Origin of the sequence: Pseudoalteromonas sp. FUC4 (genome assembly GCF_008370255.1) — a bacterium.
Taxonomy (GTDB): domain Bacteria; phylum Pseudomonadota; class Gammaproteobacteria; order Enterobacterales; family Alteromonadaceae; genus Pseudoalteromonas.
Map to the genome: position 1 here is coordinate 461,373 of NZ_SEUI01000002.1, position 57,671 is coordinate 519,043.

A 57,671-nucleotide genomic window follows, 5' to 3' on the forward strand; every position below is an offset into this window, starting at 1 on the left:
TTTTAAAATATTGTCTTTTTGCATTAGCCGCGCGTGTATCCCATACCGTTACACTCCAACCAAGTTGTTTGGCAAATGTATAAACCGGAACTGCATCTGCTCCACCACCTACTATTAATAGATGGGGCGGTGGATAAATAGAGGTTTGCAAGCACGTAGCGCCTTGTAATTCTACCAACTGCGCTTTGCGGTTCATTGATAAGCCATGCAACTCATCATTTTGCGAAAATACACCACTACCGGCTGGCAAAATGGGGCTTACTTGTTGAAGATATCGCCCCGGTTTATTCTCATTAAGTGCTTTAGATACAAGCTCTAACTGTAAATAGTCATTAGCTTTATGAATGGGCTGCAGTAAAATATGTACTATGCCCCCACAACCAATGCCAAGTTGAAAGGTTAAATCGTCTTCATCGGTGGCATCATAACTAATGGTTTTGCTGCTTAAACTACTCATTACTTGTTTAGCATGGCGTTGTATGTCAGCTTCTAAACAGCCACCCGAAAGCATCCCCAAGCGCTCGCCTAGGCTCGAAATAAGCATCATAGCCCCTAGCTTTCTGTAACTAGAGCCTTCAATTTTGTACAAAGTAGCTAAAACCCATTCTTGGTTATCCCTATCGGGATACCAAGTGTTTAAGATACTTTTCAAATCTGTAACCATATATTGCCCTTTAAAAAGCATTTTTGCGTTTAAAAACAAATCAGCCTAAACAGCTAATTTAAAACTTAATAATTCACGCACAATTTAGTTTTCTATTATATCGTTTAAGGTCTCAATTAACTCATCAAATTGATCATTAACGCTTTGGCGTTGTTTATCATTTAGAGTTGAGTTTAATTCGTAGAGTAAATTTATATATAAATCTAAATTTGCTTCATTGGCTTTCAATAGTGCGTCGCTCATATATAGTTCGCGCTCTTTAATAACTGTACTCAACTGATTTATAAATTCTTTTTTTGTTATTTCAACATTTTCAAATACCTGTTTGGCTGCATTCAAACGGGTTTGTTTGTATTCCAACCACAACATTCCAGAGTCTTGATGTTGCTCATTAGTTGATTTAATCAGCGCTTTTTGTTGTTTATTAAGCTTGCCGATCCATTGCTCGTAGTATTCAAATTGCTCTTCCAAACGCTCACTTTTTCGCTCAAGCAGGGTTTGTTCGTCAAACTCTTCACGTTCGTCGTTAATTTTTATTTGAATATTGTTTAAAAGTTCTTCTCTTTGCTCACTTGATAAGGTTGCTCCAAGCTCTGCTAAAGGCATGTGCGCGTATTCGAGTAAGTTTTGCCAATGCTTTTTAGCAAAAACCACCTGCTCTTTTAACTGATCGTTGCTTAGTGTGTTGTTAAAAAGTGCCTTAATATTTTGAATGTCTTGTTTGTAAGCTGGTAGCTGCGTACTTCTATGCCATGCTTGAGTCGTGTTAATGATCTGTTTGAGCTGCTTATTTTGTGTTTTATTTAAATCAATATAATCATCTACCCAAAATGACGAAAGCCAGCTCAAGTTGTTATAAGTAAATGAGGCTGAACAACTACACAAAAATACCATGCTGATAGCAAAGCACGCATTTATCACTTTTTTAGTTTTTAGGTTATTAAGCATCACTTTCCTTATTTAAAATTTTATACTCATGAAAATCTTATTTGATAATAATTATCATTAAGTATTGACTTGCACGGTAATCTAACTAATAATCATTATCATAAACAAAGTGTACCGACCTCAGTGCCTATGAAAGAATATTCAGCAAGGATGCTGACACATTAAAAGAAGAACGTGCCGCTTCGTGTTATTGCTTACTCGACCCAAGTAATAGCACCAAAGATCACATTTACTTGCTACATTGCTCATATTAGTGACGGTTAATATGACTCAAAAAAGCCCTAACGGGCTTTTTTTATATCTTTAAATTTTCTATAAAATCTGTATCTTACACTTCTTAAACTCATTAGCTTGCCTTGAAAGTCCACCGTGCTGTTATTTACATTTTATACGCACGATCTTATAAGGTGCCGGCTTGCGTTTACACTAAAGCTGGCGTAAAACATAACAGTAGACCCCTTTTTTGCATCTATTTATAGTAGCCGATCTAGTCTTTACATAAATGTATTGGGTATTAAACGTTTATAATGTGCAAATAGTGCAAAAATTTAATAAATTAGCATTTAACTATGGCCTGTTGAACTTTTAGGATTAAAATTTGTTCTATCTAGGCGCTATTTAATCGCCGCGCAAAGTTTGTAACTTAGTAAGCTCATTAAAAAACCGAGCAGCAAAGAGCAAACCGTCTCAAGGGCGAGCCTAAATAGCAGTGGGTGTTTAACCTAAAAAATGTACTGGCTCTAAAATCTATCGAAACTATTACTAATTGGAGACATTAATATGTCACAGTTTAATTTAAAAGCACTCGTTCTTGCTGGCGTTTTACTTGCCAGCCCTTTTGCTCATGCAACATTAGAAGATGGCATAAGAGCAGCTAACGAAGGTGAATTTGCAGTCGCCCTAAAAGAATTCCAATACCTAGCAGATAAAGGCTTTGCGCCAGGAATTTACGAGCTAGCTAAATTATACGAAGGTGGGTACGGTGTAACACGCGATTACCGCAAAGCTGCTGCACTTTATCAGCAAGGCGTTAAAAAGAACCATGCTGATTCGATGTTTGCGTTAGCTGTTTTATACGACGAAGGTAAAGGCGTAAAGCTTGATCACCAAATGGCTGTTACTTTATTTGAAAAAGCAGCCAAGAAGAATCTACCTGCAGCTCAATTTAATTTGGGCGTAATGTACGCCAATGGCGTGGGTGTTACACGAGACTATGAAGCGGCACGTAACTGGTACGAAAAAGCAGCTGCAAACAATTACTCTTTAGCGCAATTTAATTTAGCCCTCATGTATTTTGAAGGGCTAGGTATGCCAAAAGATCTAGAAAAGTCATATATTTGGAATACTATCGCTGAGTACAACGGCAATATGCAAGCGAGTCATAGCCGTAAACTTGATGAGCGTAAAATGCTGCCTAAAGAAATTGAAGAAGCTAAAGAAAAAGCCGATGCCATTTATGCAAAAATACAAGTGGGTACCTATGCTGGCGAAGGTCGCTTATTTTAAAGGTTAGGAGTTTAATACCTTAGTTTAAAACTAATCTAAAAAAGGCTGAATTACATAACGTAATTCAGCCTTTTTAATATATCTTGATTTAGCAAGTTAAAAGTCTATTTTACTTTACCAAATCAACAACTTATCATTTTATGTAAAGCCACTTTAGTAGCTTAATAAGAAGTTTGCTTTGTTTTAGCAGCATAACAATACGAGGATTAAACGAGCCCGATACTAACGTATTTTTAGCATGGCTAAACGTTAAAAAACCTTCTATACCATGATAATGCCCCATTCCTGAATGCCCTACACCACCAAAAGGAGCATCGTCAGCAGTCACTTGCACTAAGGTATCGTTTATTGCCACAGTGCCACTGATTGTTTGCTTCATAATGTATTCTTGAGCGTGCTTATCTTGGCCTAAAATATAAAGCGCTAATGGGTGGTGATGAGCTTTAATATAGTCAATTGCGCTGTCGAGCTTTTCATAACTCATTATTGGTAGTATTGGACCAAATAACTCCTCTTGCATAAGCTGCATTTCGTCAGTTACTTGTGTCACTAAATGCAGACCCATACGATGCTTTTCTGCATCTTGTTGGTTTTGTTCAAGTGGCTTGATGATGTTTGCGCCAAGCTCTTGGGCTTGCTCTAAGTAGGTTGCCAAACGTTTATAGTGTGCATCGCTAATAATAGAGGTTAAGTTTTTACCTTCAACACCGTCTTTAAAGTGCTTTTTATACAGCTCGCATAATTGCTGAATAAGCTGATGCTCAAGCGCCTTGGGTACAAATACGTAGTCGGGTGCAACGCATATTTGCCCTGCATTGGCCATCTTGCCAAACAGTAAAGCTTGTGCCGCTTTTTTAATATCGGCATTTTGCGTAATTACAACTGGCGATTTACCACCGAGCTCAAGCGTTACCGGCGTTAAATTACGACTTGCTGACGCCATTACTAATTTACCTACGTTCGTTGAACCCGTAAATAATAAATGAGCGAATGGCAATGATGAAAACTCTGCTGCAACATCACTCCCCCCTTGTATTATTTTACAATGCGCTTGCATGTCGTCATTAAATATTTTTTCGATAACGGCGTTTGTATACGGTGTAAACTCGCTTAATTTGAGCATAACTCTATTACCGGCAGCTATGGCGGTAAGCACAGGTACTAACGCTAACTGAATCGGGTAATTCCACGGTGCAATAATACCAACCACACCTTTGGGCTGATAATTAACACTTACTTTTGAAGGCCATAAGCTTAAACCTACAGAACGATTACTTGGCTTTGTCCATTTTGGTAATTTTTTAATAATGTGCGCGAGTGTTTGCACTGTAGGTAATATATCGCCAAGTAAGGTATCGAAAGCGGTTCTGTAACCAAAGTCTTTTGAAGCAGCATCCACTAGCTCTTGCTCAAGCTCAACAATACGTACACGGAGTTTTTTCAATAAAACGAGACGTTTATCAAGCGGCGAGTAAGGCATTTCGAGAAAGCTTTTTTGCAATTCATCAAATTGGGGAATTAAAGGCATTGCCTGTGATGTCTTAGTGCTCAAAATAGGTTACTCAATTTTTAAAGTTATTAACGACTATAACCTTGTTCTGTTTTTCGAGCAATAACACTAATTATCTAAAAAAGAGCTTCTTAAGCAATATAAATAAACATAAAGAGTAGCTTTGTTTAAATTGTAAATATAAACAAAACTACTCTGGTAATAGGTTGGTTGGAACTAATTTAATGGATAGTTAAAAATTAAACACTTGGGCTGCAATCGTCATTGTAACCAGTGTTATTAACGCAATTGCTACAATATTTAATACAAAACCCGCTCTTATCATATCGCGCATTTGTAGTTGACCTGAACCAAAAACAATAGCGTTAGGCGGTGTCGCTACAGGCATCATAAATGCACAGCTACATGCAATAGCGGCAGGAATAACCCATACCAACGGTGAACCTGTTATAGACTCAGCAACAGGACCTAATAAAGGTAAGAACCCTGCGGCTGTTGCGGTATTACTTGTGATCTCAGTTAAAAACGTAATTAATGCAACAACAACAAGTACGCTCATAACCAGTGGAATTGCGCTTGCGCCTTCAATCATGTGAGCAATAAATTCAGCAAGGCCTGACGATTTAATTTGAGATGCAAGCGTAAGTCCGCCCCCAAACAATAGCAATACGCCCCAAGGCACTTGTGAGGCATTTTGCCAATCAAGAATTCGCTCATCACTGCCTTTATTCGCTGGCATTATAAACAACAGCAATGCCGCTGCGATTGCAATAGTAGTATCTGAAATATTAAGGCCTGTTATGTCACCTAATAAAGGTCTAAATATCCAACAAAGTGCAGCAAGTACAAATACAAATAACACGCCTTTTTCGGCGCGCTGCATTATACCTAGGCTTTTTAACTGCGTTGAAAACACCGCTTTTGTATCAATTTTTTGATCGTTTTTAACATTAGCATCTACTTTATAAGCAAATTTAGTAAGCCAAACCCAGCTAATAATAAGCATACTTAAAGACAGAGGTACGCCTACAATCATCCACTGTGCAAAGCCAATTTCTATTTGATAACTATCAGACAAGTACGCAGCCATTAAAGCATTAGGCGGTGTACCAATTAAGGTTGCAATACCGCCTATGCTTGCACCGTATGCTATCGATAATAATAATGCTTTACCAAAACCTTCATTACTCGGGTCTGATTGCTTAACTAAACTGGTGATCGAAAGCGCAATAGGCAGCATCATTACGGCTGTTGCGGTATTAGACATCCACATTGACAAAAATGCGGTTACCAGCATCATTGCTAAAATTTGCAAGCTTGGCTTTTTACCCGCATACAACATCGTACTTAACGCAATACGTTTATGTAATCCCCAACGCTCCATAGCTATAGAAATTAAAAAGCCCCCTAAAAACAAGAAGATCAAAGGATGTGCGTACGGCGCAGCCACACTTTTTATTGCTGCTATGTCAGCTAAGGGGGATATAACTAAAGGAAGCAATGCAGTTGCCGGAATTGGCACTACTTCGCTCACCCACCACGATGCCATCCAAAATGCTAAACCTGCGGTTTTAAATGCCGCTACAGACATACCCGTTGGTGGATCGAGTAAACATGTTAATAGCATTACTAATGGCCCAAGTATTAGAAAAAGCCATTGAAAATGTCTTTTCTTATCTGGTTTTTGCGTGAGTATATTATCTGTCATGGCAGGCCTCTAAAATTTGTATTTAAGACCAAGCGCAACACTGCTGTCGTCTTGTTCTTCTAAATTAAGGTCGGTGTATAAGAGGTAAGCAGTTGTTTGCTTATCAAATACATAGTCAAGGCCCGTAGTCCATTGCGTTGCCTCAGAAGTTTGACGAAGCAAAGAGTCATCTTTAGCAAACTGTAATTTAGGTACCCATTTATCAAGCGTATAGCTTGCACTTAACACATAACCGTTACCTGATTTTATACCATCTGTTGATTCAGAGTGCTGATACAGTGCACCAAGCTGTAATTGTTCAAATTTATAGGCTGCTGCTATTCGACTTGCATTAATATTATTAAGAGAATCAACATGGCTTAATGATAAGTAATATGAGGTGTTTTTTAAGCTACGGTCACCATAAATAAAGGTTGCTGCAAATCCAGCTTCATTATCTTTATTATCGTCTTTTGGAGCGTAAGTAAACGAAAACTGGGTATTATGCCAATACTTAGACGTGTATGTTAGCGTATCACCAAGTCTGTCTTGTCCTGCAATAACTTGGGCCATATCGCCTTGGGTTTCATTAAAATTATCAACTTTACCCTCAGAGTATTTAAAGCGAGTATCGTTTCTCCCCACTACAAGCTCGCCAAATTCACCTTTTAAACCAAGATAAGTGTTCCTTGCACTAAATGGCTCTTCGGTATCATCTTGCTCAAAGCCTTTTACTTGTACTTCGTATTTAAAAACAACGTTTAAATATTCATTTAATTTGTGTTGCCCTTGAATACCTATACGCGAAAATGGCGCTTCAATCTGCGTGCCTTCATCTGCGTAACGCATGATACCCGTATCTGTATTAGCAATTTGTACTTCGGCTTTACCATAAACGTCATATTCAGTAGCGCAAGCCGTGTACGAGTAAAAAGCCAAGCTACTTATTGAGGTGAGTAAAATAGTAGAGTGTGTAAATTTTATCATTATGTGTCCTAATTATTAGAATCTACTTGTTGTCAGACCTAATAAGGCAACTTTACTGCCAATGGTAAAATACTATTACATTTCAGATAGTTAATTGAGCTTTAATATAAAAAAGAGAACAAATGTGCGGTTTCCCACACATAACAAAAACGAAGTTGTCACATAAACCACACAATTTAGTCAATAAACATATCGCGGTTTAAATTATATTTACTCATTTTATCGTAAAGGGTTTTACGAGCGATTTGCAATGTATCCATCGTATTTTTAATACTGCCATGGTTACGCTCTAGGGCTTCTTCTATTAATGACTGCTCATAAAAAGCAACTTTTTCAGATAAGCTTAAATCGGGAGAAAGCTCACCTTTAGCCTGCGTTTTGCTAACACTAAAAGCAAGTTCTACTCCTAATAAAACCGCGCGCTCAGCTTGGTTTCTGAGCTCCCTTACATTACCAGGCCAGTCGTACGCTAAGAGTCGCTGTTGTATTTCGCTATTAAGAGGTGCTGGCGGCTTGTGATAGCGTGTTGCTGCAATAGAGCTAAAATGCTTAAACAGTAATACTATATCTGCTTTTCGAGCTCTAAGTGGCGGTATATCTACTTTTACCAAACTTAGCCGATAATATAAATCTGCTCTAAATTCACCTTTTTCAACTAACAAAAGCAAATCTACTTTAGTGGCTGCAACAATTCTTATATCTAATTCAATTGCTTTATTATCACCTACTGGAGTTACTTTTCGCTCCTCTAATACGCGTAATAATTTAACCTGCAACGACATTGGGGTACTTTCTATTTCATCTAAAAAAACGGTACCGCCTTGTGCAAATTCAAACTTTCCCTTACGCGTGTGAGTTGCTCCTGTATAGGCACCACTTGCAGCACCAAATAACTCACTTTCTATCAACTGCTCAGGTACCGCGCCGCAATTTATAGCCACAAAGTTACTTGCTGAACGAATACTTTGATCGTGTAAATAACGCGCTACTAGCTCTTTACCGGTGCCAGTTTCACCTTCAATCATTACATCAGCTGGAGTATCTATAACCGTATTGAGTAAATGCATCATATCTTGCATTTTAGGAGTATCACCTAGTATTCGTACACCCGGCGCTGAGGTTTTTTGTACAGCAAGTTTTAGTGCACGATTTTGAATCACTAAGCTACGCTTGTCGCATGCTCTTGCTATGCAATCAAGTAATGTTTCGTTGACTGGTTTTTCAAATAAGTCATACGCCCCTAATTGCATAGCTTTAACAGCAATAGTTACATCGGCGTACCCAGTTAAAAATATAACCGGCAGTTCGCTATCAAACGCCGTAACTTGCTCAAGCAAAGTAAGCCCATCCATTGCAGGCATATTTATATCACTCAGTACAACGCCCATAAAACGTCGATTAAGCTTTGTTAGTGCGGTACTTGCGTCATTAAAACACTCAACTGTATAGCCTTCGAGAGTAAGTAATTGCTTTAATGAATCTCTGATCATCGCTTCATCATCAACTACAATGATGTGCTTACACGGTGAGTTTTCAATCATCTGTTTTATCCTGCGTGCTTGATAGACTGATTATAAACTCAGCCCCACCTTGCAGTCGATTGTGCGCACTTAAAGATCCATTAAACGAGTCGATAATTTGTTTTGAAATAGATAGTCCAAGGCCTAAACCGTTACTCTCTTTAGTACTATAAAAAGGTTCGAAAATATTACCAAAAGCATGTTGCTCTATCCCAGGCCCAGTATCTAAAATTGAGAGTTTAACTCGGTTATCAAAACACTCAACATTAAAACTTAATTTACGTATTATTGCGCCACTCATAGCTTGGCTCGCGTTGGTTATTAAGTTAACCAACACTTGCTCAAATTTAAGTGAGTCAACCCACACTATTAACCCACTATCTAAATTAGGCTGCTCTACGTGTACGTTATCTTGTTTTAGTTGTGAGCTGGCAATCATCAAGGCGTTATTTAATAAACCAGCTAACGGATAAGGCCTTAATTGAGTTTGTGATGGTTTACTAAAATGTTTCAGCTGCCCCACTATTTTGTGTACGCGACCTACAAGCCCCTCAATCACCGTGATGCTTTCGCCAAGTGCGGTGTAATTTTGTTTAGCGAGTAAACGTTTGGCACTTGCTAGGTAAGTATTAATAGCACTAAGAGGCTGATTTATTTCGTGATTAATACCTGCGCTTAACTGCCCAATTGTTGCAAGTTTTGCTGATTGAACTAATGCAACTTGCGTTTTTTCAAGCTCTTGTGTGCGCTCAATCACTTTTTGCTCAAGACTATGCCTTGAGTAAACTAGCTTTTTATAACCCGCAAAACGAGCAAGTAAACTATAACCAATAATCATAACTAAAGCATAAATACTAAATGCCCAAAACAAGCGTATTAATTGAGCTGAATTTACTTTTGTAATATCAACAAGTACGTTCATATGTGCACTAAAATAACGCAGTGGTTTTGTTGCACTCACATAAAGGTTTTTATTAATTTTAAAATGCGAAATACCCTGGCTCTTATATTGAAATTGCTTAATATATACAGGTTGATGATCTAAATAAGCACGGCGTAATTTTATATTACGTCGCTTTGTTATATCAAACTCGCTGAAGCTATTTAAACGCCATGTTTGCATATCAGACATTGCAATTACATTATCACTAAGCTCTAAATAAAAATGGCTACCTTTAGATGTATTTAAAAGCTCTCTGTCGTTTTCAAATTTGCTTACATTCGCTTTTAATACAACAACACCAACCGCTTTGTTGTCGTGATAGACAGCCTGCGAAAAATAAATGCCACGCTCTTTTGAACGCATACCTAGTGCAAAATAGGCCACTTCTTCACCTGCAAATGCACGTTTAAAGTAAGGTCTAAAGGCAAAGTTACTGCCTAAAAATGTGTAATCGGCTTGCCAGTTACTACTTGCTGTTACTGCGCCCTGGGCATTAAGTACAAATATATCTGATGCACCACTTGCCTGTTGTATATCAGCTAAGTAGTTATTTATGGCGTTGTAGTGGGCTTGGTCGCCGTTTGTAAATTCAATCATTAACTGATTATAAGTAAGTAGCTGGGGAATAGCCGAAAAACGAGCAAGTTCAGTATCAATGTAATTATTTAATTGAGTAACCTGACGCTGCGCTTGAGCAGTTGCTTTTTCAATATCGTGAGCGCGGCCTACCCAAAATGTAACAACCAAAATTAATACTAATAATATACATATTGTAATTATTTTTTTAGAAAACGTAAACATGGCCTACCCGAGAAATAGCCTGAAAATTTAAGGTCGCTAGTGTAACGACTTATATGAGACAGGGATATAAACTTTTTGTTAACAAATGAATTTAATTGTACTTGTTAATTAAATTTAATCCTAAAAACGAAAAACACCGCAAACAGTTATGCTTGCAGTGTTTAAGGTTTAGATCAAAATTAATACGTTATTAATTTGTAGCTAAAGCAGATCTGTTTTTTAGGTATTTGTATAAACCAATTAATGAAGCAGCTATCCAAAATATTTCTATCACAAAGCTCGCTAAATTAAAGTTATAGCAAAGGCTAATTAACAACAAAATCGCCCCTGTTAAATTCATCATATTATACGTTAGGCTAGATGGAGACGTTTTTCCTAGCTGCAGTAAGAAAAATGAACCAACTACTAAAAAAGTACCTGTCATACCTATGATGTCAAATAAGAGTGCTATCACGAAACTATCCTTTATCCATTTTTAAATAACCCAATAAACTGGCCCGATCCATGGGGAGGGTATTTTTTCATTCATTGAAACAGCAAACCGAGCGATTCTATCAATATGGTAAATTCTAACAAGGCCATATGTCCGTATGAAAAAATTTTACTGTGTCTGAATTATTTAAACGTTACTTTACCACCAATTATTTTATAGGCAGGTGCACCACGAATAATCGCTTCTCGGGCAAAAGGCCGACTGCAATTAGGGCAAATACAGGGTTCTTGTGTAAAGTCTTGACTAATACGCTCTTTAAAACACTTAACTAATGCTCCTTTGCCTCCTTTTCGGTATTTAAATAAGGAGGCTTTACAGGCTGAGCAAAAAATATCGACCGTTTTAGTAGGGCCTTTTTTATTGGGTTTTGCCATTACGTCCTACTGGATTATAAAAAGTAATTAACTATGATATCAGTTTAGATAGGTAAAGGTTATAACAGGAACTTAGAATTTTTATGCGGTATGTTTATTGAGAATAAGCTTATAATAGTTTTGCGGTTATAAATACAGCCTAATCTTTAAAAAAGAAGCGGTTTAATTGAGATGATAATACATTCATATTAAAAGGTTTAATTATAAACCCCGACACTTTAGCTGCAATAACTTGCTTAACTTTATCTGTACCATCTTCACAGGTGACCATCAATACAGGAATATCAGCAAGAGCTTTATCTTTTCTAATATTTGCGAGTAAATCAACACCATTCATTTTTGGCATATGGAGGTCTGTAATAACCAAATCAAAATGCTGATTGCGCAAAAAAGCCAAAGCTTGCAATCCATTAGTTGCTTCCACGATATTGCTATACTCTAGTTTTCTTAACATATTAATTAATACATGACGCATAAGCGGCATATCATCAACAACTAATATTTTCATTAATACCTTTACCAAATCATGTAAATGGAGATTATATAAAACTACTCTAGTCGTAGATAAGAATCAAATTAGGCGTTAATGGTTATTCAAATTTTACGGCCATAGCCCTAAAATAAGCCCCATTAACGAAAACTGTAAAATGTGATACCCCCCGTTAATTAAAAAAAGCTTTAAAGGGCGTTGCTCAAATATATAACTTAATCCTAATGAACTGCCAATCCAAAAAAAGCCGATAATAAAGCCAGTCCCTATACTTTCACCTAAGCTTGCGTCTTTACCTAAAAAAAGAGACAGCATTAAAGCTGCTATAAACACTAAAAAAAAGCTGCCGCCAAATATCAACTTAGGATTAGCCGATTGTAAATCAAGGTCGGTTAAGCCAATACTTTCTAACCATGCATTTTTAAATAAAGCTTTTGAGTACCATACACCGCCAAGCATAAAAGATGAAAGTGCAGCTACAAGTATTGCAAAATAATCAACATCTAAAAGGTTCATACAAACAGCCGTATACAAGAGTGTAATACCGTTTGGTATTAAATATTAACGGTATAAAGATACTCTAAATGTAGCTATAAGTAGGAGATTGAGCAAATGGCTTAACTTTAATTAATTACCTGTATAGAAGGCAATTATACAAAATAAAGTCTATAAATCGCCAAATTTAGCATTAGTCAATACAGCCAAATCAGTTGGTGAGAGTTCGATTTCTAAACCTCGCTTTCCGGCGCTCACATAAATAGTATCAAAAAGTGAAGCACTCCTATGAATAAACGTAGCTAAGCGTTTTTTTTGCCCAAGTGGACTGACTCCACCTAAAATATAACCTGTGCTAGCTTGAACTTTTTGCGGGGCAGCCATTGCTACTTTTTTGGTACCACATAATTTTGCTAGCTGTTTTAAATTAACTTGTTGAGAAACGGGAGTTACAGCAACAATTAGTTGGCCTTCATGTGTTTCAAGAACGAGAGTTTTATATACATGAGCACTATCTAAATTTAACTTTTCTACAGCTTCAAGCCCATATTGACTATTACCTGCATCGTGTTCGTAACTGAGTACTTCAAAGGGGATTTTTTGTTTTTTAAGTAATTCGATTGCTGGGGTCATACTATTTAATCGTGTTTTTTTTAACAGTAACAAAAATAAAATTTAAAGCAAAAAAAACGACGCTAAAAAGCGCCGTTTCATTATTAATAATAATTTAAATTTACTTGGTTAAATCATCAAAAAACTTTTTAACACCGTCAAAAAAGCCTTGCTCTTTAGGACGATTTTTCGAGCTATCTGTACCCATACTTTCATCTAACTCTTGCAGTAGTTCACGTTGACGCTCGTTAAGATTAACTGGCGTTTCGATTACTACCTTACAAATTAGATCGCCTTGAGCACCACTTCGAACAGACTTAACGCCTTTGCCACGCATACGGAACATTTTGCCCGTTTGCGTTTCAGAAGGTATTTTAAGCTTTGCACGACCATCAAGTGTTGGCACCTGAATTTCGCCACCAAGGCCTGCTGTTGTAAAGCTAATTGGTACTTCACAGTATAAATTATTTGCTTCACGTACAAATATTTCATGTTCGCGAACAGATACTTGTACGTACAAGTCGCCAGATGGCGCGCCGTGCATTCCGGCTTCACCTTCACCAGTTAAGCGAATACGGTCTCCAGTATCAACGCCAGCTGGAATTTTAACTGAAAGCGTTTTAGTTTTTTCTACGCGGCCCTGACCATGACATTTGTTACAAGGGTCTGAAATAATCTGACCTTGTCCCTGACACGTTGGACACGTTTGCTGAACAGCAAAGAAACCTTGGCGCATTTGTACTTGGCCAGCACCATGACACGTAGTACATGTTTTAGGCTTAGAACCTGCTTTAGCACCACTGCCATCACATGGCTCACAACCCACCCATGTTGGTACTTTAATTTCAACTTCTTTACCACGAACCGCTTCTTCTAAGCTCAAGTCCATGTTGTAACGTAAGTCAGAACCACGTTGTTGACGAGATTGGCGTCGACCACCGCCGCCACCAAAAATATCGCCAAATACGTCACCAAATACATCACCAAAATCGCCATGACCGCCACCAAAGCCGCCATGACCACCGCCACCGCCTTGCTCAAATGCCGCGTGACCATGTTGGTCATACATTTGGCGTTTTTGAGGATCGGTTAAAATCTCGTAAGCTTCTTTAACTTCTTTAAATTTAGTTTCAAGCTCTTTATCGCCTGCGGTACGATCTGGATGATATTTCATCGCTAAGCGTTTATACGCTTTTTTTATGTCTCGCTCACTCGCATCTTTGCTTACGCCGAGGGCTTCGTAATAATCGCGTTTTGACATATCTATCACACTACTCTTTTCTGTTTGCAGCGTGAGCTGCTGGATAAACCGATAAATCGCATCGATTTATCATTGAATTTTTAAACCTTAAATACATGCAAAAGGCGCGACAAGCTATTGCTCGCGCGCCTCAATTGTTCATCCTAACCTAAACACTCAATTGAGTTAAGTGTTTTTGGCTAGCGAGAAGCGTTAGCAACAATTACTTGTCGTCTTTCACTTCTTCGAACTCTGCATCAACAACGTCGTCGTCTTGCTTAGCTGATTGCTGTTGCTCGCCTGCATCTGCTGAACCTTGCTGTGCTTTCGCTTGTGCAATTTCCATTAGTTTTTGAGACTTTTCAGCAAGAGCTTGAGTTTTAGCTTCAATCTCTTCTTTGTTGTCGCTCTTAATAGCCGCTTCTAAATCTACAACAGCCGCTTCAATCGCTTCTTTGTCTTCGCTTGGTAATGCATCGCCAGCTTCTTCAATTTGCTTGCGAGTACCGTGTACTAGAGCATCAGCTTGATTACGAGCAGCTACAAGTTCTTCGAACTTTTTATCGTCTTCAGCATGTGCTTCTGCATCACGAACCATTTTTTCAACTTCTTCATCGCTTAAGCCTGAAGATGCTTGAATTGTGATTTTTTGCTCTTTACCTGTATCTTTATCTTTTGCAGATACATGTAAGATACCATCGGCATCAACATCAAATGTTACTTCGATTTGCGGTGTACCACGTTGAGCTGGACGAATACCTTCTAGGTTAAATTGACCTAGAGATTTATTGTCGCTTGAACGTTTACGCTCACCTTGTAACACGTGAATTGTTACAGCAGATTGGTTGTCTTCAGCTGTTGAGAATGTTTGCGATTTCTTAGTAGGAATCGTCGTGTTTTTCTCAATTAATGCAGTCATTACTGAGCCCATTGTCTCAATACCTAGAGATAATGGAGAAACGTCTAGTAATAGTACATCTTTAACGTCACCAGCAAGTACACCACCTTGAATCGCTGCGCCTACTGCAACTGCTTCATCAGGGTTTACGTCTTTACGTGGTTCTTTACCGAAGAAATCAGCAACTGTTTTTTGTACTAGAGGCATACGTGTTTGACCACCAACAAGAATAATATCGTTGATGTCGCTTACTGATAAATCAGCATCAGCAAGTGCACGTTTAAGTGGCTCTAGAGATTTAGTTACTAAATCTTCAACTAGTGATTCAAGCTTAGCACGTGTTAGTTTCACGTTCATGTGCTTAGGACCAGATGCATCAGCAGTTACATACGGAAGATTTACTTCAGTTGATTGTGCAGATGACAGTTCAATTTTTGCTTTTTCAGCAGCTTCTTTAACACGTTGCATTGCAAGAGGATCAGTTTTTAAGTCTAAACCTTGATCTTTCTTGAATTCAGCTACTAGGTAGTTGATTACACGGTTATCGAAATCTTCACCACCTAAGTGAGTATCACCGTTTGTAGCAAGTACTTCAAAAGTGTGCTCGCCTTCAACTTCATCAATTTCAATGATTGATAAATCGAAAGTACCGCCACCTAAGTCATATACTGCAACGATGTTTTCGCCACGGTTTTTATCCATACCGTAAGCAAGTGCCGCAGCAGTTGGCTCATTGATAATACGTTTAACTTCAAGACCTGCGATACGACCAGCATCTTTCGTTGCTTGACGTTGTGAATCGTTAAAGTATGCAGGTACTGTGATTACAGCCTCAGTTACTTCTTCACCTAAGAAGTCCTCTGCCGTTTTCTTCATTTTTTTCAGTACTTCAGCAGAAATTTGTGGTGCAGCGCGTTTTTCGCCGCCCGCTTCTACCCATGCATCGCCGTTATCAGCTTTGATGATTTTAAACGGCATAATGCCGATATCGCGTTGTACTTCTTCGTCTTCAAAACGACGACCAATTAAACGCTTGATTGCAAATAATGTGTTTGTCGGGTTAGTAACCGCTTGACGCTTAGCAGATTGACCTACTAATGTTTCGCCGTCTTGCGTGTAAGCAATAATAGACGGGGTTGTGCGATCGCCTTCCGCGTTTTCAATAACACGTGCTTTGCCACCATCAAGTACTGCAACACAAGAGTTTGTAGTACCTAAATCGATTCCAATAATTTTACCCATGAAACTTCTCCAACTTCAATATTCGTTAATACGTTCGATGACATAGTAAATAGGGATGCGCCAAACTTATTTCAACTGTAAAAATGAAAAAAAATTCATTTTTTGTGATTTATTTACAAAATAACCCTAATAATTGTAAGGAATGGTGATTTTTACACCGCCAGAGACGTTTTTAATTACTGGTCTGACTAGTTTGGTTGTGTTATAAATTTATTAAATCGCACTATAAAAGGATATCTTCATGCATTTTGACCAATTACTTCTCCAAGCTGCAAAAATTGGCAATTTAGACAATACCGAACAATTAGCTAGCACAATGCAATTTCCAGAAAACTGGTGCCAAGGCAGAACTGCTTTTGGTGGGCTCTCAGCCGCACTGTTGTACCAAGCAATCAGAGGAAAAGTATCCAATGATCGTCGCATACTCTCACTCAGTACAAATTTTGTAGGGCCATTACTAGCTGATACTCCTTTTTCGTTATCGGTAGAAATATTACGACAAGGTAAAAGCAGTACACAAGTACTCGCCAAAGCCATTCAAAATGAACAAGTGTGCGTTATCGTACAAGCATGTTTTGCCAAAAGTAGAGAGTCGGGTGTAAATGTGCCTGTTTCAAAATCTTTAGGGTTAAAACCGGTAGACGAGCGCCATACCCTACCTTTTATTAAAGGTCAGATGCCTGAATTTTTTCAACATGTTGATTTATGCCCTCAACAAGGTGCCATGCCATTTAGCAGCGCAGAAACTTCTCACTTAGGTGGCTGGATGCGCTTTAAGCACACCCCAGAGCAAATAACAGAAGCGCACATAATTGCATTAACAGATGCATGGCCACCTACGTTATTACAAATGTTTAAACAACCCGCTCCAGCTAGTAGCATGTCGTGGTATTTAGAGTTTGTACAAGAGCCAAACTTATCACCTGGCGAATGGCTTGGCTTTGAAGCAATCACTCATCATTCAAAAGATGGCTATGGTTTAGAAGATGGCTGTATATGGTCACAATCGGGTGAGTTAATAGCGCTTACACGCCAAACAGTGGCGTTATTTGATTGATGAATTAGTTTGGCCTTCATCAACAATTCTTTTATATGTACCGTTTTGCTTGATGAGCGCCAAACCAATATCAAACTCAGTAGCTAAAGAGTGGTTATTAAAATAAGCAGGTCGCTTTGCTTTAGGAAATAAAGTGTAAATTTGCACAGCTTCGGGGGATTTATATTGATTGTAGTAATAGTAAAAAATACGCTTGTCTAACACGATTACATCCACCCAACCTTTTAATAGCTTATCTATTTGCGCTTTTTGATTAATAACCTCTTGATATGAGCTAAAGTTTTTAACATTACTTTTAAATATAGAAGGCAGATATGCAGTTGCATTTTGAAAAGCAAGAACGTTTTTATTAAACATGCCTTCTATTTCATCAATATTATATTTATTTCGCTTGAGTGTTATGGCTACATTTTCATAATTAAGTACCGGTTTACTTGGGTAAATACCAGGACTACTTCCTCCAGCATAATTTAAAAGTATATCCACTCCTTTATTATGCAATTGATGCTCAGCGCGTTTATTCGACATATATTGCACATTAATATGCAGTAAAAATAATATTTCACACGCTTCCTTTATATAACGAGCAGCTTGATGGCAGAACGCGTTGTATTAATGTATTAAATATAGCAAAATTGGAGAAATATTCTTCTTGCTTGGTATTAAATTGCAAACTGTCTGCCCCTGTTGTGATCTGATCATAGATATACCTCGCATAATCGCAAAACAAATGGCGATATGCCCACATTGTCACCATAAACTTTGCGAAGCCGATGTTAATCACGACAGCCGCATAGTTGCACTAAGCTTTAGCGCACTGTTAATGCTGCTCAGCAGTATGTTTTACCCTTTTATTTCATTTAGTAGTAGCGGTATAACTCAAACTATTACACTGCCCGACGCGGCTCGAATTTTGTTTAATTATGATAGTGAGCTACTTGGGTTATTTATTGATTTGAGCATTATTGCCCTGCCCATGGGTCTGCTTCTTATTTTAATTCCTTTACATCTTGGCCTTTTAAAAACATTACCAGAGGGGATTGCAAGGCGCCTACTAAAGTTCACCCTTGCGTTAGAGCCTTGGATTATGTCGGAAATATTTTTAATTGGCGTACTTGTTAGTATGGTTAAAATCATGTCGCTGGCTGATATTAGCTTCGGTACGAGTTTTTGGGCTTATGTGGGGTTTGTTATTTTATATATAGCTGCGCTTGTTCACTTAAATCGCCCGCGCTTATGGGCTCAAATAAAGCCTGTAAAAGTACTTGAAGGCGCAGAGCATGCTAAACGAGCAATAGATGAAAATATTAAAGCCTGCCATGTGTGCCATCAACTATGTACCGGTAATATTTGTCAGCGTTGCCATACAAAAACACACGTCAGAAATCCTTACAGCGTACAAAAAGCGGCAGCTTGGCTAATTACTTCTGTTGTTTGTTATATTCCAGCTAATGTTTTACCTATTATGCACACCACTAGTCTTGGGGATGAATCACCTTCGACTTTAATTGGTGGCGTAATTACACTTTGGAAAAGTGGCTCCTACCCTATTGCTGCTATTATATTTTTAGCAAGCGTAGTAGTGCCACTTGCTAAAGCTTTTGTACTCAGCTTTTTATGCATAATGGTTACAAGGCCTGCAAATAGGCACACTAAAAGCTATACGCGAATTTATCAACTGACTGAGTTTATTGGAAAATGGTCAATGATAGATGTATTTGTGGTGGCTATTTTAGTTGCCTTAGTTCAATTGGGTAATTTAATGTCAGTAACGCCAGGATTAGGCATTGTATTTTTTACAATTATGGTAATATGCCAGATGATGGCTGCCCATGCCTTTGACCCACGTTTGTTGTGGGATTCACCAAAAAATAAAAAATCAGAGAATAAAGCATGACCGAAACTGCCGAAATAACAAAAGAACCGAAGATTTCCGCTATCTGGATCATTCCGGCAATTGCGCTGTTAGTGGGTATGTGGATGTTATACCAATACCAAGCTAATAAAGGCCCTACGATTTTTATCGAAATGCCACAAGCAGAGGGCATTATTGCAGGTAAAACTGAAATAAAAGTGCGCAGTGTAAAAATAGGCCAAATTGATCATGTTCGATTATCAGATACTCAAGACAGCGTTATTGCACGAGCGCAAATAGACAAAAACTATGATTCGCTTCTAACCGAAGATGCCAAAATTTGGGTCGTTAAACCACGCATTGATGAAACAGGTATTAGCGGAATGAGCACGCTATTGTCTGGTGTATATTTAGAGTTTTCGCCAGGTGAAAGTAAAGAATTAAAAGAGCGTTTTAAGTTACAAGATGAACCTGCCCTCATTGGTAAAGATGTTAAAGGTGGCCGTTTTAAATTAATGAGCTACAACGCTGAAGTGCTTGATGTGAGCACCGGTATATTTTTCAAAAATTATAAAATAGGTCAAATAGAAACCGCCACTTTTGATTGGGAAAATCAGGCAATGAAGTATGGTGTATTTATTAAAGAACCATACCAAAACCTAATAACCATGAACTCGATTTTTTGGGTGAACGCAGGGATTGAAATTGACCTATCTGCCGATGGCATCAATATTAATACGGGCTCTTTAAGCAAACTTTTAAAAGGCGGTATTTCGGTTGGCTTACCTGAGCAACAGGCCCCGGGTGAAATAGCACAGGATGGGCATAGCTTTTCATTAAGCCAAAGCTATAAAGAAGCGCTAGAAGAGCGTTTTTACGATTTTGATTACTACCTAATTGAATTTGAACAATCAGTTCGAGGACTACGCACAGGTGCTCCTGTAGAATATAGAGGTATGCGTGTAGGTACTGTTGTTGAAACCCCTGCCAATGTAATTGTTAACGGTAAGCCCGCTCACTTTAGAAACCACAATACGGCCGTTCCGGTACTTATAAAAGTAGAATACGGACGCTTGTATCATGACAGTGCTTCAGCAAAAGAGTATTGGCAAGGTAGTTTAAAAGGCTGGATTGAAAGTGGTATGCGCGCGTCGTTAAAGCCTGGTAATTTATTAACAGGTGCTGTGTATGTAGATTTTGATATATACCCAGATGCACCGCAAGCACACCTAGGTAAACTTGTTCAGTATGATGTTTTTCCAAGTATTTCTAGTGGGATAACTGTATTAGCAGATCAAGTTTCTGACGTACTTAATAAGGTAAACAACTTAAAAGTTGAAGACAGCTTGGCACAAATGCAAGCTACATTTACCGATTACCGAGCGCTTGCTAATGAAATGCGAGAGCTGCTAAGCCAAAAAGATACACAAAACTTACCGGGTGACTTTAACCGTAACTTTGAAAAGATGACAAAAAGCATGGAGCAATTTGAAGTCACTATGCGCCAATTTGATAAAACCATGGCCAGTTACCAAGCCGGTTCTGAACTTCATCATCAAATACAGCAAACATTAAAAGAGTTTAAACGTTTAAGTGAAGGTCTACAGCCTCTAACTCGCGGATTAAACGAGCAACCTAATATGCTAATTTTTGATAAATCATTACCAGCAGATCCAAAACCAAGGAAGCAATAATGAAATCGTTATTTTTAACTGCAAGTTTATTATTACTATTGGCAGGTTGTAGTTCATCAATACAAACTGCCACACAGTATTACCAGTTTGAGCAGCCTATAGGTGCATCATCTCGAAACGTTGCAAATACAGATGCACAATTAAGAATACAAACAGTTGTACTCAGAGGCGCTTTAAATAATTTAGGTATTGCTATGAAAGTAGATAGCAACCAAATTCATGCTGCAAATTACAACCTGTGGGGCGAATCGCCGGATGTAATGCTTACCGCAACAGCACAGCAAACACTTTTTAATGCTATGCCCAACTGGATGGTAATAAAGGGCTTACCGGTCATTACTGAACTCGATCAACAAACATTTTACGAACTAGAGTACGAAATTCATCACTTTAATGGTGACTTAAAGGGTAATGCAGATATATCAGGTCTTTGGCGATTATATTACACGCACCCAGAGACTGGCAGGCGTTTGGTCAGCATCCATAACTTTTCAAACTTAGTTGCTATTGATGATGATGGTTATGACGGTTTAGTTTCGGCACTTGAAAAAATATGGCTAAACATCAACCTAAATGTCGCTAAAGAAATAGAACAAGCAAGGCTGTAATTTTGATCTTATTGATTGCTTTGCACTAAAGAAGCACTTGTTCGTTAGCTAAAAAAGAAAAACTAAAGACAAACGTACAAGAACAAAGTGATTAAATAAACGCACTAACTACAGTTATAGTTTTACTCGCTGTCACTGTAGTTATAAATGTGAGGGCATAATGTCTCATAAAAAGGTCTTTTGTACTAAGTGAAAAACGAGCGCGAAAGATGTAAGAGACCTTTGGCAATTTGCTGTATATTCCAAATATATTACATCGATAAAATTTCATAATATTCGCCAATATTTGCCAACCTGGGCTACCGTTATATAGATTCAAATACCATTTCCGACATACCTTAAGACCTCACTAAAACCCCATTCGTAATTGTGCAATCAACTTTAAACTTAATATTATTTTTTACTTCAAATATCAAAGTATTTTTAATTAACAACACACCTCCTCTAGATTTAAACACAAACCTAATCCAGGCACATCCACCACACTATTTACCGATACCTTTTAAACCCTATTTTAGGTACAATGTATTTTGCATTCATTGTTTTAGGTTGTGTATTTATATACACGAATGTAATTAATGTATGCTCGTTTAATACCAATTCACTTAATTTAGAGTGCTATTTTAAGGTATTAAAACGGTGTCGATAACAAGGCATAAATTATCGAAAAGCAAGGAAATTAATAGTAAGAAGTAAAGATATTGTGCAGTGGGTAAATGATTTTTTAATTCTTACTTTGTTTTTAGCGAGTAAAAAATCAACGTTATAAAACTCTAAAGCCTACACAACTCTACTTACCATTTAATAGCTTTAAACCATTTATATATCACGTTTAATTATCTGTTTATAAAAGATAAAAGCGGTAGATGTAGTAACAATTAAGGTTAGTCCCTTAGTAATTGGATATTTTTTAAGGAAAATAATATGAAAAAAAGCATACTGCTTGGCTGTGCTATTAGTATTACTTTGTGTTCAATCACACAAGTAAATGCAACGGTTAATAATCAATTAAATAAAGGTATTTTTAATACCTCAAGTGCAAACTCTAATGCTGTTGCTAATGAACAGTTTGGTATTGAAATAAGCTCACAAACGAGTATTACATTTTTTGTAAATACATCTGACTGGGCTGATGTACATTATATTTTAAACAGCGATAATCAACATAATGCTCGCATGATTACAAATGGCTCACGTAATACCAGAACATTAACTGGCTTAAGCAATGGCGACATTATTAAGTACTCATATACTTATTTAGATAAAAGTGGAGCAGCTAAAGACTCACCTTGGAGTACCTATATTTTTAATGCTGTTGTTGATAGTACTGATTCAGATAATGATGGTGTTAATGACACCGAAGACCTATGCCCCAACACAGCAACTAATGTAGTTGTTGATGAAGTCGGTTGTATAATTGAACCTAATGATAATGAAGAAGAAGCTGACTTAGGCAGTATTGTTCCGTTATATAACAATTCAACAGTACTTGAGCATGCTATTTCTTTTGATCGTGGTGATGCACTCGTTACTCGCTTTGCAGACAGGGGGCGGGATCGCCATGCAAAAGAGGACCAATTTCAAGCTTACGATCACTATTTATCGCACTATTGGACACACCGTACCGCACAATTCGAATTTGTTGATTATGTTGCTAAAGGCGGCGATTCACTTGAAATCACTTTTATCACAGAGTGGAAATTAGACGCCAAAGAATTTAGAGCTTGGTATCGAGGTTTAAATACCGTTGCTGAATACCACGGTAACCTTGGCGGTGGAGTGATTGAATTAGATAATGGTAGTTATGACCATGATTTTAATAAAATAAGCGATACAGGTAATCAATATCGATATAAATTAGTTATTAATGATTATCGCCCATTAAATTGGGCTCCATCTAATGTTATGCCTCTAGAAGTTGGTCAACGTATGGAATTTGAAGTGAGCCAATTTTTAGATGTATCAGTCCCTGAAGGTCGTACTAATTATTACGGTACAACTTATTTATATATTATTGGTGAAGGTTTAGTGCCTTGGAAAACCGTTGGTAACTTTGATGACAAGAGTTCTGAACGTGAAAATTCATACCCAATTGCCCAAAATGGTCGCCTAGGTGGCGGTACCACTTTACCTTATAATTATACTGGCGAATCTGATAACCACTTTATGCAAATGGCTACTAATTTATCAAACGTAAACGGTCAAGCATTTGTAGAAGGTCGACGTGTTCACCACACTAATTTTACCACGGGTGGACACGACGAAAGTGTTGAAAATGGTATTTTCAATGAGCTTGTAGGCAAAGCTGGTACGCATTATGTTAATACATCTTGTTCTGGTTGTCATGAACGCAATGGTCGGGCTTCAGTGGCTGATACCGGCGCACCTTTGGATAAGTGGGTATTTGCAATCGCTGATGCTGACTATCAACCAGACCCTTTAAGAGGCTATGTATTACAGCCTAGTAATATTGGTATTAACTCTGCACTAGGTGAAGGCACTGTCACAATAGCCTCATGGACTGAAAGTAATGGTCTGCGCTCTCCGAATTATGAATTTTCTAGTGGTAGACCCGCACGTTTTTCTGCCCGATTAGCACCTCAGTTAGTCGGTCTAGGTCTGCTTGAGGCTGTTAGCGAAGCCACTATATTAGAGAGAGAAGATCAAGATGACCTTGATGGAGATGGTATTTCGGGTAAAGCGCGATTATCAATAGACCCACTTACGGGTGAAACGCGTTTAGGTCGTTTTGGCTACAAAGCCAGTGCAACGTCTATCAAACATCAAATTGCTGGTGCATTAAATACTGACATGGGAGTAATGACATCGGTAAAGCCAACACCTGATTGTGGTCCTAATCAAACAACCTGTGGAAATGAATTGGGTAGCGAGCTGTCCGATGAAAATTTAAATAATTTAGTTAAATATATTTCTTTGTTAGGTGTTCGTGCACAACGCGATCTTGATAACGATAATGTTATTCTAGGTGAAACCATATTTAATGAGATTGGGTGTGAAAGTTGTCATCGCAGCACAATGAAAACCAGTGAGTTTGCACCATTAGCCGAATTACGAAACCAAACTATTCGCCCGTTTAGTGATTTATTATTGCATGATATGGGCGAAGGTTTAGCCGATAATTTAGGCGCAGGTAATGCAACGGGCGCAGAGTGGAGAACAGCCCCTCTTTGGGGCCTTGGTTTATCAGCATGCGTAACCGGTGGTGTTACTAACCCTACTGGTTATCAGGGTGATGATGTGTGTAAGCCTGACGCTAACTATTTACATGATGGACGAGCGCGTACTATAAATGAAGCAATTATGTGGCATGGCGGCGAAGCTGAAAACGCCCGTATTGCCTATGAAAGCATCACTTCATCAGAACAATCAGCATTGTTAACATTTTTAAACTCACTTTAAAATGAGTTATTAACTATCGCTATTAACTTTGACTAAACTTATATCTGAGTCCGTTAAATTATAATGACATTTAGATTTATTACTTACAGTTCAAGTTAATAATTAAAGCTTATGCTATTTACCCTTACAGCATAGGCTTTTATTTTAAGTATCATGATCCGTTTTTTAACAGAGTGAAAGTTCAATACAAAATAGCTTTTAATCACAGCATTAAAATAAATGTTATTTGATGCATTTATTTATTGACTGAAGTTAAAAAGCAGATTACTTTTGCGCCGATGTTTTTACAGGCACAACAATAGCGGTTTGCACTCCTTGCACCGTCTGGCGCCAAAGCCAACGCGTTTCACTTAAGCTGCTATTTAACATAACTGTTTATGTGTCCCTCCCTCGCGTACAAAAGCAGTGACTTGGAAGATGATTTAACAACAAACTTATCACCTTCTTTGTTTTTGTATAAGCAGTTTAAAAATTAATACTATTTTAATTTTTATACATGCTTTTAATTTTGTGAATACTTAAATGCTTGAACCTTCTGCGTTGAGTTTACTACCACCGTTAGTGGTGGTTGTGTTGGCTGTTGTATTACGCCGCCCTATTTTATCTTTACTTATTGGTGCGTTAGTTGGTTTGGTTATAGCCGACCCTGCACAAGTACTTACTAACTTTGCAAGTACATCGCTAAAAGTGATGACAGACGAAACCATCGGCTGGCTAATACTTGTATGTGGTGGTTTTGGCGCTTTAATCGCACTATTAGTACGTACAGGTGGCGCGTCGGCTTTTGGTAAGTTAGCTCTTAAATACACCAAAGGTAAACGCTCATCTTTGTTTATGACCTTTTGCTTGGGTGTGGTTATTTTCATTGATGACTACTTAAATGCGCTTACCGTGGGTGAAACCATGAAACGCATTACCGATAAATTTAAAGTTAGCCGTGAAATGCTAGCTTATGTTGTTGACTCAACTGCTGCACCAATTTGTGTGCTTGTCCCTTTATCTACTTGGGCGGTATTTTTTGGTGGTTTACTTGTAGATAACGGTATTGCTGAAGAAGGCAAAGGTATTGCTGTTTATATTCAAGCTATTCCGTACATGTTTTACGCGTGGTTTGCAGTGCTTGTTGTTTTACTTGTTGTACTAGGTGTTATTCCTGCAATTGGTCCGATGAAAAAAGCAGAGCAAATGGCACAAATTGAGCAAGCTCAAGTTGACCCTGCCCAATACAATGACGTTCAAACAGCAGATGAATACGCGGTAAAAGCAGCTGAAGAAAACTTTGAAGATGCCGACCCTAAAGGTAAATTACGTAACTTTTTGGTGCCGATTATTTTACTGGTTGCATTTACTGTTTACTTTGAAATTGACGTATACAAAGGCTTATTAGCAACAATGGCGGTCACTCTCCCGTTATATGCATTACAAAAATTAATGAGCGTAAGTGAAATGATTGAGCGCATGCTTGATGGCTTTAAAAGTATGATCCCCGCGATTGGTACTGTTATAGCTGCGTTTATATTTAAAGATGTATGCGACTTAATTGGTTTGCCTCAGTTTGTTATTGGCAGCTTAAGCCCTTATATGACCGCTGCATATTTACCAGCCGTGGTATTTATTTCAATGGCTATTTTAGCGTTTGCAACGGGGTCTAGCTGGGGTATTTTTGCTGTATCAATTCCGATTGTTATGCCACTGGCAAATGCGGTTGATGCAAACATACCACTGGTCATTGGGGCCCTATTATCGGCTTCTTCTTTTGGTAGCCAAGCGTGTTTTTACTCAGATTCAACCGTACTCGCAGCGCAAGGTTCTGGTTGTAATTTAATGAGCCATGCTGTTACACAATTGCCATACACGCTAATTGCTGCGACATTAGCTGTTATAGGCTTTTTAATAATGGCTTAATTTGCTTAAATAAAAACCCCAATGTAGTAATACATTGGGGTTTATTTTTAGCTACATAAGTAAAGCTTATTTTTGTAGTTTAATACCATTGTAATAGGCATCAAGCGTTGTGATTTTTGTTTGATTAGGTAAATCAGCAAAGTCACTTTCTATAAACTTAGTCCCGCGTAATTGCACATTTAAACGTGCCGCATTAGGGTTAAGCATTGTTTGCTTGTAGTAGTCTTTTATATCTGCAAGCGTTACTTTTTCAACTTCATCAATCAGCTTTTGCTTAGAATCAAAGGTAAAGTTTTCACGATACCAATCGCTTATAAGTGGGCTCATTTCGTCACTTAAGTTTTTAGGCTGCTCTTTAAGTGACACAAGAGTTGAGTTTTTAAGTTGCTCAAACGTCTCTTCACTCATGTTATCAAGCTCAACCGCATACTCTTTTTTAAATTTATCGAAACGCGCTTGAATTTCTTTAGGACCTTTTACTGGTGTTTGTATAAACAAGCCAATTGCCGAATAATCTTCAATTGGGCGGGCTAACGCACCTACTGCGTATGCAAGTTGCTCCTCAGTACGCATTTTATCAAACGCAACTGTTCTAAAGTGGCTTTGTAGTACAGCTGCTTCTGCTTTTTGTTTGTAACCCGCAACAGGGTGAACGGTCATATCAACCACAGCTACATCGGCTACATCAATATCTTTTTGCAGTACCAGCGTTTCGCCAGGTTGTGGCAACCATGCTTTACTGCGTGCAAATTCACTGTGTTTATGATTACTTGGTAATGTTGCACTTAACTCTTGTGCAATCGCGTCTATATCTTGCTGATTGTAGTTACCGTAACTAAATACTCGTAAATCGTTTTGTGCAAACGTAGCTGTTTTTAATTGTGCTAAGTCGGCAACACTCAGTGAGTCAGCGGCTTTAATAAGCGCATCTGTATCAAAGCCACCTGTACGCGTTAGTTTTGAATACTCGCCAAATGCTTGTGCATACGGAAACTGCTTTTGTTGATTTAGTAAATTACGTTTAAAACGATCTACCGCTTGGCTAAATGCTTGTACTGTTTCATCGGCTTTTAATCCGGTTAAAGCTTGTTTAAGCAATACATCTTGCTTATCTGTAAAACCACTCATAGATAAAACAAGACCATTACTCGGTGCTAAGCTGACGCTCATACCGGCGATTGCTGCTTCAGTACTTAACTGACTTTGTTGAAGATTGTATAAATCAGCCCAAACAGAATAAAGGACCTCTGCTTTAATATCGTTCAAACCAGGTTGAGTATTTATATAAACTTCAACAAGCCCTTTTGGCTGCTCTACAAATTTTTGACTTGCTTGGCGCCATACTTTTACACCATTTTCATCGTAAGCAAGTTCTGGGTGTTTTTGCTCTTTAAATGCTTGCGTTTTTATTGCAAAATTTTCAGGCAATAAATTGTTTACTGTTGGTAGTGCTAACTTAAATTCGCTTGGTTTTTTCCAGCTGGCAATTTCATCATCGCTAATATCACTGATGCGGTATTTGCCGTCGTAAAAGTGTAGTTGTGAGTCTGTCTCTTCTTGCTGCGATACATACCAAATACGAAGGGTATCGGCATTTAACTGCTCAAGTACATTACTTATAGCGTCAGCGTCAAACTTTGCATAATAATAAGGTGCATTAATAGCGTGATTTAACGGATAGTCTTGCATGCTTTGCGTAAGCGAGCTTACATAATTAAATTCATCACCTTTTTCTAAAAACTTAAACTGGTTATTAAGGGAAGTACGAATCTCGTTGAAGTACTTGCTATTAACACCTTCTTTTTTAATTAAATCGATGTACTGCATAATAGTCGCAACTATTTCGTCACGATTTTTCATGCCTTCATCGGTAAGCTCTACATTTACATTTAACGAACCGTAGTTGCCATATTGATTTGGTGCAGCTGAAGCTGAAAGCTGAGACACCCACCCTTTATCACGAAGAAGTTGCGCTGGGCTGCCCGGCATTTCATTACTTAGTAAATACGCTACAAATCGGTTTGGTTTAAGCGCAAATTCGCTATTATTATTAGCAATGGTGAAATCAAGTTGTAGCTGCTTTACATCTTCATTTGGTGCATAAAACACGCGTTTTCCGCCAGCGTTATCAAAATCAAGTTTTGCAGTTACTGTTGGTTTTTCAATGTTTTTATTTTTTATATCAGCAAAATATTTTTGCGCTTTTTGCTCCATTTCAGCAATAGGTAAATTAGAAATAAGCGCAACTTTCATAATATTTGAAGAGTAATATTTATTATAGAAATCAACCGTTTCTTTATGAAGTGAACTGTTTTCTTTATCGCCAAGCGTTTCTAGGTTACCAATTAAAAAGCGATTAGCGGGGTGATCGCCCATCATTTTACGCGCGAGTTTAAATTGACCAAAAAAGTCCATTTCGCGGCGCATTGACCACTCTGCGTTCACTGCATTTTTTTCTTTATCTGTGTACTCAGGGTATAACTTAGGCGCTTTGAAAAAGTCAGCAAAACGGTCTAACCCTTCATCAAATGCGTCGTTATTAATTTTAAACATGTAATTAGTAATATCGAGCCACGTGTAAGCATTGTGCGCGCCACCATTTTTGGTCATAAAATCAGAATACCCTTTTGTGTCTGGGTAGCGATCTGTGCCTAAAAACAGCATGTGCTCTAAATAATGCGCCATACCTTGTTGCGACATTGGGTCGTGCAGTAAACCAACACCAACGCTTAGTGCCGCTGCAGATTTTTCAGCCCCTGGATCTGACACTAAAATAACTTCAATGTCGTTTGCCAGCTTAAGTGTTTTATATTCGCGGTTATCGTTAGGACTTACAACTAACGTATCTGATAGTAAAGAGGTCTGAGGCGCCACTGAAACCGAAGCCGTATTTGAACAACCACTTAAAACTGCAAGTGCGATTGCACTAAAACCAATAATCTTTTTCATTTTTGTTTTCCATTAAAAAGTATTGCGCAAAATAGCGTGCGCCAATTCAAAGCAATATAGTTAAGCTAAACTAACATTTTCAATTAATAACTTTCTACAAAATAACGCTATTTTGTGTAACACATTGTGAAAAATGTCTTCATAATCGGCTACTAGTTGGGAGTATGCCAACCTTACAAGATTAAAAATCATTCAATATCAAAAGATACGCAAATTCTAAATAATAATAAGGAAAAACAATGGAAAAAATCATCATACTTGCCATGTTTACACAAGTTACGCTTTCACTGGTTGTCATGCTCATTATGGGTAAAAGGCGCTTTGCTGCAGCTAAAAACAAACAACTAGATTTAAGCGATTTTAAAACAATGCAATTAGATAAGGCTGGCGACACTATTAGAGTTGCAGATAGAAACTTTTCTAATCAGTTTGAAATACCAGTGCTTTTTTACGCGGGGTGTTTACTTGCACTGCAACTAAATAGTGCCAGTACACTTGTGGCAATACTGGCCTGTTTATTTGTAGCAACCCGTATTGTGCACAGTGTTATTCATTTAGGTAAAAATAACGTACGCGCACGTTTTAACGTGTTTTTACTAGGTTGTATTTGTGTGTTTTCAATTTGGCTAGCAATGGTTTGGCGAGTAATGCTTTAAACAGCTCATGCTATGCAGTAATGTGAAAGGCAATTTACGCCTGCCACATTACTATTAGATTAGATTATTTAGCACATATTAAGCGAGGAAGCACAAGTAAAAAAGCGCCTAAAAGCCACCCTAGCCCACCGCCAGAACTACTATCTGAGCTTATTGGTGCACCTGAGTCAATTAACGTATTTTCAGTTACAGTAAGGCCAGCAGCAGAATTCGGGTCATCATCCATCACGGTTACACTTTGAATAGTTACTAAATTAGCACTGCTAAAGCTTACATCACTGCTTGAGCATTGCTCAGCGGTAATATCAACAACCGGCATATCGTTGCAATGAACCAGCGCTACAATTTTATCTAAAGTCGACTGACTCGCAGCTGTAATTTGTCCAAATACTGTAAAGCCGCCGTTTTGTGTATCTAGTGCTGCATTTCCTGCGCTGTTATCAGCCATATTAAAAAACCACTGACTTGTAGCGCTATTTTCATTGCCTGATAACTTAGCCATCGCAATGGTGCCTTTAACGTTTGAAAAAACAGGCTCATTTTCTACGGCTGGCTTTGTAGTAATCGCATCTAATGAATCGGAGTATGTAAATCCACCACCTTGAATAACAAAGTTACTTATTGAACGGTGAATCACTGTTTCGTTATATGAATCGTCTTGAACGTAACTTAAAAAATTTGCGACTGTTTTAGGTGTTTGTTGATCAAATAAGTTAATTTCTATGACACCTTGGCTCGTGTTCATTTCGACAATAGTGGCAGCACTTGTAAAGCTTGCTGCAGCGAGTACTGAGCCAAGTAAAAGTTTTTTCATGTTATATTCCCATTGTTATTTTTTAGTTAATTGTTAATGTGTTAACACATTAATACCATAGGCGACTAAAATCGATTCTGAAGTGTGAGTTTATACAAATTAGACCGCGTTAATAACAAATTAATTACATATAGCATTACTTATATTCTTTTTAGCTATATAAATCGAACCATTTAAAATTAAATCATCTTAAAAGCACACCTACTTTTTGTTACCTTTAAAAAAACACAAAACAATAGGAACTGACAATGCAACATACTAAGAACACAATTTGCGACTTTGGTTTACACCGAGGCGAAGCTTACACAAAACTACCCGCTAGCTTTTTAACGTGGATGATTGCAGCAAATCATGAAAAATCTCAATACGCGAGTAAAGAGTTAAAGCGCAGAGAAACTGCTGCGACAAGCCGTAATTAAGATGAAATGTAAATAAGTACGTTTTTTTCGCATAAAACTAGTTTAAACTAGCCGCTCAATAAATTAAGTGGGCCTTAATAGACAGGTATTTTATGCGAATAATTATTTTATTTTCAGTTTTTTTAAGCGTACTTGGGTGTACATCGGCTACAACCGACTCAAGTGTAAATAACTCTCCTGCAACTCAATATCTTACTGTACTTCATACTAACGATAATCATGGGCGCTTTTGGCACAACGAAAAAGGCGAATACGGTATGGCCGCTCGCAAAACGTTAATTGACTCTTTACGTAATGAAGCCCAAAAGCAAGGTCATGCAGTATTACTACTCTCTGGTGGTGACATTAATACAGGTATTCCTGAGTCAGACTTACAAAAAGCAGAGCCTGATTTTAAAGGTATGTCTTTGATTGGTTACGATGCAATGGCATTGGGTAATCACGAATTCGACAACCCTATTGATGTTTTAAAGCAACAGCAAAAATGGGTGAATTTTCCTTTTTTATCAGCCAATATATTTGAAAAAGAGTCAGGCGAACACGCGTTTGATAGCTACAAAATATTCAAAAAGAATGGATTAACTATTGCTGTTATTGGTTTAACAACAACCGACACAGCTAAAATTGGTAATCCTCAATATATTGGGCACTTAGAGTTTAAAGACCCTGTTGACGTTACAGCAAAACTAGCTAAAGAAATAAAAGCTAAGTACAACCCTGACATTACAATCGCGCTTACTCATATGGGTCATTATGTTGATGCTAACTTTGGTATTAATGCACCGGGTGATGTAACACTCGCTCGCTCACTGCCTGCAAACACTCTTGATATGATCATTGGTGGTCACTCTCAAGAACCTGTTTGTATGAGTGAAACGAATGTAAATGACGACAATTTTAAACCTGGCCTAGCCTGTAAACCAGACCAACAAAATGGTACTTATATTATGCAAGCCCATGAATGGGGTAAGTATGTTGGTAAAGCTGAGTTTAAGCTTGAAAATGGTAAATTAACGTTACTAAACTACAAACTTATGCCAGTTAATTTGTATGTTGATAAAGTGCAAGCTGATGGCTCTACTAAAGAAGTATTAGCAAACGAGTACATTAAACCAGACCCTAAACTTGAATCTTATTTAGCGGTATACCAAGCTAAAGGAGCTAAACAAATTGAAGGTACCATTGGTGAAGTAGATGCACGCTTAGAAGGCGACAGAAACAAAGTTCGTTACCAACAAACAAACCTTGCACGTGTAATTATTCAAGCTCAAATGGATGTAGTAAATGCAGACTTTGGATTAATAAGTGGCGGTGGTATTCGCAGCTCAATAGATGCTGGTAAAGTAAGTTATAAAGATATTTTAAAAGTACACCCTTTTAAAAACCGTATTACTTATATGGATTGGCAAGGCAGTGATTTATGGGATTACTTAAATACAGTAACGAGTTTCCCACCGGATGCTGGCGCTTACTTACAGTACCATAAACTATCGTTTGAACGTAAAAATGGCCAACTAGTTAATGTGGTTATTAATGGCCAACCTTTGAACAAAAATAAAACGTACCGCATGAGTATAAATAGCTATAACGCATCAGGCGGTGATGGTTATCCTGCGCTTACAAATAAAGAAGGCTTTGTTAGTACAGACGAAACAGATGCCCAAGCGCTACAAGACTTTATATCAAAAAACAGCCCTCTTAAAACGGCTGAATTTACCCCTAAATAAATGAAGATAATAATAGGAAAGTAACTGTGTTACTTTCCTATTATTTCAATATTGCCTTTTCTAATATTTGCCAGCCCATAACTATGCAGTCGAGAACGCGACCCTTCTCCATATGCTTTTGGGGGATAATATAACTCTTTCTCTTCAGGACATTCGTTAAGCACTTCATCTAATGCCGCACGTATTTCGCTCAAGGTTTTTTCTAGACTATTATTAAAGTTAGGTCTTTTTCTAACTGTATGGCCAAGCTCAATCAACCTATAAAAATACTTGTTAGCGAGCTCTAGAAGCTCCCCTGGTACATCTTTATTATGACTAAGCGCTACATCATCGTTATTTGTACAATACTCTACAAGTGCTAAATAAAAGCATAATGGCTTATTAGCTAAACTTATTTTTTGTTCTGGATTACAGCTACTCGATAGTGTTTTATCGCTAAGATCAACAATAAGTACAAGCGGCGTAGGCTCAGTAATTATTTGATGCTCTGTATTGATCAATTGTTTATTACTTTGCTTAATAAACGCAAATTTTATCCAAAAGCTAACTAACACACTTAAAACAAAAAACATTAAATAATAAATAACATGACTTAACGTAAAGTGAGTGTGCTTAACGCTAAATACAACTAATACAAACCCGCTGCTTGTACTCAAGCTACGTATTATTTGGTTGGGCTTTATAGGTGTTACCATCTCGCTTTTAGGTACTATAGTAACAACCCTAAGATCATCCGAATCGATGTAGCTATTTAAGGCTTTAATGTAGCTATTAACCGCGTCTTTATTGCCTGAGTGTTTAAGCAGCTCATTTGATAAATCAAGTAAGGGTAAGTCTAGTGCTATTTGCTTCTCTATCTGAATTATTTTTTGTTTAACTACTTGCTGGCTTTTTTGAGTTACAGAAATATAAAAAACAGACGATAGTATTAAATATAAACATAGTAAAACAAGTGATTGCTTATATTTATTCATCATCAGCTTCCTCCTTTAAGTTTACTGAGCTAGTACCGCAACTCCAAAACGGCTGCACATTTTGATAGTAGTGCAACCTTTGATCTTTAGACATAGCAAGTAAGTTTTCCTGAACTGCACACAACAAATCAGTATTGTTTTGCTGCATTTTTAAATACCACCTTGTTCCAGAAATATTATTACTCAATGGCGTAATATAGTTTTTTGAAAAGCGTTTTTCGTCACTCTCTTTCCAAAATGAAGCAATAATATCGACTTTTCCGTCGGCGAGTAAATCACGTAATTCATTATGAGAACTAGCATAGGTAATTTTCAAATTAGCTAAATTAATATCCAGCTCTTTAAATGCCTGCTTTGGCAATATGTGCCCTGAGCGGCTAGTTGGATAATCAAGTAAACCTATACGCTTATCTAAAAAGTACTGTTTTGTCATGCGAGGTTTTTCTTTAGACGATATAAAAAAGGCAGTGTAATCAGAAAAGCCAACAACGGGCTGGTAGTTATAAGTCGACTCAGCTTTGAAGGCGGCCATAATATTATTTTTAGCTAAAATTAAGTCAGCAATTCCTTTACCAACAAACTCAAAGCTTTCTGCGGTTCTATACCCCCAATACCCTTTTACAGAGCCATATTGTTTAGCCACTACGTTATCAGAACACAAATTCTGTGTTAATAACTTGGCTATTTTTTTCGATTGCGTGAAAATAATTAGCTGGCCTTTATTACTTGTTGCAGTTGTTTGACATTCTGTTGAGGTTTCAATCATAACTGGAAAATGCAAATCATCGTTGTATACACTAACTTGACCACAAATCCACGTAACGACCAATAATAGAAACAAAAATGTAACAATTAACACTTTGTGCAACACGATATTTTTAAAATTCAAAGTAATGCTATTCAAAAAAAGACTATATTGTGCATTTGAACAATTTTGCTTACTTATTACAACAAGTAATTTTACCTGTTAAATATAAACCATTGATTTATATAAAATCTAAATAAGAAATTATGAATTTTAATAAGTCCTTCCTATCAACGCAAAAAGTGAGGACAATTGACCGCATTAGCTTATAGCAACCCCATGAAATATTCATTTAGGAAGTTCTAATGCATAACAGTATAAAGTACTCGATATCCTCTGCACTTTTGGTTAGTGCGATATTCACAAGCACCGACTCACATGCTTGGGGTCAAAATGGTCATCGTATTGTAGGGCAGATTGCACAATCTCATATAAGCGAAACAACTAAAGCAGCAATTAAACCTTATTTAGATGGTGAGTCACTAGCTCAAATATCAACGTGGCCTGATGAAATGCGCTCTGCTCCTGGTGAGTTTTGGCAAAAGAAATCATCTCGTTGGCATTATATTAATGCAGCACCGGGTAAGTCTTTCAGCTTCAACCACGAACATACTAAAAACAAAGAATCTGTAAGTAATATCCTTGAAGGTATTCACTACTCAATGCAGACACTTACAGATACCAACAGTACGTTAGATGCTAAACAGTTCAGTTTGCGTTTTTTAGTACATTTGGTAGGTGATAGTCATCAACCATTTCATGCTGGTAGAGGTGAAGATAGAGGTGGTAACCGTATTAAGGTTTCATTTTTTAACGAAGAAACAAATCTTCATAGCCTTTGGGATACAAAGCTAGTTGAAAACGAGCACTTGTCGTTCACTGAATACGCGCAATTTATTGATACAAATAACAGCGAGTTAATTGCACAGTATTTACAAAGCTCTCCTAAAACTTGGGTTGAAGAATCGCACAACTTAGCAACAAAAATTTATAAGTACACCAACGATGAAGTTGGATACAGCTACATTTATAACAATACGCCTATCGTAAAAACGCGCTTACAACAAGCGGGTATTCGATTAGCTGGATTACTAAATGCCTTATTTGACCCTTCTGCAAAAGAGTTAGAAACGGCACTGAAAATGACGACTGATAAATAAACTGTATTAAATTTATATAACCTACACACGGGAAATCAACATTATGACTAAGCTTCGCCTTTCGAAATTAACTGGAGCGGTAATTTTAGCGCTAGGTGTTTCTACAAGCGCAATGGCTGCTGATACTTCATCTGCAATGCGTGGTAAAATTACAACGCCTTCAGGTGGCAGTGCTGCAAACGTTAAAATCAAAGTAGTTCACCAACCAACGGGAACTATTAGCGAACTAACTACAAACGAAAGTGGTACGTTTATCGCTAATGGCTTACGTGTAGGTGGTCCTTACATGGTTATCATCGACTCTGATACGTTTAACGATACCACTGTTGAAAATATCTACTTGAACCTGGGTGAAACTTACCGTTTAAGCTCGCAGCTTGCTCCGCGAAACATCGAAAAGATTGAAGTGTCTGGTTATAAAATTGTTCAACAATCAGGTGGTTCTAGTAGCACATTTGGCTCTGACACAATTGAAAATATGCCAAGCTTTAACCGTGATATTAAAGATATTGCGCGCTTAAACCCGCTTGCCAGCATTAATGGTAATGGCGAGCTAACGTTTGCCGGTAGTAACCCTCGTTCAAATGGTTTAACTGTTGATGGCATCGGCCAAAACGATGATTTTGGTTTAAGTTACGGTGGTTACCCGACTTCACAGCCTCCAGTTGCACTTGATGCTATTGAACAAATTTCTGTTGATGTATCTCCATTCTCAGCTTCTAAAGGTAACTTTGGCGGCGGTACTATTAATGCAGTAACAAAATCAGGTACGAACGAATTTAAGTTTTCTGGCTTTTACGAAACATCAACTCCCGATATTGCGGGCGATGTAGACAGTATTTCTCAAGTATATGCAGATGGCCGACCGGCTTTAGATGAAGATGGTCATCGTACATATGTTATTGAAAAAGTTGAGCCAATCCAAACTGAAAAACGCTATGGTTTTAACGTTGGCGGACCATTGATCGACGACACTTTGTTTTATTTTGTAAACTACAATAAATGGACAAGCGAACTTGATTTGGATTATGGTTTTGAAGGTTCAGGCGCAACGAATGAGTACGACGTAACAGAAGATAACTACAATAATTTTCTTAATATTTTAAGTAATGAATATGGATTAACTGACTCTTTAGGTGGCGATCCTAAAGATACGAACGAATCATTGCTTGTGAAGTTAAGCTGGAATATTAATGATGCCCACCGTCTAGATTTCACTTACCAATGGCAAGATGACAAAGACGAAACAAATGTTGGTACTGGCGGAAGCACTGTAAGTTTAGCGTCAAGCCGTTACACTTACGCCACTAAATTTAATAATTTTGCGACTAAATTATACTCAGACTGGAATGAAAACTTTTCAACTGAAATTGGTATAGCTTATAAAGATGTTTCATCTAGAAGCTTAACAAATTCTGATATCGGTTTCGTTAAAGTTGAAGAATACTATCGTGGTCCTGCTTACGAGTTTGGTACCGACGAATTCCGCCATGCAAATAGCGCATCAACTGAAAACTTAACACTCACGTTTGATGCAACTTATTTAATGGATGACCATGAGATTAACTTTGGTATGCAGTATGAGTCGTTAAACTTATACAACTTATTCGCTTCCAATTCATTAGGCTCTTGGGAGTTTGATAACTTTGAAGGCTTCGAAAACCGTGAAGTTGGTAACTACGACGGTACTTACGATTTTTCTTACAGTAACGCATTTACAAACAATCCAAATGACACTGCATACGATGCAACACGTAACCAATTAGCGCTTTACATTGAGGATACGTTTTACGTTGGTGACGATTTAGAAGTAACTGCAGGCATTCGCTATGAGCGTTTATCATCAGATGATAAACCAACACGTAATGAAAATTTTGTTAATGCTTACAGCGCATTATATGGAGTTGATGACTTCAATAACCAAGAGAACCTTGATGGCTTAGATATTTTTCTACCACGTATAGGCTTTAAATATTATGCAACTGAAGCATTAACCATCAACGGTGGCATAGGTCGCTTCCAAGGTGGCATTCCAAATGTTTGGTATAACAACTCATTCCAAAATGATGGTATTACAATTGTTGAACCGACAGAAAACTTCGTTAACAACTATTATGCAAACAACCAAGCTGATATTACACAAGTGCCTGACGCAATTAAAAATTCGTTAGTGCAAGGTACTGGTAGTACAAACTACATTGACCCTGACTTTAAATTACCTTCAAGTATTCGTGCTCAAGTTGGTTTTGAATATGAGTTTGACTCAGAATTGCTTGGCGATGGATTTAAATGGCAAGCTGAAATTGCTTACCATAAGAAAGAGAACGAAGCTGTATGGCATAACACGGCTATCCAAGCTGTTGGTTTAGCTGCCGATGGTGAGCGTGTAATCAACGAAAGTATTTATAGCGGTGACCTTGCTCAAAACTTTGATATTGCAATGACTAACTCATCTGACGATGGCCGTTCAATTATTATCTCAACGGGTCTTGCAAAAGAGTTCGAAAATGGTCTTTACGTTTCAGCAAGCTACGCACACCAAGACGTAACAGAAGCATCTTCTGGCTCTTCTTCACGTGCACAAAGTAATTATCAGTACAACATAACACGTAATCGTAATGAAGATTTTGCTGACCGTGGCTCTTATGAAGTAGAGCACAGCTTTAAAGTTAATTTAGCGTATAACACTGAATTCTTTAGTGGCTACGCAACTAAGTTTAACGTATTTTTTGAACGTCGTTCGGGTCGCCCTTTTAGCTACACTATGGGTATGTACCAAGAGCGCGGCCTAGGTGATACTAAAGACTTTGATAGTAGCTCAGCTTACTTAGCTTATATACCTACAGGTGCCGATGATCCAAATGTAAACTGGGATGAGTCTGGTTTATCTTGGAATGAATTAGAAACGCTTCTAAATCGTGCTGGTATATCAGAGCGTGGTGAAATTTTAGGTCGTAACTCAGGAACTCAACCTTGGGTAACTACTATGGATGTAAGTATCAAACAAGAAATACCTGGCTTTGCCGAAGGTCACAGCGGTGAAATTTATTTCATGGTTGATAACTTTGCAAACTTATTAAATAGCGATTGGGGTGTTGAAAAACGTTTAGGCTTTTCTGACCAAGCTGTATATGACTTTGAAGGTCTGGATGCTGAAGGTCGTTACAAAATTGACCCTCGACACGACGGTGCTGACGTTCGTAACTATAGCCAGTATGTAACTAGTTCTTCTGCATGGCAGGCTAAAATTGGTATTAGCTACAAGTTTTAAACCTTAAAACTGCATCAATAACTTGTTAAGTTATTTGTAAGTGACAATAACCCATTGCAAATTTGTAATGGGTTTTTTATTTTACCCCTACAATTTCACATGTTTGTCATAAAGCCCACGTAATATATACCCCGAGTATAGAGTTATTACTCAAAAAAACACTCAAATAGACGAAAATAGTACTATTTATTAAAAATATATTGCAGTTGTATTTTATTTGTAACGAATAAATAAGGTACACTAGTAACGGATTTTGAATAAATGAACTTCAACTGTTTATTTTGAAAAATTTAAAATAAAAATATAAAAATTTAATTAATAACTACACGGGAAAATTAAATGAAAACTCAACTTCGCAAAACAGCTCTTTCACTTGCTATCGCAGCATGTGTTGGTGTGAGTGGTGCTGCAATGGCTAACGAAACGACCTCTGCAATTAAAGGTCAAGTAATGGGGCCTAACGGCAACCCAGCAGCCGGCACTAAAGTAACAATTTTACATGTGCCTTCTGGATCAGTAAAAACAACTGAAGTAAATGACGCTGGTTACTTTACAGCTAAAGGCCTGCGTGTTGGCGGTCCTTATAAAGTAGTTGTAGACTCTGACGTATATGCAGACCAAGAATTCAATAACATTATATTAAATATTGGTAATGACTACCCTGTAAATGTTTCTCTTGAGTCACAATCAAGCATGGAACAAATTGTAGTTACTGGCGCGCCAATTAGCGCAATGTCTGGTGGTACTGGTCCTGCGTCTACATTTACGCTAACAGATCTTGAGAACCAACCTGCTATTAACCGCGATTTAAAAGATATTATTCGTATCGACCCGCGTATAACAATTGATGATAGCCGTGGTTCAATTAACTGTGGTGGTGGTAACCCTCGCTACAACAGCTTAACGCTAGACGGCGTTCGTATGAACGATAACTTCGGCTTAAGCTCAAATGGTTACCCTACAATAAATGCTCCTTTTTCTTTCGATTCGATTGAACAAGTTTCAGCTGAACTTGCACCGTTTGACGTTCAATACGGTGGTTTTACATCGTGTAACATCAATGCTGTAACGAAATCTGGCGGTAATGAATTACATGGCGGCGTATTCTTCGATTATACAAATGACTCTATGCAGGGTGATTCAATTGAAGGAGAAGATTACGATGCAGGTAATTATACAGAAAAGCGCTACGGCTTTAATGTTGGCTTACCATTAATCGAAGACAAACTATTTTTATTTACTTCATATGAAAAACTTGAAGGTGTAAAACAGTTTAACTACGGCGGCCTAACAAGTGGTAGTGTTACTGCTGATGACCTTTCTCGAGTTCAAACTGCCTCACAGTCTCGTTACAACTATGACGCTGGTGGCATGCCATCAAGTTCACCGATTGAAGATGAGAAAATTCTAGTTAAATTAGACTGGAATATCAACGAAAGTCATCGTGCTAACATCATTTATAACTACAACGATGCATTCACAATCTCTCAATCAGATGCTGACAATGATGAGCTTTCATTATCTAACCACTTTTATGAGCAGGGTGCTGAGTTTACATCAATAGTAGCTTCACTTTACTCTGATTGGTCAGATGACTTCTCTACTGAAGTGCGTATTGGTAAATCTGAACTAGATGCTCGTGTTGAATCTTTGGATGCAGCAAGTAGCTTTGGTGAAATGCAAATCAACACCGCGAATGGCGGTACAATTTATATTGGTCCAGATGATTCTCGTCAGTCTAACGATTTAAATTATGATACTACAACCGCTAAGTTTGCCGGTACATATTATCTTGACCAACATACAATTACTGCTGGCTATGAGTATGAAGAACTAGAAATATTTAATCAATTCGTGCAGCACACAGAAGGTGAATGGCGTTTTGCATCGGTTGAAGACTTTGAAAATGGTATTGCTTCCTCACTTGCATATGACAATGCTGCAGGTACGAACAACCCAACTGACCTAGCCGCTAATTTTTCATACGCACAACATACCTTTTATATCCAAGACGAATATAGCTTTACGGATATTGATGCTAGCTTAACATTCGGTCTTCGTTACGATAAATATACTAGCGATGATAAACCAAATCTAAATGAAAATTACGTTAGCCGTTATGGTTTCAGTAACCAAAGCACATTTGATGGTGTTGACTTAATACAACCTCGCGTGGGCTTCCAATGGTATGCAACCGACGCACTTGAAGTTCGTGCGGGCGTAGGTCTATTTTCAGGTGGTAACCCTAATGTTTGGTTATCTAACTCGTATTCAAACGATGGTATTAGTAAAGCAACAAGTAGTATCTATGATTTGAGTGATACATACTTTGTACTAAACAAAGATGGTGAATACGACCCGTTTGTAGATTTATTTATTCCTCAAAATGTTAACGGTGGCACTCCTGGATACGAAGTTCCTCAAGAACTTTATGATAAAGTAGCAGGCTCTGGTGCTGGTGACTCAAATGTAAATGCTGTAGCTTCAGACTTTGAGATACCATCAGAATGGAAGTACTCATTAGGTGCGACTTTCACAACTGAAAATGAATACGTAATCTCACTTGATTACTTATATTCTAAAAAGAAAGATGCGGCTACCTTAATAGATCTTGGTCTAATGGATTCTGGTAAAACAACATTTGATGGACGCCCTCTATATGTCGGTAAAGATGACGTTCTTAACCCTGGTAAAACTCGTTCACGTGACTACTTACTTACCAATGTAAACGGTGATAGCGGCGACTCATCAGTTATCTCATTAGGCATAAGCAAACAGTATGATAATGGCGTTAACTTCAGCTTTGGTTACGCATACACAGATTCTGACGATGTTAACCCAATGAATAGTTCTGTTGCTGATTCTAACTATAGCAATATAGCACTAACAAATCCTGGTAATCCTGGTGTTGCATCATCTGATTACGAAATTCCGCATCGCTTTACATTGACTCTTGGTTATCAGCATGAGTTTGTTGATGGTTACGCTACTCGCTTTAACTTATTCGGTGAAGCATACAAGGGTCTTCCATATAGCTACACATACAATAGCAGCGATAGAGCATTCGGCGATTTAAACAACTATGGTTATGGTAGTCGTCAATTATTATACGTACCACTTGAAAACGATCCTAATGTTGTCTATGACATGAGTGCAGACGAAATCAACGAGTTCAATGATTTCATTGCTTCTGAAGGTCTTGAGCGTGGTGAAATTACTGGTCGTAATTCGCAAAATGCGGATTGGTTTGTTAAGTTTAACTTTAAGTTAACACAAGAGCTTCCAGGGTTTATGGAAGGCCATAAAGGTGAGGCATTTTTCGTAATTGATAACCTTACTAACCTTTTAAACGATGACTGGGGTGTACTTAAAAAAGGCGCTTTCGTAGGTAACAAAGTAATCAAAACGTCTATTGATGATCAAGACCGTTACGTATATTCAGACTTTAATTCTAGTAATGTAGGTACAACTACTGAAAGTAGTGCGTCTGTATGGCAAATGCGTGTAGGTGTTCGTTACACTTTCTAATTTAGAATTGTAAACTAATACATTTTTAAAAGCCCACTTTGTGGGCTTTTTTATGTCTTTAATTTATTATTTAACTTTTCAAAAATACTCACTAACGCTTCATATTCTTCGTTAGTCAGAGTACTCAGTAATTGTTTTTCCCAATTCAATGCATCAGGCGCTATTTGTTCATATAAGCTTTGACCTGCTTTGCTCAGTACAAGTAAGGCCGCGCGTTTGTCCTGCTCATTTAACTCACTTATCACTAAACCTTTATCTATTAAAACTTTTACCGCACGCGACACTGTCGACTTATCCATATTTGCTTGCGTGCATAAATCCTTTGCGTTGCTTTGGCCATACTGCGCTAAATTAGCAAGTATTCGCCACTGGGGAATATTTAAACCGTACTTAGTTTGATAAACCTCGGCAAAGTCGTTACTTACACGTGTTGCTACATTCGTTAATTGATAAGGTAAGAACGTTGCTAAATCAATTTTCATTTTTGGTTATCCCAGTTTTATAAGGTTTACTTTGGTGTTCATTAATATTTACGCAGGTACGTAGTTGCACATTTGATATTAGTCTCACTTGAGAGTATCTTAACTGAAATAAAAAGAATATTAAACCAACCCCTCTCACAGGAGTCAGTAATGACGACACAATTAAGTTATATGACCGGTTTTGGTAATGAATTTGAAACACAAGCGCTACCCGATGCACTGCCAATAGGACAATTTAGCCCACAAAAGGTCAAATACGATTTATACACCGAGCAATTTAGTTCGACTGCATTTACGGCTCCTCGCGCTTCAAATCGTCGCACTTGGTTTTACCGCCTTCGTCCATCTGTAGTGCAAGGTGATTACCAAGCAATTGATAACGGCCTAATAAGAACAGCCCCAATCACTGAAGCCGTAACACCACCAACAATGCTACGTTGGAATCCTACTGATATGCCTTCACAGCCTACTGATTTTATTGATGGCTTGGTAACTATGGCAGCTAATGGCAGTGCTAATGGGCAATCTGGTATTGGCATTCATGTATATGTCGCTAATCAGTCAATGCAAGAGCGTTACTTTTGCAATGCCGATGGCGAAATGTTGTTTGTTCCTCAGCAAGGTGAGTTATTAATTCACACCGAGTGCGGTAAGTTAAGCATTAAACCAGGTGAAATTGCTGTAATTCCCAGAGGAATTAAGTTCTCAGTTGATTTAATTGATAATACAGCCCGTGGTTATATTTGTGAAAATTATGGCCACGCGCTTGAGCTTGCAGAGCGAGGACCTGTTGGTGCCAACGGTTATGCCAACGACAGAGACTTTCAATACCCTGTAGCTGCCTTTGAAGATAAAGAAGGTGACTTTGAGCTTGTATCTAAATTCAACGGTAATTTATTTAGCTGTGAAATAAAGCACTCTCCTTTTGATGTGGTTGCATGGACGGGTAACAGCTCTCCCTATAAATACGACTTATCGCGTTTTAATGTGATGAATACAGTAAGTTTTGATCACCCCGACCCATCTATATTCACTGTACTAACCTCTCCTTCTGCTACTGAGGGTATGGCAAATGTCGATTTTGTGATATTTCCACCGCGTTGGATGGTAGCCRAAAATACATTTCGCCCGCCGTATTATCACCGCAATATTATGAGTGAATTTATGGGCTTGATTGAAGGTGTATATGATGCAAAAGAGCATGGTTTTGTACCTGGTGGCGCAAGTTTACACAATTGTATGTCGCCACATGGACCTGAAGCCGACGTATTTGAAAAAGCCTCAAACGCTGAGCTTACACCACAAAAATACGAAAACACATTGGCCTTTATGTTTGAGTCGCGCTATATAATTTCACCGACAAAATATGCATTAGAAGGTAAAGAGCGCCAACCAAATTACACCGATTGCTGGCGTACTATTAAAAAACAATTTACAGGTTCACAGGATTAATTATGAAATTATACAGCTACTTTCGCTCATCAGCGGCTTATAGAGTGCGTATAGCGCTTAACTTAAAAGCAATCGATCATGAACTTGCTATTGTTAACCTTTTAAAATCGGAGCAGCTTGGGGAAGAATACTTAGCGACTAATCCACAAGGCTTACTACCTGCACTTGAAACCAATGATGGTGTTTTAGCACAATCGCTTGCAATACTGGAGTGGCTAGATGAAACTTATCCGCAATCGCCATTAATTACAGGAACCGCGTGGCAAAAGTCGCAAATAAGAAATTTAAGCTTTGCCATTGCCTGCGATATTCATCCTGTTAATAATTTACGCGTGCTGAAATATTTATCAAACGAATTAGGTGTTGATGACGAGGCTAAAAATAAGTGGTATCGACATTGGATAGAAGTTGGTTTTGAAAAAATAGAACTGATGCTAAACGAAAATGATGACTACTGCTTTGGTGACCAACCAACACTTGCTGACATTTGTTTAGTGCCGCAAGTATTTAATGCAATTCGTTTTAACGTAGATATGAGCGCTTATCCAAAAATTGCAGCCATTTACGAACATTGTAATAAATTAGCTGCATTTAATGACGCTGCACCGCAAAATCAACCCGATGCAAATTAAGCTAATTTAGATTAACTTTGTAGCGCGCTATGAATAACCGTAACGTGCTCAATTAAATCTAAGCCCAGATCAGTTAAATATCCGCCATCTGGGCTATCTATAATCCCTTTTTCAAATAAACGTTGCGCTGCGCTAAGTAAGCTTGGCTCTGCGTCTGAATGTAATTTAATACCTTGCATTTTACTGTCGCGAGGGAATTTTGCTAATAGTGTGAATTCTTCGATCATTGTTTGATTAAATTGCATTGTGTGCACCTTTTTATTTGAATCTAAGTTGTTCTGTGAATAACTAAGTTTATACTTAAAATCAGTTTGTGTACTTTACACTAGCACGTTTTTTAGCTTAATGTATTATTTTTACCCACTATTTAGAGGCCTCTAATGCGTAACTTTTTAATTCTATGTTTTTGTTTTAGCAGCTTATCGTATTCAATACTTAGTGAAGCAACAACGCTTAAAACCCATTCAATTATTGATGCAAACCAGTTTGTAAATGAAGAATCAAACTGTTGGTATGACAACAAACGCTATAGCGAAGGGGCGTTAATACAAATTCACTCATTTACACTTTTGTGCGGTGCTAAAACACCCCAGCACAGTAACAGCCAACTCATTTGGCTTAAAATAGATAAACAAGGTAATGCTATTTACCCAACAGCTCCTAAAACAATCACTGTGAATTAGCGCTAAAAGCTGATTTGAGCTACAATGCACGCAGTTTAAATAAGTAGTATGGCTATGGATAATCAACCTAAAAACCCTTTACATGGGGTAACGTTAGAACAAATACTTGTTGAGTTAGAACAGCGACTTGGCTGGAGAACACTTGGCGAGCAAGTAAAAATAAAATGCTTTACTGATCAACCGAGCATTAAATCGAGTTTAAAGTTTTTGCGTAAAACGCCTTGGGCTCGCGATAAAGTGGAAGCACTTTATATTCACACTATAAATAACAAACCTATTCGTAGACCAAAAAGTGCACCAAGAGAAAAACCTTCTCAAGCGCCGGATACAACAGGGTTTGTTTGGCCATCAATTAAAAAATGATGTAAAAAAGGAGCTAATTTAGCTCCTTTTTTGATTATAACTAACGCGATTTATTGCTCTTTGCAAATCACATTTAATGAAGCCGGCTCAATAGTAATAACCAGTTTTTGAGCGGTTTTAACTTCACCATCTAGTACGTACTTAAGCTCCCCTTCGCCTGTAATCTCGACTCTTTTAGCATTTGTATGATGCGAATTTATAGCTAAATGTGTTTGCGTTAAGCTACTAAACATAAGCTCTGCAATACTTAGTACTGTGGTTGAATCTTCATTATTTGGTGTTAACCAATTTATATCGAGTAGCCCGTCACTATGATCAGGTTGCCCGCCACCTTGAGCCAATAATGTTGTAAAAGGCGCAGCATTGGCCACGATAAAACTATTTGTACATATTTCTTTTGGCTCATTATCATCGAGTTTTACACTAAGTAATTGTGATTTTTGCTCGCCAAACGCTTCAAAAAAGCCGTTCAAATAAGCAAGTTGCCCTGATTTATTTTTGGATTTTCTATCTGCTTTTTCAATCATTGACTGCTCAAAGCCAATACCCGCAAGCAACAATACCAATTCATTATTGCAATAAGCAGTATCTATTAAACTTGTTTGACCATCTATAATTAAATCACAAGCTTGTTCTACAGGAATAAATTTAGAGCTAATACCCATTAATACATGGGCTAGTGCATTCGCTGTACCCATTGGGATGATACCTAATTTACATCGTGTATTTACAAGTATGCTTGCAACTTCTGCTACGGTACCATCGCCACCACACGCTATTATAATATCTGGATTTTGCGCAATTGCCTGTTTAGCAAGCTCAATACCATTAACCTCTTTTGAAGTAGTAAGTACTTTCAAATCGTAATAAGCCGATAGCCGCGCAACAATTAAATGCTCTTTTTCTTGCCATAACCGTGTACCAGATACAGGGTTTGCAATTAACACGGCTTTGTTTTTAATCAGCAGCTCACCTTTTTTATGACGCTTAGCTAAATGGCGAAGCTGATGCTTATTTAAGTTTGCGGTTTCGCGGGTTTCTTTTATTTTTGCAAGTACTTCATGTACATCTGCATTTTTGTTTTGGCTTAATAAATAAGCTGCCATTACAAAAACAGATCGCCCACGGCCTAAAGCACAGTGTACAACTACGCGATGATTCTCTTTAATATGGTGATGAATCCAATTAATAGCCTGATTTAACTGAGAATGGGTAGGAATACTATGATCGAGCACCGGAATGTTTAAATAATTAATATTCTCTTGTGTTGAACTCCACTCAAGCCCGTCAAACTCACACGTTACATCTAAAATTGCCGTAATTCCGTTATCTTTTAATGTGTCTATGTCTGAGGGGAATAATCGGCAAGCTAAAAATAGGTTTTCGTTTATTTGTTGAATAGGCGGCACTTTATCGCGCTTACGTGACCAGGCATTGTAAATTTGCACACCAAATAAAAATGGCACAAATGCCCATCGTATATAAAATGGGATCACCCCATTTTCACGTTTTCTAAATATTTTTGCTGTATTAAAAATATATGCGGTACTCACTAATAAAAGTGACAGCGCAGTCCAATAAAAAACAATAGCAAAATAAACAGAGTTCACTTCCCAACCAATAAAAATAAGCAGTATTGCTAATAGTAAATAACTAATTGCAGCCCACATAGTCTCTCCTTTGTGAAAATAATGCCGATTTATAATCTTAATTTAAACGGCTTTATGTAATCTTTTGCAAATATCAAGCCATATAAATGCCATTTAAAATTCAAATAATAAAAGTAAACCATTGATATATAGCGTTAATAATAAAATAAATTTAAGTGCGATCTACTCTTAGTGCATTTTTTACAAACATGTGAATAAATTATACTTACACGTCTAAATTTCAAACACTGATCGGTTATTGCTTGTACTAACGTATAAAGCAGCTAATCTAAAAAGCAATTAAATTTTTTGCATCCAAATTACACTCTCAACCGTTTACTCAATGATAATAAGAAAAACAGGACCCCTATGGATAACGATGATTTACTCCCTCTTTTGTGCGCAACAGCACAAGGAGATAAAAATGCTTTCTCAAGTTTATATCAACAAACTAGCGGCAAACTTTTTGCTATTAGTTTAAATATGCTCACTAACAGAGCTTATGCGGAAGAGGCACTACAAGACGCTTTTATAAAAATTTGGCATAACGCATCTGAATATAACGCCTCTAAAGGCACCGTTATTAGTTGGATGATAAGCATAGTCAGATACAGAAGTCTTGACTCACTGCGCTATCACAAAGTACGAAAAGAGCAGTCATTAGGCGATGACGAATATGAAAATGAGAATGTAAGTATCGACGTTAATTACGATGAAGAAACAAAACTGGTCAATTGTATCGAACAGCTTGAGCCGCAACAAAAACAAGCTATTCACCTAGCTTATTACAAGGGGCTGAGTCATAGCGAGTTGGTGGATCATATAGAAACGCCATTAGGAACAGTTAAAAGCTGGATCAGGCGTGGGCTTATGCAGCTACAAAGGTGTTTTACATTATGAATTATAATAAACCCGAACTATTAGACGCGCTTGCTGGGCAGTACGTGCTTGGCACACTTAAAGGGCTTGCCCGTAAGCGTTTTCAGCGTCTGTTGCTCAGTTCAAATCAAGCACGTGAAGCAACAAATATGTGGGAGCAAAACTTAAACAACTTAGCGAGTGCTATTACACCACAAACACCACGTGACGATGTATGGATAAATATATTACAGCGTATTGAAAACAGACCACAAACAAGTAAAACAGTCATACATACCAAGCCCTCAATTTGGCGTACATGGTCTTTTGTTGCAACTGCCGCGTGTATTGTTTTAGCCTTTTTAGTTATTCAACCGAGTACCAATGTTATGCAAACTCAGCAAATTGCTTTGGTTCAAAATCAAGACAAGCAATCATTGTGGTTTATTGATGTAAGCGAGCAAGGGCTCTCAATTAAAGCCAGTAGCCAATTAGTTGCTCAAACTAATAAAGATTATGAGCTGTGGATGATTTTAAAAGGTCAAGATGCACCTATTTCACTGGGTTTACTGCCCAAGCAAGGCAGTAAAATATTATTTAAAGATAACCGCTTTAACTCAAGTGATATCGCATTGCTAGCAGTGAGTTTAGAGCCTATTGGTGGCTCACCAAATGGCTCTCCTACAGAGGTGCTTTACACCACAGAGCTAGTACTTTTATAAACTCACTATTATGATTAAAGTTGGCTGCTTACATAAAGCAGCCAACCTTCCCTTTAACTTTTTAACAAAAAATAAAAATAATTTAACTTTTTTGCATCCAATTTAAATCCTGCCCCGTTATTAGCTATGACTTCAATCAAAACTAAAGGACAAAGTCATGAAAGCTTTAACTCCATCAATACTCACAGTAGTAATATGTAGTACGTTTGTAAGTGCACCAAGTGAAGCATCTAGCCACAGAGAAGCGCCAAATATAAGCCGTTTCCCGACTTTAGATTCAACCGATTTTTATGTATTTAATAGTTACGAGCAAGGTCGTGATGATTTTGTAACATTAATTGCTAACTATATCCCGCTGCAAGATGCCTACGGCGGTCCTAATTACTTTGCAATGGACCCAGATGCTACCTACAGCATTCATATCGATAACGATGGCGATGCTGTTGAAGATATTACATTTGCGTTTAACTTTAAAAGCATGCTTCCTAACGATAATAAAGGTGTGCAATTAACTGTTGGACCTGAAGGTAATCAACGCACCGTGTCTGTACCGCTTAAAAATGTAGGCGGTGTATCTGCCGGTAATGACAGCGCTGTAAATTTTAGCGAATCATACACAGTAAGCATGATAAGCGGCGCGCAGCGTACTGGCGAAACGACGGTATTAAACAACACTACATCAAACTCAAGCACATTTTCTAAACCGCTTGATTATGTGGGCAATAAAACATTTGGTTCAATGAGCGATTATCAAACTTATGCTGACCAATTTGTGTATCAGGTTTCTATTCCTAACTGTGAAAGCATGGCACAAGTTTTTGTAGGACAACGTAAAGACCCATTTGTAGTTAACCTAGGCAAAACATTTGATTTAGTTAACTATGTACCTGTAGAGGGCGATAGTGCCCCTGGTGCTGGTGACGGCGGTGGTTTTCCTGGTGGCATAACACAATCAGCTGATAACGACGACCTTGCAGATAAAAACGTAACATCAATCGCTATCGAAATACCTAAAAGCTGTATTGTTGGTGAAGGTAACGGTGTAATTGGCTCGTGGACAACAGCAAGCCTACCTCAAGCTCGCGTATTAAACCCTAATGCTAAATTTGCTAATAACGCCGTTAATGGTGGTGCTTTAACACAAGTTTCACGCTTAGGTAGCCCGCTTGTAAACGAACTTGTAATTGGTATTAAAGACAAAGATACATTCTCAACAGCACATCCTAAAGATGATGCACAATTTTTAGATTATGTATCTCACCCAGCACTACCAGAATTATTAAATATTTTGTTTAAAGATGCTGTTAACACAACCCTTGGCGCAAACTTAGAAACACTGGCACCCACTAACTTTCCGCGTACTGATTTAATCACTGCATTTTTAACGGGTTTTGCAGGCGTTAATCAACAAGCAACGGTAACACCTTCAGAAATGCTGCGTTTAAATACAGGCATTGCAGCAACAGCGCAGGCTGATCAATCTGCATTTGGTGTAGCGGGTAATGATTTAGCCGGCTTCCCAAATGGTCGTCGCCCAGGTGATGATGTGGTAGATATTGCACTTCGTGTTGTGATGGGTCGTTTATGTCATCCTATTCCAGTAAATGGTGAAGACACTGACTTAGGTCTTTGTGCACCAGAGGATGCTAATACAGGCACAGTGCCATTTACAGACGGCGCGCCTATTGATGCAACAATGATGGACTCAACATTTCCATACCTTGCAACACCTATTGCAGGATCTAAATAAGGGGTTAACTAATGCGTAATTTAAAAACTACCCATATTTGTGTTCTCCTCAGTGCATTAACATTGGGTGCATGTAGTAACGATGACGATAAAAAACAGCCTACACCGCTTGTAAACACAGCGCCTACAGCAAGTGATGCAATGCTAACTACACAAACTGAAGTAAGCATTACCGATATGCTTAGCGCAACCGACAATGATGGCGATTCACTGACTTACTCATTAACAAGTGAACCAACTCTTGGGACTGTTACCGTTAATAGCGATGGTAATTTTACCTATACACCAAATAAAGAAGCGACAGGTTCAGATAGCTTTATGTTTGGTGTAAGTGATGGCGTTAATTCGCAAGTAACTGCAACAGTAAACATTACAATTGACGCACTACAAGTCGACTTTGCTCAATTTGCAACCAATGCATTCAATCAAGCCCCAAATGCAGAGCCGTTAACTGTTAACGGTCGGGTGTTTACAAACACTGAGTCTGATGTTGATGGATTAATTTCAACAAACGGTAACTAAATTAGCAACTAAACAAGTCATTAAGCTGACAGGCCATGGATGGCTTTTTTCAAAGGATATTTATAATGCATTTATCAATTTTTAAGTCCGTCGCATTTATTACTTTATGCCTAACACCCTTTGCGTCAAGCGCTGCGCCATTTACCCCAAAAGATAATGCAGTTATTACTAAAAGTAATTCAACGCTTAGTGCCTCTCTGTCTGTTGAAGAAATAAATACATTAGTCACTAACAGCCAATATGCAGGCCAAACAGAGCGCTTACAGGGGCTACTTAAAACTCGTTTAGCTCAATTATACAAACAAACCCCCACATCTCAAATTGGTTACTTGTATGCTCGTGTTTTACAAAAAGAGCACCTTTTTGACGAAGCTATTAACATTGCTAACAGCGTCTTGATTAAAGAGCCAAAGCACAGTAATAGCCATTTGTTGCTGGCCAATATATTAATGACCCAAGGTAAGTTTGCACAAGCAAAAAAACACTGCATCGCCTTAATTGGGCAAGTAAGCACTATTACTGCTAGCACCTGTGTACTTGATGTACAAAGCCAACATGAAAGCGTTTTAGACAGCTACCAAGCATTAGTAAAAATTATAAATAATAATCAAACTAGCCTAGCTACAAACCATGTTTTAAGTGAAATGAGCTATCGTTTAAATAACTACAAACAAGCGTTGTCTCACTTACAAAGTGTAGATTTAGTTCAAGCCCCAGTGAGCCTTATTGTTTTATGGGCCGATATTCAAATTGCTCTAAACCAACCGCAACAAGTATTAAATACATTAAGCGTACTGCTTCCTGATAAAGGCAATTTAGAGGATGCTATTTTGCTAAGACTTTCAATCGCAGAAAAAAAACTGAATAAACGCGATAAAAAATGGCAAAATACAATGGCGCAAAGAGTTACACTACGAGAGCTTCGTAAAGATTCATTTCATGCAAGTGACTTAGCTAAATATTACCTTGATGTACAACCCAATCGCGAAAAAGCACTTTACTGGGCTCATATTAATTGGCAACAGGCTAAAATGAACACCGATGAGCAATTACTTATTCAAGCAAAAGCGATGCAACGAGATACACTATGAAAACGCCTTATCTATTAATACTCACTTTAATGCTGTGCATTTTTTCAACTTACAGCTTTGCCCATCAACTAAGTACAAGTTATATAACCTTAAATAGCGAGAACAATAACGACACCAACAAAAACCAATACACGGGTACTTGGCAAATTAATATAGCCGACTTAGAGCACGCAGTGCCTCTGGATTTAGATAAAAACGGGCAAATTTCGTGGGCAGAAATAAAAGCAAAACGCAGCTCAATTAATAACTTCATTGAAGAAAATTTAAATATCACGCAAAACGCGCAAATATGCTCTTTAAAAAGTGAAGGTATCTATCAGCTAGATAACCATTTTAACCAGCCTTATTTGGTGATTCCGCTGCAGTTTGGCTGTGATGATAATGAAGCAATCACCCTTTCCTATTCTGCTTTTTTTAAAACCGATGCTAATCATAAATCTATCGTAAATATAAACGGCTTATCTCGTGTATTTAACATAAACGAGGCACAACAAACGTTCAGCTTTGAGCAAACAAGTTATTTAAGTACGTTTAATCAATACGTGTATCAGGGTGTTTTACATATTTGGATTGGTATTGATCATATTTTATTTTTAATCGCTTTGTTACTTACCTGTGTTTTAAAACGCAGCGATAAAGCATGGCAAGGTATTAGCTCTAAAAAACAAATTATTAAACACACAGCATGGATAGTAACCGCGTTTACGCTTGCGCACTCTATTACGCTTACAGCCACCGCTATGAACTTAGTCTCACCAAATAGTCGTTGGGTTGAGCTTGGAATTGCTATATCGGTTTTATTTGCAGCACTAAATAATGTCTGGCCGTTGGTACTTCGTTTAGGTTGGCTAACTTTTGCTTTTGGTTTACTACATGGGATGGGATTTGCGAGCGTACTTGGCGAGCTTGGCTTGTCGAGCGACTATCAACTGCTTAGCATATTGGCGTTTAATTTAGGCGTCGAAATCGGTCAACTTAGTATTTTACTAGTAGCCTTACCAATACTCATGTATGTACGAAACTACACGTGGTATAAAAAGTGGGTAATGCCAATGGGCTCCGTTGCTATCGCAATTGTTGCACTTCAGTGGTCAATCGAGCGATTTTAAACAAACTAAAATAAAAGTAAGCTAGCCAAAGTATTGGCTAACTTACTTTTTAGATATCTATTTTGAGCGTTACTGCGCTTTATCAAATGGCATCAGTAACGTTTTCATCGCAGGGCGAAGCGCTATCAGTACCGTTTCTTCAGTTAGCTCAGGGTAGAGTAACTTTCTAAGTAATAACCCTGCCATCATCGAAAAAATTACATTAATTCGGCTTTCAAGTTCAAGCTCATCAATATCTTTGAGCGTACTTCGCTCACTTGTTAAAAGTTGCCTCATACGTCCGCGTGCTTGAGTATCCATATCACGTAGCAATGAAGCTACTTTAACATTTCGACCTGCTTCAGCCATCATATCTAAGTCAACAACACATGCCCCAGTGTCCATATGCCTTTGAACGCCAATATTTAAGCCATCAATAAGCGCTTGAAGTACATCACCAGGATGATCTTCAAACTTTTGAAAGATAGAGAACATTTCTTCCATATCTTTTTCAATAATGCTTTCTATAATGGCTTCTTTGCTTTCAAAGTAATTATAAATATGGCCAGCACTCATTCCTGCCGTTTTAGATATTTCTGCCATGCCTGCACCGTGGTAACCTTTACGGCGAAAACACTCTGCAGCAGCTGTTAATATTTGCTCACGCCTAGCCAGTGCTATCGCGGGATCTGTTTGCCTTTTTGCTTTAGGCTTCATGTTCAACTCCACTACCAAGCCATAAACTCGGTAAAGCAAGAGCTATAAATAGTCTCGCCATATAAATATGTAATGCGGCTTTAAAAGCCGCAAATATTATTTCTCTTCCTGAGTTGTTTCACTGGCTGCATTCCATCCGCCACCAAGCGCTTTGTACAAGTTAATTTGACTCGCAAGATACGCTTGCTGACCCGCAATTAACTGCTGTTGCGCACCGTACCACGTACGTTGAGCATCAAGTACTTGCAAGTAGCTATCTGCGCCTTTTTCGTAACGCATTTTAGATAAATCAAACGTGGTTTGTCGGCTACTTATAAGCATATCAAGCGCACTTAACTGCTCTTGATAACCTTCTCTATCAGCAAGTGCATCGGCAACTTCGCGAAACGCATTTTGAATTTTTTGCTGATACGTTGCCACTGCAATTTCTTGATCTGCTTTTGCTACATCAAGATTTGCTTGGTTACGTCCCATATTAAAAATAGGTAAGCTAATAGTTGGCACAAAACTCCATGTACCTGAGCCTGAATCAAACAAGCCACTTAAATCACTTGAAGCAGACCCCGCATTGGCTGTTAAGCTAATACTTGGATAAAACGCCGCACGTGCAATACCAATATTGGCATTAGCAGCAAGCATTAAATGCTCAGCGGCTTTAATATCAGGGCGCTGCGATAACAGGTCAGACGGTAAACCAACGGGAACTTCTGGCATGCTGATCAAGTTAGTTAGGTCTTTATTAGGCAGTAAATCAGCTGAAACAGATTTACCTACTAATAAATCTAAGGCGCTTTTATCACGCTTTAATAAACGTTTGTACGTTGCTATGTCTACTTTTGCCGTAGCAACTGTGCTTTTGAGCTGCTCAAGAGTTATAGAAGACGTCGCACCTAAATCAAAGCTTTTTTGCGTAAGCGATAATGACTCTTGCTGAGAGGTAAGCGTTTCTTTTGCAAGCTCAAGCAGTTGCAAATCAGTTGCATAATTAAGCCACGCATTTGCAAGCTCTGAAATTAAAGACACCTGCGTGCTGTATTGGCTAAGCTCTGTAGAGTATAAGTTTTGCAGTGCTTGCGCTGATTGATTGCGTACTTTGCCCCAAATATCTAGCTCGTAAGAAGTAATACCCACTGTTGCACTGTATTGCGAGTTAATAGCTGCATCGCCAATACCTGACAAATCAGCTGGTAAACGCTGGCGCGTACCAGATGCGTTTAAATCAAGCGATGGATACAAAGCAGAATCTTCAATTTGATACAAACCACGCACACGTTGTACGTTAAGTACTGCAATTTGCATGTCTTTATTATGCTCAAGGCTTTGCGTAATTAATGTTTGTAGTTTTTCATCATTAAAAAACTGCTGCCAATTTAATTGTTGCGCAGCGCTTTGCTCAGTACCTGATGCATAAGCATCAGATACTGGTAGAGCAAGATCTTTTTGCTCTGGTGCAAGTTGACAACCGCTTAGCACCAATAAAGTAATTGCACTTAGGCTGAATGTTTTAATGCTCATTCTGCGCTCTCCTTTGTTGTTTCTTTAGCTTTACCAGAAAATACACGGCGAACTAACACAAAGAATAACGGTACAAATACAACAACTAATATTGATGATGCAAGTGTGCCGCCAATAATCGAAATACCTAACGCATTTTGCGCTCCAGAGCCCGCGCTTGAGGCGATAGCGAGTGGGATTACACCACAAATAAACGCCATTGAAGTCATTAAAATCGGACGTAAACGAAGGCGCACAGCAGCAACTGCTGCATCAACTAACCCTAGCCCTTCATCCATTTTATGAATCGCAAATTCAACAATCAGTATCGCATTTTTAGAGGCTAAACCAATGGTGGTCAACAAGCCTACCTGCAAATAAATATCGTTAGATAAGCCGCCGCCTAGTGCTGCCATAATTGCACCAAATATACCCAGTGGCACAATCATCATTACCGCAAACGGTACTGACCAACTTTCATAAAGTGCGGCTAAACATAAAAATACAAACAACAGCGATAAACCATATAATAAAGGTGCTTGACCGCTACTAGAGCGCTCTTGGAATGAAATACCAGTCCACTCAGACGAGATACCGTTAGGTAATTGTTTAACTAAACGTTCCATTTCATCCATTGCTTGGCCGGTACTGTAACCCGGTGCTGCACTACCTTGAATTTCCATTGCTGAAAAACCATTGTAACGTTCTAAACGCGGCGAACCATACGTCCAGTAAGCACTAGCAAACGCTGAAAACGGCACCATATCGCCATTATTATTGCGCACATACCACTTATTTAAATCCTCAGGCACCATGCGAGATTGCGCATCACCTTGCATATACACTTTTTTAACTCGGCCACGGTCAATAAAGTCATTCACATAACTACTACCCCATGCTGTCGAAAGCGTACTGTT

The 57,671-nt window shown here is 38.1% G+C and carries 48 protein-coding genes (2 of these 48 cut by a window edge); 23 read left to right on the forward strand and 25 right to left on the reverse strand.

Going from position 1 to position 57,671, the window contains the following annotated elements:
- Window positions 1–664 carry the 5' portion of an XdhC family protein gene (locus tag EU510_RS08085; protein WP_149593048.1) on the reverse strand. Its footprint begins 365 nt before the window's first position, so the window shows 664 of its 1,029 coding nt (coding positions 1–664); it begins with the start codon at window positions 662–664; its stop codon lies off the left edge, out of view.
- Between the two features lie 84 nt (window positions 665–748).
- Complete coding sequence (locus EU510_RS08090; RefSeq protein WP_149593049.1) at window positions 749–1,612, reverse strand: DUF6279 family lipoprotein; 864 nt, start codon at window positions 1,610–1,612, stop codon at window positions 749–751.
- A 780-nt stretch (window positions 1,613–2,392) separates the two neighbouring features.
- Between EU510_RS08090 and EU510_RS08095 the strand changes: the two genes are divergently transcribed.
- Entirely contained in the window at window positions 2,393–3,118 is a 726-nt protein-coding gene (locus tag EU510_RS08095; RefSeq protein ID WP_149593050.1) for a tetratricopeptide repeat protein, read from the forward strand.
- A 133-nt stretch (window positions 3,119–3,251) separates the two neighbouring features.
- Here EU510_RS08095 and EU510_RS08100 read toward each other — a convergent pair whose 3' ends face one another.
- The 12 genes from EU510_RS08100 to dnaK all read right to left on the reverse strand — a co-directional run bounded on the left by EU510_RS08100 (window position 3,252) and on the right by dnaK (window position 16,410).
- On the reverse strand, window positions 3,252–4,646 hold the full coding sequence (locus tag EU510_RS08100; RefSeq protein WP_149593291.1) for a coniferyl aldehyde dehydrogenase: 1,395 nt from the start codon (window positions 4,644–4,646) through the stop codon (window positions 3,252–3,254).
- A gap of 214 nt (window positions 4,647–4,860) precedes the next feature.
- Entirely contained in the window at window positions 4,861–6,336 is a 1,476-nt protein-coding gene (locus EU510_RS08105; RefSeq protein WP_149593051.1) for an SLC13 family permease, read from the reverse strand.
- 9 nt (window positions 6,337–6,345) lie between these two features.
- Window positions 6,346–7,302 (reverse strand): porin, encoded by a 957-nt coding sequence (locus tag EU510_RS08110; protein ID WP_149593052.1) that lies wholly within the window; start codon window positions 7,300–7,302, stop codon window positions 6,346–6,348.
- A gap of 176 nt (window positions 7,303–7,478) precedes the next feature.
- Window positions 7,479–8,843, reverse strand: a complete 1,365-nt coding sequence (locus EU510_RS08115) for a sigma-54-dependent transcriptional regulator (protein ID WP_002959078.1) — start codon at window positions 8,841–8,843, stop codon at window positions 7,479–7,481.
- Entirely contained in the window at window positions 8,836–10,566 is a 1,731-nt protein-coding gene (locus EU510_RS08120; RefSeq protein ID WP_149593053.1) for an ATP-binding protein, read from the reverse strand. The genes EU510_RS08115 and EU510_RS08120 overlap by 8 nt, the downstream gene beginning before the upstream one ends.
- Window positions 10,567–10,756: 190 nt before the next feature.
- On the reverse strand, window positions 10,757–11,020 hold the full coding sequence (locus tag EU510_RS08125) for a CBU_0592 family membrane protein (protein WP_024595558.1): 264 nt from the start codon (window positions 11,018–11,020) through the stop codon (window positions 10,757–10,759).
- Between the two features lie 161 nt (window positions 11,021–11,181).
- Window positions 11,182–11,433: a hypothetical protein gene (locus EU510_RS08130; RefSeq protein WP_024595559.1), complete on the reverse strand. Its 252-nt coding sequence runs from the start codon at window positions 11,431–11,433 to the stop codon at window positions 11,182–11,184.
- Between the two features lie 139 nt (window positions 11,434–11,572).
- Window positions 11,573–11,941: a response regulator gene (locus EU510_RS08135; RefSeq protein WP_149593054.1), complete on the reverse strand. Its 369-nt coding sequence runs from the start codon at window positions 11,939–11,941 to the stop codon at window positions 11,573–11,575.
- Window positions 11,942–12,034: 93 nt separating this feature from the next.
- On the reverse strand, window positions 12,035–12,439 hold the full coding sequence (locus tag EU510_RS08140) for a DUF1761 domain-containing protein (protein ID WP_149593055.1): 405 nt from the start codon (window positions 12,437–12,439) through the stop codon (window positions 12,035–12,037).
- A 150-nt stretch (window positions 12,440–12,589) separates the two neighbouring features.
- The gene (ybaK, locus tag EU510_RS08145) at window positions 12,590–13,051 is read right to left on the reverse strand and encodes a Cys-tRNA(Pro) deacylase (RefSeq protein WP_149593056.1); all 462 of its coding nucleotides are present in this window, start codon (window positions 13,049–13,051) and stop codon (window positions 12,590–12,592) included.
- Between the two features lie 100 nt (window positions 13,052–13,151).
- Window positions 13,152–14,291, reverse strand: coding sequence for a molecular chaperone DnaJ (dnaJ, locus tag EU510_RS08150; protein ID WP_002959065.1), 1,140 nt, complete (start codon window positions 14,289–14,291; stop codon window positions 13,152–13,154).
- 202 nt (window positions 14,292–14,493) lie between these two features.
- Window positions 14,494–16,410, reverse strand: coding sequence for a molecular chaperone DnaK (gene dnaK / locus EU510_RS08155; RefSeq protein ID WP_002959064.1), 1,917 nt, complete (start codon window positions 16,408–16,410; stop codon window positions 14,494–14,496).
- Window positions 16,411–16,651: 241 nt separating this feature from the next.
- On the opposite strand from dnaK, the gene EU510_RS08160 reads away from it, so the two are divergent.
- Entirely contained in the window at window positions 16,652–17,467 is an 816-nt protein-coding gene (locus EU510_RS08160) for a thioesterase family protein (RefSeq protein ID WP_149593057.1), read from the forward strand.
- Here EU510_RS08160 and EU510_RS08165 read toward each other — a convergent pair.
- The gene (locus EU510_RS08165) at window positions 17,456–17,995 is read right to left on the reverse strand and encodes a transporter substrate-binding domain-containing protein (RefSeq protein ID WP_149593058.1); all 540 of its coding nucleotides are present in this window, start codon (window positions 17,993–17,995) and stop codon (window positions 17,456–17,458) included. The genes EU510_RS08160 and EU510_RS08165 overlap by 12 nt on opposite strands.
- Window positions 17,996–18,197: 202 nt before the next feature.
- Here EU510_RS08165 and EU510_RS08170 point away from each other — a divergent pair, with 202 nt between their 5' ends.
- The 5 genes from EU510_RS08170 to EU510_RS08190 all read left to right on the forward strand — a co-directional run bounded on the left by EU510_RS08170 (window position 18,198) and on the right by EU510_RS08190 (window position 26,949).
- Window positions 18,198–19,364, forward strand: a complete 1,167-nt coding sequence (locus EU510_RS08170; RefSeq protein WP_262501210.1) for a paraquat-inducible protein A — start codon at window positions 18,198–18,200, stop codon at window positions 19,362–19,364.
- On the forward strand, window positions 19,361–21,016 hold the full coding sequence (gene pqiB / locus EU510_RS08175) for an intermembrane transport protein PqiB (protein WP_149593060.1): 1,656 nt from the start codon (window positions 19,361–19,363) through the stop codon (window positions 21,014–21,016). The genes EU510_RS08170 and pqiB overlap by 4 nt, the downstream gene beginning before the upstream one ends.
- Window positions 21,016–21,624: a PqiC family protein gene (locus tag EU510_RS08180; RefSeq protein WP_149593061.1), complete on the forward strand. Its 609-nt coding sequence runs from the start codon at window positions 21,016–21,018 to the stop codon at window positions 21,622–21,624. Before pqiB ends, EU510_RS08180 begins: the two co-directional genes overlap by 1 nt.
- Before the next feature lie 924 nt (window positions 21,625–22,548).
- Window positions 22,549–25,044 carry a di-heme oxidoredictase family protein gene (locus EU510_RS08185; protein ID WP_262501211.1) on the forward strand — a complete coding sequence of 832 codons (2,496 nt, stop codon included), beginning with the start codon at window positions 22,549–22,551 and terminating at the stop codon, window positions 25,042–25,044.
- 522 nt (window positions 25,045–25,566) lie between these two features.
- Window positions 25,567–26,949, forward strand: coding sequence for a Na+/H+ antiporter NhaC family protein (locus EU510_RS08190; protein WP_149593062.1), 1,383 nt, complete (start codon window positions 25,567–25,569; stop codon window positions 26,947–26,949).
- Between the two features lie 66 nt (window positions 26,950–27,015).
- Here EU510_RS08190 and EU510_RS08195 read toward each other — a convergent pair whose 3' ends face one another.
- Window positions 27,016–29,898 carry an insulinase family protein gene (locus EU510_RS08195; protein WP_149593063.1) on the reverse strand — a complete coding sequence of 961 codons (2,883 nt, stop codon included), beginning with the start codon at window positions 29,896–29,898 and terminating at the stop codon, window positions 27,016–27,018.
- Window positions 29,899–30,137: 239 nt separating this feature from the next.
- Here EU510_RS08195 and EU510_RS08200 point away from each other — a divergent pair, with 239 nt between their 5' ends.
- Window positions 30,138–30,554: an MAPEG family protein gene (locus EU510_RS08200; protein ID WP_149593064.1), complete on the forward strand. Its 417-nt coding sequence runs from the start codon at window positions 30,138–30,140 to the stop codon at window positions 30,552–30,554.
- A 64-nt stretch (window positions 30,555–30,618) separates the two neighbouring features.
- Here EU510_RS08200 and EU510_RS08205 read toward each other — a convergent pair whose 3' ends face one another.
- The gene (locus EU510_RS08205; protein ID WP_149593065.1) at window positions 30,619–31,368 is read right to left on the reverse strand and encodes a peptidylprolyl isomerase; all 750 of its coding nucleotides are present in this window, start codon (window positions 31,366–31,368) and stop codon (window positions 30,619–30,621) included.
- A gap of 248 nt (window positions 31,369–31,616) precedes the next feature.
- Between EU510_RS08205 and EU510_RS19895 the strand changes: the two genes are divergently transcribed.
- Both EU510_RS19895 and ushA read left to right on the forward strand, forming a co-directional pair.
- Window positions 31,617–31,787, forward strand: coding sequence for a hypothetical protein (locus EU510_RS19895; RefSeq protein ID WP_188085409.1), 171 nt, complete (start codon window positions 31,617–31,619; stop codon window positions 31,785–31,787).
- 92 nt (window positions 31,788–31,879) lie between these two features.
- Window positions 31,880–33,514, forward strand: a complete 1,635-nt coding sequence (ushA, locus tag EU510_RS08210; protein WP_149593066.1) for a bifunctional UDP-sugar hydrolase/5'-nucleotidase UshA — start codon at window positions 31,880–31,882, stop codon at window positions 33,512–33,514.
- A 29-nt stretch (window positions 33,515–33,543) separates the two neighbouring features.
- Here ushA and EU510_RS08215 read toward each other — a convergent pair whose 3' ends face one another.
- Both EU510_RS08215 and EU510_RS08220 read right to left on the reverse strand, forming a co-directional pair.
- The gene (locus tag EU510_RS08215) at window positions 33,544–34,488 is read right to left on the reverse strand and encodes a hypothetical protein (protein ID WP_149593293.1); all 945 of its coding nucleotides are present in this window, start codon (window positions 34,486–34,488) and stop codon (window positions 33,544–33,546) included.
- Window positions 34,481–35,377, reverse strand: a complete 897-nt coding sequence (locus tag EU510_RS08220; RefSeq protein WP_188085410.1) for a hypothetical protein — start codon at window positions 35,375–35,377, stop codon at window positions 34,481–34,483. Before EU510_RS08220 ends, EU510_RS08215 begins: the two co-directional genes overlap by 8 nt.
- A gap of 221 nt (window positions 35,378–35,598) precedes the next feature.
- On the opposite strand from EU510_RS08220, the gene EU510_RS08225 reads away from it, so the two are divergent.
- The 3 genes from EU510_RS08225 (at window position 35,599) to EU510_RS08235 (ending at window position 43,252) form a co-directional block, all read left to right on the forward strand.
- Window positions 35,599–36,453: a S1/P1 nuclease gene (locus tag EU510_RS08225; RefSeq protein ID WP_149593067.1), complete on the forward strand. Its 855-nt coding sequence runs from the start codon at window positions 35,599–35,601 to the stop codon at window positions 36,451–36,453.
- 43 nt (window positions 36,454–36,496) lie between these two features.
- The gene (locus tag EU510_RS08230; protein ID WP_149593068.1) at window positions 36,497–39,724 is read left to right on the forward strand and encodes a TonB-dependent receptor; all 3,228 of its coding nucleotides are present in this window, start codon (window positions 36,497–36,499) and stop codon (window positions 39,722–39,724) included.
- A 339-nt stretch (window positions 39,725–40,063) separates the two neighbouring features.
- Entirely contained in the window at window positions 40,064–43,252 is a 3,189-nt protein-coding gene (locus EU510_RS08235; RefSeq protein WP_149593069.1) for a TonB-dependent receptor, read from the forward strand.
- 50 nt (window positions 43,253–43,302) lie between these two features.
- On the opposite strand, the gene EU510_RS08240 is transcribed toward EU510_RS08235, so the two are convergent.
- On the reverse strand, window positions 43,303–43,734 hold the full coding sequence (locus tag EU510_RS08240) for a MarR family winged helix-turn-helix transcriptional regulator (protein ID WP_149593070.1): 432 nt from the start codon (window positions 43,732–43,734) through the stop codon (window positions 43,303–43,305).
- A gap of 150 nt (window positions 43,735–43,884) precedes the next feature.
- On the opposite strand from EU510_RS08240, the gene hmgA reads away from it, so the two are divergent.
- Together hmgA and maiA are read left to right on the forward strand one after the other, a co-directional pair.
- On the forward strand, window positions 43,885–45,186 hold the full coding sequence (gene hmgA, locus EU510_RS08245; protein WP_149593071.1) for a homogentisate 1,2-dioxygenase: 1,302 nt from the start codon (window positions 43,885–43,887) through the stop codon (window positions 45,184–45,186).
- Between the two features lie 2 nt (window positions 45,187–45,188).
- Window positions 45,189–45,818, forward strand: coding sequence for a maleylacetoacetate isomerase (gene maiA, locus EU510_RS08250; RefSeq protein ID WP_149593072.1), 630 nt, complete (start codon window positions 45,189–45,191; stop codon window positions 45,816–45,818).
- Between the two features lie 11 nt (window positions 45,819–45,829).
- On the opposite strand, the gene EU510_RS08255 is transcribed toward maiA, so the two are convergent.
- The gene (locus tag EU510_RS08255) at window positions 45,830–46,063 is read right to left on the reverse strand and encodes a TIGR02647 family protein (RefSeq protein ID WP_007375551.1); all 234 of its coding nucleotides are present in this window, start codon (window positions 46,061–46,063) and stop codon (window positions 45,830–45,832) included.
- Between the two features lie 135 nt (window positions 46,064–46,198).
- Between EU510_RS08255 and EU510_RS08260 the strand changes: the two genes are divergently transcribed.
- Together EU510_RS08260 and EU510_RS08265 are read left to right on the forward strand one after the other, a co-directional pair.
- Window positions 46,199–46,501, forward strand: coding sequence for a DUF1496 domain-containing protein (locus EU510_RS08260; RefSeq protein WP_008134362.1), 303 nt, complete (start codon window positions 46,199–46,201; stop codon window positions 46,499–46,501).
- 54 nt (window positions 46,502–46,555) lie between these two features.
- Complete coding sequence (locus EU510_RS08265; RefSeq protein ID WP_149593073.1) at window positions 46,556–46,864, forward strand: VF530 family DNA-binding protein; 309 nt, start codon at window positions 46,556–46,558, stop codon at window positions 46,862–46,864.
- Between the two features lie 50 nt (window positions 46,865–46,914).
- Here EU510_RS08265 and EU510_RS08270 read toward each other — a convergent pair whose 3' ends face one another.
- Window positions 46,915–48,534 (reverse strand): diacylglycerol kinase family protein, encoded by a 1,620-nt coding sequence (locus tag EU510_RS08270; protein WP_149593074.1) that lies wholly within the window; start codon window positions 48,532–48,534, stop codon window positions 46,915–46,917.
- A gap of 348 nt (window positions 48,535–48,882) precedes the next feature.
- On the opposite strand from EU510_RS08270, the gene EU510_RS08275 reads away from it, so the two are divergent.
- The 6 genes from EU510_RS08275 to EU510_RS08300 all read left to right on the forward strand — a co-directional run bounded on the left by EU510_RS08275 (window position 48,883) and on the right by EU510_RS08300 (window position 54,564).
- The gene (locus tag EU510_RS08275; RefSeq protein ID WP_149593075.1) at window positions 48,883–49,413 is read left to right on the forward strand and encodes a sigma-70 family RNA polymerase sigma factor; all 531 of its coding nucleotides are present in this window, start codon (window positions 48,883–48,885) and stop codon (window positions 49,411–49,413) included.
- The gene (locus EU510_RS08280) at window positions 49,410–50,093 is read left to right on the forward strand and encodes an anti-sigma factor domain-containing protein (RefSeq protein WP_149593076.1); all 684 of its coding nucleotides are present in this window, start codon (window positions 49,410–49,412) and stop codon (window positions 50,091–50,093) included. The genes EU510_RS08275 and EU510_RS08280 overlap by 4 nt, the downstream gene beginning before the upstream one ends.
- Window positions 50,094–50,250: 157 nt before the next feature.
- The gene (locus EU510_RS08285) at window positions 50,251–51,843 is read left to right on the forward strand and encodes a DUF4331 domain-containing protein (RefSeq protein WP_149593077.1); all 1,593 of its coding nucleotides are present in this window, start codon (window positions 50,251–50,253) and stop codon (window positions 51,841–51,843) included.
- A gap of 11 nt (window positions 51,844–51,854) precedes the next feature.
- The gene (locus EU510_RS08290) at window positions 51,855–52,364 is read left to right on the forward strand and encodes an Ig-like domain-containing protein (protein ID WP_149593078.1); all 510 of its coding nucleotides are present in this window, start codon (window positions 51,855–51,857) and stop codon (window positions 52,362–52,364) included.
- Between the two features lie 65 nt (window positions 52,365–52,429).
- On the forward strand, window positions 52,430–53,455 hold the full coding sequence (locus tag EU510_RS08295; RefSeq protein WP_149593079.1) for a tetratricopeptide repeat protein: 1,026 nt from the start codon (window positions 52,430–52,432) through the stop codon (window positions 53,453–53,455).
- On the forward strand, window positions 53,452–54,564 hold the full coding sequence (locus tag EU510_RS08300) for a HupE/UreJ family protein (protein WP_149593080.1): 1,113 nt from the start codon (window positions 53,452–53,454) through the stop codon (window positions 54,562–54,564). Before EU510_RS08295 ends, EU510_RS08300 begins: the two co-directional genes overlap by 4 nt.
- 69 nt (window positions 54,565–54,633) lie before the next feature.
- On the opposite strand, the gene EU510_RS08305 is transcribed toward EU510_RS08300, so the two are convergent.
- From EU510_RS08305 to EU510_RS08315, 3 genes are all read right to left on the reverse strand, one after another.
- Window positions 54,634–55,260 (reverse strand): TetR/AcrR family transcriptional regulator, encoded by a 627-nt coding sequence (locus EU510_RS08305; RefSeq protein ID WP_149593081.1) that lies wholly within the window; start codon window positions 55,258–55,260, stop codon window positions 54,634–54,636.
- Window positions 55,261–55,356: 96 nt separating this feature from the next.
- Window positions 55,357–56,775, reverse strand: coding sequence for an efflux transporter outer membrane subunit (locus EU510_RS08310; RefSeq protein WP_149593082.1), 1,419 nt, complete (start codon window positions 56,773–56,775; stop codon window positions 55,357–55,359).
- On the reverse strand, window positions 56,772–57,671 hold the 3' portion of the coding sequence (locus EU510_RS08315; RefSeq protein ID WP_149593083.1) for an efflux RND transporter permease subunit. The gene runs 2,235 nt beyond the window's last position; only the last 900 of its 3,135 coding nucleotides appear in the window; the start codon falls outside the window, past its right edge — the gene reads right to left on this strand; the stop codon is at window positions 56,772–56,774. The genes EU510_RS08310 and EU510_RS08315 overlap by 4 nt, the downstream gene beginning before the upstream one ends.

Coding starts and splice junctions, on each gene's coding strand:
- EU510_RS08200 (WP_149593064.1), top strand. CDS start 30,138: ATGGAAAAAATCATCATACTTGCCATGTTTACACAAGTTACGCTTTCA.
- EU510_RS08195 (WP_149593063.1), bottom strand. CDS start 29,898: ATGAAAAAGATTATTGGTTTTAGTGCAATCGCACTTGCAGTTTTAAGT.
- EU510_RS08135 (WP_149593054.1), bottom strand. CDS start 11,941: ATGAAAATATTAGTTGTTGATGATATGCCGCTTATGCGTCATGTATTA.
- pqiB (WP_149593060.1), top strand. CDS start 19,361: ATGACCGAAACTGCCGAAATAACAAAAGAACCGAAGATTTCCGCTATC.
- EU510_RS08255 (WP_007375551.1), bottom strand. CDS start 46,063: ATGCAATTTAATCAAACAATGATCGAAGAATTCACACTATTAGCAAAA.
- EU510_RS08180 (WP_149593061.1), top strand. CDS start 21,016: ATGAAATCGTTATTTTTAACTGCAAGTTTATTATTACTATTGGCAGGT.
- EU510_RS08160 (WP_149593057.1), top strand. CDS start 16,652: ATGCATTTTGACCAATTACTTCTCCAAGCTGCAAAAATTGGCAATTTA.
- EU510_RS08185 (WP_262501211.1), top strand. CDS start 22,549: ATGAAAAAAAGCATACTGCTTGGCTGTGCTATTAGTATTACTTTGTGT.
- EU510_RS08295 (WP_149593079.1), top strand. CDS start 52,430: ATGCATTTATCAATTTTTAAGTCCGTCGCATTTATTACTTTATGCCTA.
- EU510_RS08120 (WP_149593053.1), bottom strand. CDS start 10,566: ATGTTTACGTTTTCTAAAAAAATAATTACAATATGTATATTATTAGTA.
- EU510_RS08190 (WP_149593062.1), top strand. CDS start 25,567: ATGCTTGAACCTTCTGCGTTGAGTTTACTACCACCGTTAGTGGTGGTT.
- EU510_RS08130 (WP_024595559.1), bottom strand. CDS start 11,433: ATGGCAAAACCCAATAAAAAAGGCCCTACTAAAACGGTCGATATTTTT.
- EU510_RS08105 (WP_149593051.1), bottom strand. CDS start 6,336: ATGACAGATAATATACTCACGCAAAAACCAGATAAGAAAAGACATTTT.
- EU510_RS08235 (WP_149593069.1), top strand. CDS start 40,064: ATGAAAACTCAACTTCGCAAAACAGCTCTTTCACTTGCTATCGCAGCA.
- EU510_RS08140 (WP_149593055.1), bottom strand. CDS start 12,439: ATGAACCTTTTAGATGTTGATTATTTTGCAATACTTGTAGCTGCACTT.
- EU510_RS08275 (WP_149593075.1), top strand. CDS start 48,883: ATGGATAACGATGATTTACTCCCTCTTTTGTGCGCAACAGCACAAGGA.
- EU510_RS08270 (WP_149593074.1), bottom strand. CDS start 48,534: ATGTGGGCTGCAATTAGTTATTTACTATTAGCAATACTGCTTATTTTT.
- EU510_RS08265 (WP_149593073.1), top strand. CDS start 46,556: ATGGATAATCAACCTAAAAACCCTTTACATGGGGTAACGTTAGAACAA.
- maiA (WP_149593072.1), top strand. CDS start 45,189: ATGAAATTATACAGCTACTTTCGCTCATCAGCGGCTTATAGAGTGCGT.
- EU510_RS19895 (WP_188085409.1), top strand. CDS start 31,617: ATGCAACATACTAAGAACACAATTTGCGACTTTGGTTTACACCGAGGC.
- ybaK (WP_149593056.1), bottom strand. CDS start 13,051: ATGACCCCAGCAATCGAATTACTTAAAAAACAAAAAATCCCCTTTGAA.
- EU510_RS08095 (WP_149593050.1), top strand. CDS start 2,393: ATGTCACAGTTTAATTTAAAAGCACTCGTTCTTGCTGGCGTTTTACTT.
- EU510_RS08285 (WP_149593077.1), top strand. CDS start 50,251: ATGAAAGCTTTAACTCCATCAATACTCACAGTAGTAATATGTAGTACG.
- EU510_RS08230 (WP_149593068.1), top strand. CDS start 36,497: ATGACTAAGCTTCGCCTTTCGAAATTAACTGGAGCGGTAATTTTAGCG.
- dnaK (WP_002959064.1), bottom strand. CDS start 16,410: ATGGGTAAAATTATTGGAATCGATTTAGGTACTACAAACTCTTGTGTT.
- EU510_RS08310 (WP_149593082.1), bottom strand. CDS start 56,775: ATGAGCATTAAAACATTCAGCCTAAGTGCAATTACTTTATTGGTGCTA.
- EU510_RS08115 (WP_002959078.1), bottom strand. CDS start 8,843: ATGATTGAAAACTCACCGTGTAAGCACATCATTGTAGTTGATGATGAA.
- EU510_RS08165 (WP_149593058.1), bottom strand. CDS start 17,995: ATGTCGAATAAACGCGCTGAGCATCAATTGCATAATAAAGGAGTGGAT.
- EU510_RS08240 (WP_149593070.1), bottom strand. CDS start 43,734: ATGAAAATTGATTTAGCAACGTTCTTACCTTATCAATTAACGAATGTA.
- EU510_RS08100 (WP_149593291.1), bottom strand. CDS start 4,646: ATGCCTTTAATTCCCCAATTTGATGAATTGCAAAAAAGCTTTCTCGAA.
- EU510_RS08290 (WP_149593078.1), top strand. CDS start 51,855: ATGCGTAATTTAAAAACTACCCATATTTGTGTTCTCCTCAGTGCATTA.
- EU510_RS08305 (WP_149593081.1), bottom strand. CDS start 55,260: ATGAAGCCTAAAGCAAAAAGGCAAACAGATCCCGCGATAGCACTGGCT.
- dnaJ (WP_002959065.1), bottom strand. CDS start 14,291: ATGTCAAAACGCGATTATTACGAAGCCCTCGGCGTAAGCAAAGATGCG.
- EU510_RS08260 (WP_008134362.1), top strand. CDS start 46,199: ATGCGTAACTTTTTAATTCTATGTTTTTGTTTTAGCAGCTTATCGTAT.
- EU510_RS08205 (WP_149593065.1), bottom strand. CDS start 31,368: ATGAAAAAACTTTTACTTGGCTCAGTACTCGCTGCAGCAAGCTTTACA.
- EU510_RS08090 (WP_149593049.1), bottom strand. CDS start 1,612: ATGCTTAATAACCTAAAAACTAAAAAAGTGATAAATGCGTGCTTTGCT.
- ushA (WP_149593066.1), top strand. CDS start 31,880: ATGCGAATAATTATTTTATTTTCAGTTTTTTTAAGCGTACTTGGGTGT.
- EU510_RS08170 (WP_262501210.1), top strand. CDS start 18,198: ATGGCGATATGCCCACATTGTCACCATAAACTTTGCGAAGCCGATGTT.
- EU510_RS08300 (WP_149593080.1), top strand. CDS start 53,452: ATGAAAACGCCTTATCTATTAATACTCACTTTAATGCTGTGCATTTTT.
- EU510_RS08110 (WP_149593052.1), bottom strand. CDS start 7,302: ATGATAAAATTTACACACTCTACTATTTTACTCACCTCAATAAGTAGC.
- EU510_RS08215 (WP_149593293.1), bottom strand. CDS start 34,488: ATGAATAAATATAAGCAATCACTTGTTTTACTATGTTTATATTTAATA.
- EU510_RS08225 (WP_149593067.1), top strand. CDS start 35,599: ATGCATAACAGTATAAAGTACTCGATATCCTCTGCACTTTTGGTTAGT.
- EU510_RS08280 (WP_149593076.1), top strand. CDS start 49,410: ATGAATTATAATAAACCCGAACTATTAGACGCGCTTGCTGGGCAGTAC.